Raw genomic sequence first — 57,671 nt, 5'->3', positions numbered from 1 at the left:
AAAGGCTTCAGAAAATGTAGTTTCAGCGAAAGCTTGATTGAAGGTAAAAGCGAATGCAATTCCAAATATTATTGTTCGGCGCATTTTTCATCCCTGTTAAAAATTTATCCTAGCGGGAATATATAGGAGACCGACTTGCCAATTCAAGCCTTAAAAATAAAAAAGACTGCACACAAGCAGTCTTTTCAATCATTTTTTGTTTTCCAAAATCATACAGCAAAGGTAAACACGCTCTAAGAGATTGTCCCGTTCACTATAGGCTCAAACGCCGTAAGGCTATCCATTAATGTCGAGTTACCCAAGCCATTGGAAGGGAACAATGCCGAGAAATTACCTTGCTCACCGTGCAGCGCCATGTAATTTAATATTACTGTTTCGACCAGCAAGTTCACGTTGTTAGCGGCAGGTGTTGCAGCTGTCTCTACTGACGCATCGCGACGCATGTACCCGATTTGTTGGTGCTGCGCTTGTTGCTCCGGTGTAGCGCCAATTAATTGAGGTGTTCCGTTGGGATTGTAGACCATGAAAAACGAAGCTGCAGTTGACGAGTTATCGCCTGTCCAAACACCTTTACCGCGACCATCAACTGAGTCATCAATGGTTCCGTTACTGGCAACCGAGCCATCACTGCACACATACATCATTATGGGCACGCCAACTCGGGCAGCGTATTCAATACAAGCGCCCATACAGCGGCCTGCGCGCAGATCACGGACTTCGCCTACCATACGGTTCCCCGTGTGATAATCGAATCCACCCATAGTAATTGTTCCTGCACCCGCGAATCCATTGATCACCAGTTTCATCACCGCTGCTGCTTTTCTAAATTCCCCGTCGCTGTCAAATTCCGCTTGAGTGAATATGCCAGTGTCTCCGACGATGTCTGGATCAAGTTCAGGATTAAGCGAGGAGGGGTCACCAAAACGATCGGTGATATCGGCGCTCTTAACATAACCACAACGCACTAGATCTTTGATCACATCATCGGTGGTAATTTGCGTGTTAACCTGACCTAGCTTCATATCACTGATCCGTTGAATGGATTCCATCACTGCAACTGAGTCTTGTTGGCTCAGCAGGCCAACCAAATCGCCGGTGTCAACGAGACCCGTTACATCAGAAGGGCGATCAACTTTTGTTGGCCGTTTGGCTTCATCTATCATCATCGCTGGCGCCATGCTATTGCCGCCTGAGTCAGAATTACGTGAACCAATTAAGGTCAATAGCGAACCATCTGCACCAACTCGGTTGATGCCGTACATAGGATTGTGCGGGTTGTTACCTGTGTCATTTTCCGAGCGGGCTGGGATCACGGCACCATTGATATTGGCACGGTTCGCTGGGTTCACTTTTTCCTGCATGCCACGTAAATAGGCACTATCGGAGTGAAATGCCAATCCAAATTCGGTATTAATAAAATCACTCAAACCGGTCTGGGGATTCATAATCGATGGGATCATATCGCCAGGCAACCCTAACTTGCTGTAGCCAGCGGTACTGAGAAAATCCATTTGACCTCCTCTGCCACCAACTAGCACATTCGAGCCAGAAATATTCGCCCCACCAGCGAGATCAAAACAGATAAATGGAATTTTCCCTGCGCCTTGGGTGGCAATCCCGCAGCTGGCTTTCAATGCTTCCAAGTCACTGGATAAGGCCGCATTTGCATTGCGCGGATTGGCGAACATGCTGAAAACCGAACCTGCCATAACGGTGCCTAGGCCTGCAGTAAACCCTTGAGAAATAAACTCTCTGCGAGTTACCGGCTTGGCATGATCATCATGAAGCAGAGGGGCGTCAGCTGATAAATTGTCAAACTTCGTTTTTTTCATCTTATTAACCTTTCGTCTCTCTACTGAACCAATACCGCAGCACTACCAATGGTCGCTGCACAAGTGGCTTTGGCGATAGTGCGGGTATAATTCGCATCACATGTTTTACCTGCACCACAGTCGGTCAGGGTATCTATCAAGTTATTTAATTCTGTAGCAACTGCAGTGCGCTCGGGCTGAGTAGCAACATTTTGTCCAATTACCCTGTCGAGTAAAGGCGTGATAATCAGGTTACGGTCTTGTGTATCATAGGCACTGCTAGCAGGTTGAGTGAAATCAAACCCCGCAAAGTAACTGGCACGCAAACTATTGTCTTCGACTAATTGATCGCAATATTTGATTGCCATTTGGGTGACTGCCATTTGGTTTGACGCCAGGAAGCTACCCGGGTTTGTCACTGTGGGAAGCTGTTGTTTCAAACTTTCAAATGACGCCTTAACTTCTGCATTGCTGGTAGGTACACCAGTAACAGCGGACATACTTGCATTAATTTCAGCAAAGTTTCTGACACCGATAACTGATTGAGCCTCTAGGTCGGCTGCCGGGGCTGGCGCGGGAGGATCGGCTTCGACCACAACATTGCTGGCGTTGCCAAGTTGTTCAAAAGTTAAGAAAAATTCGTCCACTTCGGGGCCTTTTTCAATGGCAACAGTTGTGCCTAGTCGAGATAAGTTTTGTCCTTGTCCCAGTACGTAGTCATTTGAATTGATGTTGACGTCCAGGTTTTGGAAAACTTGCCCGGTGGGCGCTTCACGACCATTCACCCCAAGTCGCATGCCACGCATAGGTACATCTTCGATGCTTGCATTACTATCCAAGGTCACAAAGAAGGGCTCGGTAAATAGGTAGCTGTAGCTATCAAACTGACTGACTTCCATCACCACATAACTTTGTGGAATACTGATGTGTTCGGAGACGTTAAACAGTAAGAAGAACTTTTGACCGATCCCCACATCAAAATTCTGAGTGATTTGCTCTGGCGTTAATGCACGATTGTGGATGGCCACCAAGCGAATTGAACCTGCCCAAGGAATATCACCAGATACCTCGTTACCTAGCACAAACGCATAGGTGTCGTTCCACTCGTTGAAGTTGCCCACATCAATGTCGTCACTTACTCCGGCATTTTCGCCGTTCACAAAGATTTGACGACCATTAACCGGGTCATAAGTGACCACTACATGTTGCAAACTTGCTTGAAGCAGCTCATCTGCATCGGCGGTAGATAACGCAGGTTCACCGTTTCCGTCAGTTTCGCTGGTTCTAAGTAGGTAGTCGTAGTTATAAAGTGTTTGTCCCAGCATTAAATTACGGGCTTGAGAGCCACCTGAATAGCTCACGATCCTCGCCGGGCCTTCTTGAGTCACGTTCGCCGGTACAACCCAAGCTTCAATGGACATTTCGCCCGTAGCCGTGATCAAGTCATGGATCTTTTTACTACTGGCTGTGCTGCCTTGCGCTTTACCATTTTGCAGTTGAATTCCCCAACCGCCTATCCAGTTGACACTGCCGCTGAGGGTTAAATTTATCGCCGGTTCTACACCACTCGTGTCGAAGGCTGTTGTACCTGAACCCGTTTTAAACTCCCATTTAGCGATTACGTCAGTCTCAAATCGACCGCCGCCAGTTGCCAATGTACCATCAAACAAGGTTAGCGCTTGGCTATTGACTAGCTCGGGGGCCAGTTCTGTCACGTCAATGCCATCTGACATGGATTGAATCGCGGCGATAAGTTCGTCACTGTCGCTTGAGCAATTGCTCCAACAGTTGTGGAATTCGTCGCGAACTCTGCCCACAAAACGGGATACCGCAGGGTTGTCCAAGTTAATTCTGGCTTTTGACGCTTCATAAGCTTCATCTACATCGCTGGATGCAAAATAAGGCGAAATAGGAATGGCAGCAGAATTAGTATGGCAACTCGCACAGTAAGTTTCTAACAGAGGATGAACCGTGGCAGCAAATAAATCGCTGTCTGCCGGGAAGTTTTTGTTGGCCCCAGGGGCCTTTTGCACGGGTGCTTCTAACTGGATTTCGTTTGCGCTGACTTCCGTATCAGCCCAATTTGCGATCCACGTAGTCATGATGTCAGCACATGCATCTGCACTGGCTAACCAACAGTTGTGTCCCCCTGCTACTTTAGTGACAAGGCGAGAGCTTTCTGGATCTTCAAGATTCACCAATGGATTCGTTTCAGCGTAAGCCAAATTGATATCATCAGCACGGACGAACTCCGGTGATTGACCACCGTCTACATGGCAAGCGCCACAACGATCGGTACCACTGATGTTGTCCCATAAGCTCAATTTGAAACGCTGCACGTCATCTGTGCTCGCAGGCGGCCCGGAATAGGTTTCTCTGGGTTGTTCTACCGGTGGTGGAAGAGGCGTTTGTTCCACTGTAGCGGAACTGCCTCCGCAGGCTACCAATACCAATGCACTAGTTGCTAGTAAGGAAATTTTAAGGGTTTGGGAGAGAGTTAAATACTTCATGATTAGCTCCCCTTACAGTAGTTGGCGGCATCAGCAAATACCCGTTTGATCTGAAATCCGCTGTCTCGGAAATTGCTAACCATAACGCTGATTTGGGTGCGGTCGTCATTGTCTTGGGGCTCGCGTAAACAGACGTTGTTAAATACTTTTTTCACTTGGCATTGAGCAAATTGCTGGCTGTGGGCCAGTTCTCTACCCATTGTTTTAGCGCCGTACCCGCTGCTGGGTAAAGATTCATCCCAACCCAAATTCTTATTTAAACCCGAACGCCAATAATTGTCCCAACGATCATCTTCGATAATAAAACCAAAGGGAAAGTTGTTACCGTTAATTTGATGTTTCTCGGTCACTCGTGAGCCTGTTACCGGATCGGTTTGGCCTTCGCTGTTGTAGGTGAGTCGGCCATTAATGCCATCAGGGTCGCCCTCGATGTCATAGGTATAGTTGTAGTAAGCAAACGCTTGAGATAAAGGATCCATGCCTGAATGGCAGCCAATACAAGAATTTAAAAATATTCGGCTATCGCCACCTGGGCTGCGACTGACGTCTTGACGAATTCTATCGGGTGCTCTGGACACGTCTTTTACCCCTTCTAAATCAGTGCATAGATGATTCATCAAGGTAAAACGGAACATGGCGCGATTGGTTCCATCTTTAAAAAACGATTTGGCTGCAGCGCGAGTTGTCATAACACCCGCGGTCGCCTCATCAGGTAATCCCGTGACGGCTGTTTGTGTGCTTGCCACTAACGCGGTACTCAGATCGAGCTCTCGGTCTTCCATTGCCTGATAGTGATTATTATTATCGATAGCATAAGCCGGTAAATTCAATCCAGCATCACCCACATAAAGTATGTTGCCACTGAGAATTTCTCTAAAGTCGACATTGTCTCTGGCGATTCCAATCACCGTAGCGGTGTAATCATTGAGTGGTGCAAACACATCTGCTTCTTCATTTGTCCAGGGGGTCACCCAGTTTTTCAGCGTGACACTATAAAATGAGGGATTATTCATGGCCATAAAAGCGGCTTCATCGACATCATCATCAGCAATTAACATTGCCATAGTGTCCAGTGTCGTAGCATCTGCTGGCACCCCAGCCAAGCGGTCATGTATACGTTTGGCTTGTTCTCTCGGGCCCGCAAAAGCGTCTGTAGGCGCGTACAATGTCGCAGCGAACATGAGTCCTGCAACGGTTTTTGTCATAAAAGGGTGGTTACACCAAAGATGACCCATGTTTGATACTGCACTTTTCAAATTGGAACTCCTTACTGCTGTACACCTAAAGTAGACGAACTCGCCCCGAAGGGTAAATATGTGCGCCTACCATTACGTGTATTAATCTATACCTAAGTCAGTGATTGAAAGGATAGTCCCGTGTCCTTTCAATCCCTTGCGTGATAAATACGGCTTTGTGTTATCAAGAATTTTCAACTTAACTATCTTTAACTCAACTATCACACCATTTATTCGTAAGCGTTTTAGTTTAGTACGCGATATCGCATTTGCTTATCCAAGATTAAATAGCATTTTTCAGGCCAGCGCCCATTCTTGTTGCGCTATATCGAAAATAGAGTCGTTTTCAAGTGCAGTTTTTGGGGGAAGTAGTCGGTTTGTAGAAACGTTCTTGGCCCCCTGGAAGGCTGCTCCTCCAACTAAAGTGCAAATTTTATTTGTTTTTCAATGCCCTAGGTGTGATGGTTAGTGGAATGAGGTGTGTTATATATTTGCTACACTTATCACTGTTCCCTCCTAGTTTTAGATTTTTTAAAATTTTTTAACTTTTTCTTTTGTAGTGATATCAATACCTTGAATCACTCAGGGGAAAGGGAACGAAAGGTATTAAATAATATTACTAAGCATTAATTGCTTGATTGTTAAGCGTGCTAGTTAATGGAACACTTGAGCACAATAGGTATTAGAGTTTGCAACACTCATAGCGTTTTTCGACAACATGAGTTAACAGATTGTCACGCGAAGGAGACAGTTTAAAGTTCCCAACAAGCGGCGGATAATACACCCTTGAAGTTATGTGTTGTGGAATCTCTTTTTGCGTTGTGGACAGCCATCGCGGCCCAGCACTGGATATTTGGCGGTAGAAATGAAGTTGAAAAGCATAAGCTCAACAAAGTTAATGCATTGCACGACTATGGCAGTATGCACAGCATTGCTGCTGACCGCCTGTGGCGGCGAGCAACAATTTGTTTCAAATAACCAAGAACCGGATCCTGTTGTCGTTGATGTGCCTATTGCGTTTGTTAAGCGAGCGTTACCCCTAGACGAAGATGGTAACCTGATCACCAATGACCTAAGACAGCCCTTCGAGTTTATCCCAGGCGCGGCAATTTTTGTGAAAGCCAGAGCGTCAGCTAGTGCTCTTGAAACTAACATTACCGATCGTGCATTTTTCAGCGAGGAACAAACAGAACAGGCAACCGATGAAGATCCCTTACCGGGTTACGATGTAAAAGACATGGAAGTGTCATACGACGGCGAGCGTCTTGTGTTTGCCATGCGTGCGCCAGAAATTGAAAATGCTGATGACGACGAACAACCCACGTGGAATATTTGGGAATACAATCGCGTCACAGATGTACTCAGAAGAGTAATTACTTCTGACATCGTCGCAGAAGAAGGTCAGGATACTGGCCCAGTCTATTTGCCTGATGGCAGAATCGCTTTTAGTTCAACCCGTCAATCTGGTAACCAAGCCATTTTACTTGACGAAGGTAAACCCCAATATCAAGGTCTGGATGAAGGACTAGATGAGTTTTCTTCGGTAATCCATGTGATGGATTCCGATGGTTCAGACATCCAGCAAATTTCCTTCAATCAGAGTCACGATTTGGACCCAACCGTATTAAGCAGCGGTAAAATTTTGTTTAGTCGCTGGGATCAAGCCGGTAACAACGACAGCATTAATTTATACCAAATGAATACTGATGGCTCTGAGTTAGAAATTCTCTATGGCCGTCACAGTCATGATTCAGATAGAACTGACGACTCACTGCAATTCGTCAAGACTCGCGAACTGCCTGATGGTCGTGTGCTTAGCGCAATTCGTCCTTTTTCTGGTGAGACCATTGGTGGCGATTATGTCAGTATCGATTTAACGAATTTTATCGACATTCAACAGCCCATTGCGTCACAGACTGGTCTTGCTGGGCCGGCGCAAGTTCCCGTTTTATTCGATAACATCACTATTGATGGCAGCTTATCGCCTGGTGGACGCTTCGCATCAGTATATCCTTTATGGGATGGCAGCGGCCGTGTCATTTTTAGCTGGAGTCAATGTCGTGTGTTCGACCCGGAGCAAGAGGTTATTGAGCCAGTCGAAGGTGTTGAACCCGAACCACGTAAAATTTTACCTTGTGATGAAGAGTTGTTGGCTAACCCGGATGTGGAAGAAGCGCCCTTGTTATTTGGCTTGTGGATGTTTGATTCGGTTGAAAATACCCAATTACCTATAGGTGTACCTACCGAAGGTGAGATGATTACCGAAGCCCTTGCGATGGAAGAGCGCCCGTTTCCTGGTAATGCTCAGCAAGCGACTGAGTTTGAACAAGAACTTGCCGACGCGAACCTGGCCAAGGTGCATATTCGTAGCGTGTATGATTTTGCTGGTGTTGACCAATCGCCTCAGGGGATTGCCGCACTTGCCGATCCCACACAAACTCCCGTATTAAATCGTCCCGTTCAATTTATCCGAGTGGTGAAGTCAGTTTCTATTCCAGATGAAGACGTGCGCGATTTTGACAACTCAGCGTTTGGCCGCAGTCGTAATCAACTTATGCGAGAAATCATTGGCTATGCGCCAGTGCAACCGGATGGGTCGGCCTTGTTTGAAGTGCCGGCAAACTTGCCACTGGCCTTTAGCCTGGTAGACATCAACGGCAAACGAATGGGTGAGCGCCACCAAAATTGGTTACAGTTTGCCGCTGGTGAAGTGAAAACCTGTAATGGCTGTCACACGCAAGACAGTGAATTGCCTCATGGCCGACCTGATGCTGAAGCCCCGTCAATCAATGCCGGTGCAACCACCACAGGTGCGCCATTCCCGAATACTAACCCCGCACTGTTTGCAGACTTGGGCGAAACCATGGCACAAACTGCTGCGCGCATTAATGGTGCACAGTATCCTCAATCGGACATTACGTTTGAAGATATCTGGACAGATCCGGCGATTGCAGCACCCGCTGAAACTATCACTTACGCCTATGGTGATTTGAACTCTCCTTTACCGGTAACTACAGCCTGTGCGACAAATTGGACGCCGCTTTGCCGTATTCAAATTAACTACCCAGAAAGTGTTCACCCCATTTTTGAAGTGTCACGAGTGACCTTGGCTGAAGATGGTGTCACTGTATTAAGCGACCAAACCTGCGTGAGCTGTCATTCGCCAACCGACGAAGCCGATATGCCAAAAGTACCTTTGGCTCAATTGGATTTAACCGGTTCCCCCTCTACTGACAATCCAGATTTTTTGACCAGTTACCGAGAGCTAATGTTTGGCGATCAAGAACAAGAGCTTGTTGAAGGTGCGCTGGTTGACCGTCTAGTGCAGGTCTTTGACCAAAACGGTGATCCAGTCTTTGAGCGTGACGAAGACGGTGAATTGATTTTGGATGCTGAAGGCAATCCTATTCCTGTTTTTCAAACCATTAATGTTGCTAATAGCATGAGTACCAACGGTGCCCTCAGCAGTGCCCGCTTCTTTACACCATTTGAAGCAGGTGGCAGCCATGTGGGTTGGTTAACGCCGGCGGAACTCAAACTGATCGCAGAATGGCTGGATATTGGTGGCCAATACTATAATAATCCCTTTGCGGCTCCGGCAGACTAGTTGATGGAAGTTATGGCAAAGTGGATGGTCCTGATAGGACTGATAGCGTGTGTAAGCACAACAGTTAAAACGGTAAACGCTGAAGAAGTGTTGCCAGAAGTACAAATAGTAGAGCCCTACATTGAAATGCATACCGGCCCAGCTGTGGGATATCCAGTATTTTATGTGGCAGAAAAAGATGAATGGATCAGCGTGTTAAAACGACGCACAAGCTGGTTCAAGGTGCGCACTCGCAAAGGTCAGGAAGGTTGGGTCAAACAAGACGCATTGAAACTGACGCTCAGTAGTGAAGGCCAACCGGTTGAAATCGCTGATGGCAGCTTTGAAAGCTACCAAGAGCGCACTTTTGAATTTGGTGCCAGCGGCGGTTCATTGGAAGGAGTGCCGTCGTTGTCAGTATTTGCCAGCTGGGTGATCACTGAAAATATCGCTACTGAATTGAGTTACAGCCAGGCATTAGGGGATTTTTCAGAAAATCGTTTTGCATTGTTAAGTGTGACCCATACCACTTTTCCAGAGTGGCGCTTTTCGCCCTATTTTAGGTTAGGCCTAGGGCAACTGCAGACTAAGCCTCGGGCAAACTTGGTGCAATCTGGCGAAGAAACACGCACCAGCGATTTATTGGCAGGCAGTATCGGATTGCGATACTACTTGGCACAAAACTTTGTTGTACGACTTGAATATCAAAACTTACTTGCGCTGACAGAGCGTGATGAAAATGAGGAGCTGGAAGAGTGGAAACTCGGATTCGCAGTGTTTTTCTAGGAACGGTTTTATTCGCTTTGGCAAACACGGGCTATGCGCAGCAGCAAGATGAACCGCAAGCGCAAAATCAGACACAAAGCGTGATTGAGCCTGAATTGCAGCGCCGTGATATCAACGAATCAAACATCGATAGCGAGAACTTCGAAATCGGTTTGTTCGCCGGTATTCTCAGTATTGAAGATTTTTCTTCTGATCCGGTGATAGGTGCACGTCTGGCTTATCACGTCAGCGAAGATTTTTTTGTCGAAGCCAGTTATGGAAAGTCGGAAGCCGGGCGCACCAGTTTTGAAATATTAAGTGGCGGAGCGCCTTTTTTAACTGACGAAGAGCGCGACTACACCTATTACAACCTGTCATTGGGCTACAACCTAAACGGTGAAGTGTTTTTAACGCGCAATCTGGTGTTTAACTCGGCTACCTATTTTACCTTGGGTGCAGGCAGCACAGACTTTGGTGGCGATGACCGCTTTACAGTGACCATTGGTGCGGGGTACCGATTATTACTAACCGATTATTTTGCGCTGCACATTGGCCTTAAAGATCACATTTTTAATAGCGAAATTATTGGCGAAGAAAAGACCACCCATAATATTGAATATGGCCTGGGCGCGACCTTTTTCTTTTAAGTCAAATTAAATCGAATAGTTGACGGAGTATTGTCATGAATTCAAAACCTTTTTCTAATTTCTATCTGCTGTTTGCAGCAGTCATCACATTAATGCTGTTTACCGCATTTACTGCTACGGCTGCTGACAAGCAACCTGCACCAGATTTTACTTTAAAAAGTAAATCTGGAGAGAACCTGCGCCTAGAAGAGCAGCAGGGCAATGTTGTTTTGATCAACTTCTGGGCGTCTTGGTGTGCGCCATGTCGAGAAGAATTGCCACATTTTGAAGACATGCAACAAGAATACGAAGACCTTGGCTTTACTGTATTGGCAGTCAATGTGGATGAGAATCCAGAAAAAGCCAATATCTTGCTTGATGATATTCCTGTGAGCTTTCCAGTGTTGTTTGATGACAACGATAAAGTCAGCAAAATGTATGACGTTCGTGCCATGCCAACGACTGTGATTGTTGACCGTGATGGTAACAAGCGTTTGACCCATTATGGCTACAAAAGCGGTGATGAAGACAAGTATAAAACAGTGATTAAAACGCTGTTAAGAGAATAGTACTTTCAGCCTTGGTGCTTTGAAGGAAATAACGATGAATAGTAAACACTCTCGTAATATCGGTATGGCGGCTATCGTCGCTAGCGTGCTACTCACAAGCGGTTGCCAAACTACCATTGAGCCTTGGGTTAAGCCTTACGAGCGCGATAATCTTGCTGATCCTATCATGGCAATGAACCGCAACCCTGTGTCGTTTAGTTACACCATGCACGCATTCCAAGCCCGCGAAGGAGCGCGTGGCGCTGAAGGCGGAGCTGGTGGCGGATGCGGGTGCAACTGAGGGTGACCGGATTGATGTTAAAACGCAGCCTGATTATTTTAATTTGCATTCAGGTACTACTGATGTTTGCAGTGAGTGCAATGGCCGCAGTACTTCCTCAAGAACGCGCCGATGTCATGTATCACTCCTACGAAGGTGATGGTATGTCCATTGACGGACCATCAGTACTGGTCCGTAAGCAATTTGGCAACAAGGTGTCGGTGTCAGCAAATTATTATGTAGACACTATATCTGGTGCTTCCATTGATGTGCTGGCGACAGCGAGTCCATATGAAGAAGAACGCACCGAACATAGCGTGGGTGTTGATTTCCTGCACAATAAAACCTTGATGAACCTGAACTTTACCAGCAGCTCTGAAAATGACTTTGAAGCCCGGTCGGTTCACTTTGGTATTTCGCAGGATTTTTTTGGTGACCTAACCACCTTAAGCATGGGCTATTCAAAAGGTTGGGACGAAGTGGGCAAACGGGGAGATGAGAATTTTCTCGAAGAAGCCGAGCGTCAGCAATTCCAGCTAGGTCTGACGCAAGTGCTTACCAAAAACATGATCATGGGTCTGACGTTTGAAAACATTTCTGATGAAGGGTATTTAAATAATCCCTATCGTGCTGTGCGATTTGTCGATCCAACCGCGGAACGTGGCTTTCGGTTTGAAACCGAGGTATACCCTAATACTCGCACCAGTAATGCGGCGGCGATTAACGTAAATTATTACTTGCCTTACCGAGCCAGCGTGTATGGTGAAGCGAGAATTTTCTCTGATACCTGGGGAATTGACGCGACCAGCTACAAGCTGGGTTACATCCATACTTTTGGTGACAACTGGTTGTTGGATTTGCGTGTTCGTGTGTATGAACAAGACAGCGCTGATTTTTATCAGGATTTATTTGCTCGTAGCGCAGAATTTAACTTCCGCGCCCGAGACAAGGAAATGAGCACATTTAGTAACGTCTCCTTAGGGCTCAGTCTCACTTATGAGCACAAGTTTTCTCAGTCTTCCTGGATTAAAAAAGTCACCGCTAACTATGAGTTGGATCACCTTAGATTCCAATATGATGATTTTAGAAATGTGCTCGCTGATGCGCCAGTAGGTGAAGAGCCATTATTTGAATTTTCCGCCAACGTGACACGCATTTTTGTGTCAGCTTGGTATTAGGAGAACACATGACATTCGTTCGTTCATTTTTTATTTTTAGTTTGTTGTTTGTAGCAACCTTTAGCGTTGCCCAAGACGCCAGCAATGAAAACAATAGTGATGCTAAGCCTGAGTCTATCGCAAAGCAATTACAGCAACTGAGAAAGGATGTTGTAGCACTTAACCGTGACCTGTTTGTACTTGAAGAAGATTTGCTTTTCCCATCCAGTACACAAGTAGTGGTGTACCTTTCAATGGATGTAGGTACTTACTTTAAGTTGGATTCCGTGGAGTTGAAAATGGGTGGTGAGGTCGTCACTCAGTATTTATACACAGACAGACAAATTGATGCGCTGTATCGCGGTGGCGTGCAACGCTTGTATATTGGCAACTTGCCACAAGGTGATCACCAACTGAATGCCTTTTTTGTTGGTAAAGGGCCGGAAGATAGAGAATACAAACGTGCGACAACCTTCACCTTTAGCAAAGGTGCCGATGCCAAAGCACTGGAATTGACGATTAACGATTCCACTGCCAAACAACAACCAGAGTTTGCTGTTGTTGAGTTGTAATGGGCAAGAATGTGCTTTGTATAATGCATAAGATTAAGGCAATAAAAACTGCTTGGTTGGCAGGATTGTTTATGTTCTGTTTTCCCGTCCAAGGGGTTCAATCCTGTGAGCAAAATCAGCTGGACAAAGCCTATCAGGAAATTTTGTATTTTTATTTCCAACAAGATTTCTACGAGGCGCTAACACGTTTTGAGATCCTTAATCAAAAATGTCCCAGCAGCCTGGAGAAAGTCTCTAATACCGGGGTTGACCCGCTGCTCCTTAAGGGCGGTATTAGTTTGGCTTATGGGCTGGAAGAACAAGCCGCGGACATTTTTAATCAGTTACTTAGTCAAGTTGCAGACGACAAAACTCAAACTCAAGCTTGGTTTTTATTAGGCAAGGCGCTATTCCAAAAACAACAATATTCCCAGGCACAGGCGACTCTGAGTAAAATCAGCCTAGATAGTGCACAAGAATACCTGAGTGACTATGACAAGGATCAGTGGATTTATCTGCAAAGCCAACTCGCCAGTTTACAAAGCCAAGTGGATCCAGAGCAGGGTCTAAACACCCAATACTGGTTAAGTGAACTGTCAGACGATTCGATTTTCCGTCAGTACGTGCTCTATAACCAGGGGCTGGCGCAATTGCAACAGGGTCAATATAACCAATCTGTGCAGACCCTTGAACAGCTTGCCACTCAGCAAACCAGCTTTTTTAACGACCTATTGCAAGGTTGGTGGTCTCCATTGCAACAGATTGATCAGACCGAGCAAGATGCGTTACGTGATCGTGCCAACTTAACGATTGGTTATGCCCACCTCAAAAATCAACAAGCACTAAAAGCGTTAGAGGCGTTCAATCGTGTTCGTTTGGATTCGCTTGATACCGATTCTGCGATACTCGGTTATGGTTGGGCGGCCGCACAGCGAGAAGAATATCAAACTGCGTTGTCAGCCTGGCAGCGATTGCAAAAAGTGCCTCGCAGTAACGAATATGTAATGGAGTCTTATTTGGCGTCTGCCTATGCCTTTGAGCAAGCGTTTGCGCCCACCCAAGCAGTGGATAACTTACAGCGCGGGCTAAACCGTTTTGCCCGTGAATCTCAATTTTTACGCGCCAGCCTCAACACGATCAATGATGACTTTTTTACGCAGCTTGCTGTTAATGAAGATTGGTCTGAGGAAATCCCTGCACACCTTTCGGCAGTGATGTTAAGTAAGGAATTTCGCAATCAAATGGCTTGGTTGTCGCAAAGCTTAGACTTATCAAAGCAATTGGCTGCTTGGCAATCTCGCTTGGATACCTTTAGTTTAATGTTAGATGAACGTGAACAAGTTACTTTGGCCCGCGCAGAAGAGCTAAAACAGAATGACCTGTTGGGCCGACTGGCAGAGCTAACGGCTACTCGCGATGCCTTGCAACAGCAACTTGAGCAGTCCAAAAAATCACCGCAAATCCTGGCCAACGAACAGGAATTGGAATGGCAGACCCGTTTAGAAAGAGCGTTGGCGAATCATCAAAATATTGTCACCAAGCGTGCAGAGCTTGATCAAAAGCCTCTTAATCCGAAGTATCAGCAACGGCTGAAACGATTGCAAGGGGTGATGGTCTGGAATGCCGCAGATAACCTAGCTTCACGCAGTTGGCAGGCACAAAAAGTGTTAAATGACGTTAACTTAGCCATTACCAAAACAACGGCGCAGCAAGGCATTCTTGTCACCCGACTAAATGAACCGCCTAAATATCAAAGCCAGCGACAGCGTATCGCGCAGCTACAAAATGAATTGAATGCCAAACGCGACGCAAATATTGCAGTGCAGCGTATGCAATTGGATGAACTTAACAGTTTGTTTGCGTCCAAACTCAATCAACAGTTGGCACAACTGGATAACTACAAGTTGCAGGCACAGTTGGCGATTGTGCGCTTGAACGACAAAGCGTTTAGAAAAGCCCAGGCAGATGAACAAGGGGCGCAGCGATGATGGTGCGCAGATTTGTCAACAAAGCCCTGTTCAGCAAGGGCATGCGTTTGGGGCTCATGACCAGCGTTCTGGCAATCACCGCTTGCAGCAGTGTTTTTGATCCACCTCCTGAAGAACAGGCCGTTGCGCCTAAACAAACCTTAGGTGAAGTGTATTTCGAGCCAGTTTCGCTTAATCACGATCCATTACCTGATCAAGGATTACAAAATTTACGTGATGCCTATCGCGGTTTGCTTGACGTGGTCAATGATCCAGAAACGATAAAAATTGTGCAATATCGATTAGCTGATCTGGAAATTTTGCTTGCTGAACAGCAACAGGAAGTAGGGGCAGCGCCCATCGATCGCGGATATTTTGATTTAGCCATCGACCAGTACCAACAGATTTTAGCCCAACATCCACAACAAACCGACAACGCCGAAGTACTCTATCAGCTGGCGAAAGCTTATGATCTGCAAGGACAATCTGAACAAAGCCTACAAGTTGTTGATCAGTTGTTGAGTGAATTCCCAGACAACCTTTATGTGGCTGAGTTGCAATTTAGACGTGGCGAAATCCTTTTTAACCGCAACGACTATCGTGGCGCAATAGCGGCATATAATGAGGTTCTGACGTTTGGCGAAAACAACGACTATTACATGTCTGCAGCCTACATGTTGGGTTGGAGCCATTTCAAAACCGAACAGTACAACAATGCGCTGGTGGCTTTTACCAAGTTGCTCGACCAAAAATTACCCAACAGCGTGATCGATTCGCAGATGCTTAGACAGCTTCGCGCAGAGCAACAACTTGAATTGTTGCGCGTAGGAGAGAAACGTTTGGTCAACGATAGTATCCGCATCATGGCCATGTTGTTTTCCTACCAAGGGGCAGAACAAAGCCTAAAAGCGTTTTATGAGCAAGTTGGCGAGCGTCATTATGAAGATTTAGTTTACGATCGTTTAGGCCAGCAATTTCTCAATGAGGATCGTTATCGCGATAGTGCTCTTGTATACCGTGCATTCACAGAAGTGCATCCAGAGCACAACAAAGCACCGTTTTTTGCAGTAAAACAAATTGACGCTTACATCATCGGCAAGTTCCCGACCTTGGTTTTGCCTGCCAAACAAGACTTTATTGACCGTTATGGCATTAATGGACCCTATTGGCAAGCTTGGGGTCAGCTTCTTCAAGAAGAAGTGAAACCATTCTTAAAAGACTATCTACAAGAGTTGGCGCAATACGAACACAGCAAAGCGCAATTGCTAACCCAAGCGGCCAATGAACCTGACGAAGAACAGCTAGATAAGGTTGAAGAAAATCGCGAAAAGGCCACCATCGCCTATCGTCAGGCAGCCAAGCTGTACAGAGAGTTTATTCAAACCTTTCCTATTGATGACCTGACACCGCAAATGACCTTTAATTTGGCAGAAAGTTTATTTGAAGCCCGTAATTTCATTGAAGCGATAGACGCATACGAAATTTATGCCTATCAATACCTCAACGAGCCCCGTGCTGCTGAGGCGGGTTATGCAGCGATTCTGGCCTTTAGAGAGCTTCGCCAGACTCTTTCTGATCCGCTAGACATACAAAAATGGCAAGACGAACAACTTGCCAGTCAGCAACAATTTGTCAATCGCTTTGCCGATGATCCACGCGCTATCGATGTTCTGTACGATTCGATGCAACAGTTTTTTGCGCTAGAACGTTTTGATATGGCAATTGAAAACGCCATGAGCGTGTTGGAATGGCAACCAGCAGTAGATAACGAACGCAAATTGGCGGGACAGTTGGTTATTGCACACAGCCAGTTTGAACTGCAACAATTCGCCGACGCCGAATTAAGCTATGAAGGCATTCTGGCGCAATTACAAATCAGCGACCCACGTCACAAGGATATGTTGGAAAGGCTCGCCGCCAGTATTTATAAACAGGCCGAAGCCAACCTTGAGAAACAGTATGTGTCTTTGGCCATTGACGACTTCTTGCGTGTAATTGAAAAAGCGCCGTTAAGCAGCGCCAGAGTCAATGCTCAATACGATGCCGCCACCTATTTGCTGGAAATGAAACAATGGACTCAAGCCACCGAGTTGCTTGAAGATTTCCGGGTAAGATTTGCCAGCCACCTGTTGGCTGCGAATATTCAAGACAAGTTAATCTTCGCCTATCAACAGAATGAGAACTGGTTGCTAGCAGCCAACGAATTAAAACAGTTGTGGCAGGCTGATCCTAAATCTGAACAAGGTAGAGAAGCACTTTACATTGCTGCCCAATACTATTTAAAAGCGGATGAAAGGCAGCCTGCACTTGAGTCTTATCGCACCTACGCACACAGCTACCCTGAACCTTTTGATGAGGTAACCGAAGCCCGCTATCAAATGAGTGAGTTTTATGTGCGCAGCAATGAAGACGCGAAACGCCGATTCTGGTTGCGAAAATTGATAGAGGGCGATGCCCAAGCGGGTAACAGTCGAACCGATCGGTCTCGTTATTTGGCTGCGATGTCGTCGATGGTCTTCGCCCAAGACAGTGTGCAGGCGTTTAAAAATATTAAATTGTCATTGCCGTTAAACCGCAGTCTCAAAAAGAAACGTTCGGCTTTAGATTCAGCGCTATCAAGATTAAATGCCACATTGGAATATAAAATCGCCGAATTTAGCACCGCTGCTAATTTCAAAATTGCCGAAATTTATGGTCAGTTGGCTCGTGACTTGATGCAGTCAGAAAGACCAAAAGGGCTGTCTGCTCTGGAGTTGGAGCAATACGATATTCTGATTGAAGAACAAGCCTATCCCTTTGAAGAACAGGCGATTGGTATTCATGAAGCCAATATCAAACGCACGGGCCAGGGTGTCTATGATCGTTGGGTAAAAGAAAGTTTTGCTGCCTTGAGCAAATTATTGCCCGGACGTTACAACAAATCTGAAAAAATTACGGAGAATATCGATGAAGTCTATTAGTTCGATGCAACTCCTTTTAGCATGCTTAGTCGTCTTATTCGTCAGCGGATGTGCCAGCCTCGACACAGTGTTTAGTGAGGCACCGGAAAAGCCAGAGGCTGCTCAGCAATCAAGCGATTTAGCCAAAGAGACTGAACAAGCTTCCGAAGGTGGCGCTGCGCAAGGTGAGCAAGCACAAGTTGTTGTTGACCCGCTACAACAGAAAGTTGCTGAGCTACGTGCCATGCCCAATCTGTATCTTTCGGGTTCTCCCAGCGTTGATGAAACGGCCAAACGTCAGTTCAGGCAAGCCGTAACCGCTAAGCAGGAGAACAAACCTAAAGTGGCGGAAACTATTTTGTTGGATTTGACCCAGTCTCAACCGGGTTTGTCTGGTCCGTGGGTGATTTTGGGTGATCTGAAAATGGATGCCTACACCGCGTTACCGAATAGCAAGTGGGATCAGAAACAGGAATTGTTGCAGCAAGCCAAAACGTCTTTTGAAAAAGCGATTAAAGCCAATCAACATAATTACTTTGCGCATAATCGCCTAGCCCGTGTGCTACGAGAACTTGGATTATTCGAACAAGCCGAAGCGCATTATAAAAAAGCCATTGCCAGCTGGCCTGCATATGATAATGCTTATTTAAACTTAGGCATTCTTTACGATTTATATACAGACAAAAAAGCCCAAGCATTGAGCCAGTTTGAGTTGTATCAAGCGCTGCAGGAAAAACCGTCCAGGCAAGTGAGAGGTTGGATAGCCGATCTTAAACGGCAGGTTAGGACCGCTTCAGCAGGAGGGGCGCAATGAAATCGCTGATTATCGTTACCTGTTTGCTTTTTTGTTCGAACGTTTTTGCTCAAGCCCAGCAAGACACCATAGCTGACGAACAGCCACTTAACGCTGATCCCGCTGCTGCACAAGTGGCGCAGGAACAACCATTAGAGACTACTCCCCAATCTGACTCGCGCTCTTCTGATCAGCAACGCGTGTCCCAGCGAAACGGTATTTTGCAAATTCAGGACACCATTCGTGGTAGTCGTGAGCAACCCAAAGTTTTGTCTATTGTTCCGTGGCAACCACCGCGGGACAAGGCATCCCTCCCTAGTCCATTTGTAAAGCGCATAGAGCAGGATTTCATGCCTTTGGATCGTGAGGAGTTTATACGCAAGGTGCAACATTTTGAGCGCGCAACAGGCGATGATCAAAAATAACAATCGATAAGTGCTTGGAAAAGGTAACAAAATTAACCTTCTAAGTTATTAAAAAAGTTAACTGTGTGGATATTCTCATACGATACAGCCGGAGATAAGCGAGTAGACTGTCTCCCATTGCAAAACTAAGGTGCTGTTATGGAAATTTTTAACGTTATTGTTCGCTTCTTTCAAGAAGGCGGATCCTTTATGTTCCCAATTGCTGTTGTGTTGGCAATCGGTTTGGCGATTGCGCTGGAGCGCTTCTTGTTTTTAAGTTTCGCCAAACGAACTAATCAAAAAGCTTTCAAGCAGATCGAGCCCATGCTTGAGACGGCAAACTACGACGGCATTTTGAATTTTGGTAAATCAAATAGTGCGCCTATCAGTCGTATTATTGGTGCAGGTATTGCCAGAATGTCACTTAGCCAGCGCAGAGAAGACATTGAATATGCGATGGAAGAAGGCTTGATGGAGAGTACTCCCAGGCTGGAAAAACGCACAGGATATTTGGCAACATTGGCCAATATCTCAACCCTATTAGGGTTGTTAGGTACCATCATTGGTTTGATCGCTGCATTCTCTGCCGTGGCCACAGCAGACCCATCTGAAAAGGCCAGCTTGTTGTCGCAAAGTATTTCGGTGGCGATGAACACCACAGCATTTGGTTTGATTGCGGCAATTCCATTGCTTGCCTTTCACTCCATCTTACAAACCAAGACTACTGAGATCGTTGACAGTATGGAGATGGCAGGTGTGAAGTGTTTGAACATGCTGATGGGCCGTCAGGCAATTTCTACTCGTTCACGTACCACGGACTAATTCCTTATGTTGGGCAGAAGAAAACGTCTGCAAAAAAAGGATGCCGAACTGGATATCACCTCGTTCATGAATTTGATGATTGTGCTGGTGCCTGTTCTGTTGATGATGATGGTGTTTTCACGCATTACGGTGTTAGAGCTTTCACTTCCTGAGTTGGGCGAAGCGACTGAGCAAACCGAATTGGATGAAAAAGACAAGCAGCTTGAAATACTGGTACGTCAAACGGGTATAGAAGTGTTTTATCCGCAAGGTTATCTGGTTCAGGCGATCCCCAATGTCGACGATGCATACGATTATCAGGGTTTACAAGACATCCTTAAACAAATTAAGCAGACACTCAAAAACAAAGGGCTTGAGAAAAATCAGGCGACCTTGTTACTCGAAGAAGATATTCCGTATCAGGTCATTGTGGCACTGATGGATACCACCCGCTCATACGATGAAGTTGTGGTCGCGTCAGTGGTTCAAGCCGAGCTGTTTCCGCAAATCTCATTGGGCGATGCGCCGGCGCTATTAGTGTCAGAAAACGCCAATGGCAACCCATAACAAGAGGACAAATAGATGAAAAAATCCGTTCGCGCCTCTCGTATGGAGAGACATCACAAGCGCATGGCCAAAGAATCCAAGTTGAGCTTGGTGTCATTGATGGACATCTTTACCATTTTGGTGTTCTTCTTGATGTTTAACGCTTCGGATGTGCAGGTTTTGCAGACCGACAAAAGCGTGAAGCTTCCTGAGTCCAATGCTGAAACTGCCGCACAAGAAACCTTGGTGTTGCTGGTCAATGCTAACCACATATTGCTACAAGGCCAGAAAATGGCGGACGTGGAGCAGGTTATTGCTCAGCAAAGCAATATTATTGAACCGCTTGAAAAAGAACTTACCTATCAAAAGAACCGCACCAAAATTATTGCGGTAGAAGGTGATGATGAACGTGACCCCAATGACATAGCTCGTGCAATTACGATCATGGGTGATCAAGCGATCCCTTACAGCTTGCTGAAAAAAATCATGCAAACCTGTGCACAGGCTGGGTATACCAATATCTCCCTGGCAGTAGAACAAATTCCACAGGAAGGTGAAGCATGAGTGCGGTAATGCAATCGCAATTCCGCAGCCAGTTACCCTGGTCATCCAGCGATAAAGAAAACAAGTTCTTTAACAAGCTGACCATGGTGGTGTTGGTTTTGACCCTTATCATGGCGCTGGTAGTGAAATGGCAGGAATTACCTGAGCAAACCCGTGAAGAAAAGGAACGTATTCCTCCTCAGCTGACCAAGATTATTGAAGCGCAAAAGGTAGAACCGCCAAAACCTGTTGAGCCGCCTAAGCCTATCCCGGAAGAAGCGCCACCTGAAGAGGTTATCGAAGAGCCTGAGCCGGAACCAGAGCCACCTAAACCAGTAGAGGAAAAGGTTGAGCCGCCAAAACCTGAGCCCAAACCAGAAGTGAAACAACCTACTCAGGCAGAATTGGCCGAGCAAGCTCGTGCAAAAGCCAAACAAAGTGGGCTGCTACAGTTTCAGGATGATTTAAACAGTATGCGCAGCCAAGCGAATATCAATAATCTTGCCGATACCGAGATGATCCAAGGTGCGGGTCAAACCAACGTTGAACAAAGGGCGTTTATTGGTAAAAAAGTCGCTGACAAAAGTGGTGGTCTAAATACCAGTAATCTGTCATCTGATGTGGGTGCTCGTGGTGAATTGGCTGGGCGTAAAACCACCGAATTCAATGCACCTAACGAAGGCTTAGCGTCGTTAGCGGCTAAAGAGTTAGTCACTGAGGAAACCGTATTGGGCAGTCGTGACGTGGAATCTATCCGTAAAGGCTTTGATGCGAATAAAGGTGCGTTGTACACCATTTATCGCCGAGCACTGCGCGAAGATCCAAGTCTACAAGGTAAGATAACGGTGAACCTGCAAATCTCTCCCGATGGCAGTGTCAGCAGTATCAAACTGGTTTCCAGTGAATTGGACTATCCGGAATTGGAAGACAAGCTACTAGCTCGTATTCGTTTGATTAACTTTGGTGCCGCCGCGGTAACCGCCACAACGTTGGATTATTCGTTAGACTTCTTCCCGTTTTAATTAAATTAACCCCAATCTAGAATTGGGGGTTAAATTAGTTAAGCCAAGTGTTTATGCGCATAAACACTTGGCTTTTTATTTTCAAAACGTCGGCTCTTCATATCCACCATCTGCTTTAACTTTCCAGCCAAATGCATCTTCTGCGGCCTTTCTGATTTCGCTGTTTACCCAATGACCATCCGTGCCATTGGTTAGCACGACAATACCTTTTCCTTCGTTTATCTGGCCTTCCATGTAGGCTCTATAACTGTTGTTAGCACCGCCATGATGGAATACCCTAGTGTCACCAGAGCCGTTTAATCTTGGACCTAATCCATACCAACTGTTTTTGACCCGTGTCAACATGTCTTGGGCGACGGGCTTGGGCAAAAAACCATCTTCAGCATGCTGACTGTTCATTAGTGCCAGCACAAATTTGGCCAGATCTTCTGCGCTGGTCCACAGCCCAGAAGCCGCCATTTCAGGCATAGCTTCATACCCCCGCGGAAGCGCCGTGGGCTGTCCATATTCATCATGAGCCTTAGCAACATTTTGATAATCTTCCGGCAATGGGTTTACAAATGTGCTTCTAGACATCTTAAGTGGGGCAAACACGTATTTTTGCGCGGCATCAGGGTAGGCAAGGCCGGTGACATCTTCGATTAACTGTTGCGACACAGTAATACCACCACCGGAGTAATCCATCATTTTGCCCGGCTCAAACATCAACCTGACCCGACCGTTTTTCGCAGGCCCAGTGCCATTTAAGGTTTGTAATGGCGTGGGCAAGGATTCGTTAGGTAGGTAGTCGGCAAAGCCATGCTGACTAAACCCAGCGGTATGGGCAAGTATCCGTCGCAAAGTGACTTTGTGATCCGTTGTGTGGGGTGACTCTTCAACTTTCCAAGACTTCAGGTAAGTATTTACATCGGCGTCCAGATCCAGTTTTCCTTCAGCAACCAGGCGCAAAATTAATGCTGCGTTGATCATTTTACTTACAGAGCCAACTGAAAAGACGGTGTCCTCATCAATGATTTGTTCAGTTCCCGCTAATTTAGTGCCGTAACCGGCTGACCAAACCACTTGGTTATTGTCGATAATAGCAACGGCAACCCCAGGCACCTCGTGAGCAGCAAGTCGCTGTTCGATGGTCCAACGTTTAGGGTTATCCTGACCTCGCTTCATGCGATCAATTAAGCCCGTTTCAAAGGCAACAACACGAGGATCCTGATGAGTTTCCTTTGGATTCGAATAGCTCATCGGTGCACTTAAACCTATGGTTAGGAACAAGGAGGCATATAGCGACTGTCTCAAAGATAGGGGCTTGAATGCCATTATTATTCTCCATTCTGGACTAAATGTTATTACCCAGCTTACGAGGCATCCTTTACGCGGCAAAGCCCTACAATGTTACAAAATGCATCACGCTCAAGTGGTCAAAAGGAAATGGCGTACCGACTAATCTTTTTAAATAGTAAAAACGTATGAGTTGCAAATAGTTAGAGGTAGAAGCCAAAGTGAAAAAAGTGTTTGCAGCGTTGTTAGTGAGTGTTTTACTGACTGGATGCGCCAGTTATGACTATCCAGGCGAAGTTAAAATAGGCGCGGCAATGCCTGCGGCAACGGGCGAAAGTTTGGATGGACAGGTGATTTCTATACCGGAGGATTTTATTGGTCAACCCACCTTGTTATTGCTCGGGTATGTGCACAAGTCTCAGTTTGATATAGATCGCTGGCTGATTGGTTTGGATATGACACAAACGGATACTCGGGTATTTGAAATCCCGGCGATTAAAAATGTCTTTGCTCGGCTGGTGAGCAACAATATTGACAACAGCATGCGAGAGGGGATCCCCAGCGAACTCTGGGCAGATGTAATCACGGTTTACACCGATGGAGACAAACTGCAGCGTTTTACTGGCAACGTAAAACCAAAAAATGCACGGGTATTATTACTCGATGAACAGGGAAAGGTCGTACACTTTTACGATCGAGGTTTCTCAGTTGCTGCGCTAAATGCATTGCGTGAGAAAATTGGTTGAATTGCTGTCATAAGATTTACCAGAGTAGGTATCTTCCCCACATAAAATAGCTCTATGTACACAGCGTGACACTCAATGATAGTAGGGTGTGTCTTCTAAACTTATCTGGCGCTTCTTTGGCAATGGTAAATCAAGTTTTTATGTTACTTGTCATTCAAGTTTAGTTGGTGGGGTAAACTCAATGGTATAGTTTGTGGGTGTCCATTGTTTCTGATTGTTTCGGAACTTGCACCAAATCGCTGTATCATCGTTTCTGCTTTCTCGCATTTACAGGTGCCAAAACCCATGTCAAAGTACAGAGTCTGTCGGCTCCCTCACGCTTTGGTTTTGTAGTAAGTTCAGTCAATCTATGCAACAGTTGATTTACTTCCAAGATATCACCGTCTGTTAACCAGCATTTATTGCGACTGGCCCAAAGATTTCGGTTTTCACCGATAGTCACTGAATCCTTTAAGACCAATGCTTCAGAAAAATCCTTTAATGTTAACTTCATCATGGCCGACGTCATTTTTTTGAGGCTAGCAACTATTTCTGGATCCGATAAATCGTAACGAGTCATGATGTCGCTTATTGACGTTTGTGACAGAGTGTAGACGGTCTCTAGCCGGCGATTAACCTTGTTGACACTGTCGACCTTTATGATTTCAGCAGTCAACAATTTCTTGATGTGATAATACAACGCATCGGCAGGTCTCCCCAAATGAGAAGCGATCTCGGCAATGCTGCATTTTCCGAATGCTCGCAAGGTATCTAGGATTTCCTGTCTAACCCCGTTAGATATAGTGTCTACCTGCTCAGAAGTAGTTATTAAAAATTTTTTATTCAAATCGTTACTCATCATCATTGTTGAAATTTATTGATATATTTCAACAGTAATACTATATTTGTGAAAACACAAACTCAAAAGAGAGAATCAATGAAGTATTTGGCATTTTTATGCAACGCTAAGATATGTCTAATCTTAGCGATGATCATTAATCTATGCATTGTTGAAACTATTGAAGCAGCGACTCAACAATTAAGAACTACGAATAATCGTTTATTCATAACCATTTCTGTTAACGGAGTCACAACCGAAGCATTGCTTGATTCAGGTGCCGAAATGTCGCTTATTGATGGATTATTTGCCGATACACTGTCATTAAACTTAAATGGCTCACAGATTGCCAAAGGTACTGGCGGTAGTCAAAAGGTGCAATTTGCTTCAGGGGTTAATTTCGACATTTTGGACGTAAAACTACTAAACAGAAATGTTGCAGTTTTGGATCTTTCTGATATCTCAAAGAGGATTATTGGAAAACCTGTTAAGGTGATTGTTGGCAGAGAATTCTTTGATTCAGCAAGAATTCAACTTAGTTTTAGAGATAAAAGCATATCTACAGTTAAAAAAGATTTAATACCCTCAGGCGCAGAACTACCGTTAACGAATTCTCATGGCATCAAGCAGTTTCCTTTACAGTTTGAAAATTCCGCTAAGGTCTTAGCCGATTTCGATTTGGGTAATGGAAGCGAGGTTTTGATAGGTGCTAAATATGCAACGAAGAATAACCTGTTAACCCCGGCAAGATTGATCGGGAAAAAACCTGGAGGCGGTATTGGCGGCAGCATAGAAAGAAACTTAGTTATGTTGAAAAAAATCAATATTGCTGGAAAAGACTTTTCGAGCATCACTGCAGCAATAGACCCTACAGACAATGCCGCTGACATAAATGTCGGTGTTTCAATTTTGAAGTCATTTGATATCACAGTTGATTTTTCGGAAAATAGATTGTGGCTACTGCCCATTGATTAGTAGTTTCACGCCGAAATTTTATCAAGAAATGTGAGACCATAGAAAATAGGTTTATGTGTTTAGTTAGAGGTAATTTATTCATGAGTGAACTTTTTAAATTTGGGGAAAATATTTTAGAATCTCAGCCCTTCAGCAAATTGCTTGGCGCTAAACTAATTCGTTTTGAAGTTGGTACCGCTGAAATTGTTTTGCCCATTAAAAACGAACTAAAACAGCAACATGGATTTGTACATGGGGGAGTTGTAAGTTACTTGGCTGATAACTGCTTGACCTACGCTGGAGGTTCGGTTTTGGGTGACAGCGTTACATCTGAGTTCAAAATAAACTACTTACGCCCCGCTATTGGCCACACTTTGATTTCAAGAGCGACAGTAATATCTTCAGGTAAACGGCAAGCAGTTTGCGAATGCAAGGTTTACGCGGTAAGTGAAAACGGTGAAACTCTAGTGGCGGTGGCTCAGGGAACAATAAGTAAAATAGAAAAAGCATAGTTATAGGATCATATGCACCCACAATACTCATTCTCAATAGTTGATCTCTTTATGCCAACTATTTAGTGGCAGGAAAGTAACAGGCAAACGAATTTCTCAATTCAGCATTTGCATCTAAGAAGTAAAAAAGAACAAGACCTAGATACTTTTAATCGATCTTGTTCGATTTCACTGTTGTACTTAGACAATTTACGCCGCTTTGGCCATGAGTTTTTGTTGTGCTTTTACTTTTCGCACGTGAATTTGGCCAGTGGTAGCAAAATAAATCAATTCTTCGACCGATTCGCCAGTGAGTTTTGTCAATTGCATTTTCATTAGCGGTGCCATGAGGTGCCCAATAATTGGCGTCAGGTCGACAACTAAATGCATTGACACCTGACATGAGCTTTCACCCAGAGGCGTAATTTTCCATCGATTATTAAGCTGCTTTACAAAAAAAGGCATCCCTGAAGCGATCGCCTTGTATCCCACTGAAAATGTACCGGGGTTGTATTCTGTTATGGTTTCATCTACCGCACCTATGTCGGTCTGGCATGTTCTTCCGGTGAACTTTGAGCCATTAATTGATGATCCGCTTTGTTTGCCTGAAGAGCTTGCAACACCTGAGGCCCATTGGCCAACACTATCGAACTGTTCCCCAATTAACGCCCAAATCTGTTCAGCGTTAACGTCTGCCTTTAGGTCATGTTTCACATTAATTTGCATTATATTTTCCTCGTTTGAGAGCTAGTTGATTTTCTGCAGGCATGAATACATGGACACATGAATACATGGACAGGCATGCTCAAAAATTTAATTTTCACTGTCTTGGCCAGTTTGGAAACGGTACAGGTTTGTCTGATTAAATATCCATGTTTTAATAATTCTAAGACTTTAGCGTGTGTTTTGGAGTGAAAATACGGTTTTCAGTTCAGCATAAATGGACGCGTCTTGCGTTTGTCAGATTAGGAGGGTTTGAATCGTGGCGAGCGTGTCTATCCAGATAGTCGTTTTTGTCTTCTACGTTTTTTGTATGTTTGTAGTGTGGTCACATTTCCGGCGGCCACACTAAAATGCCCTTCAAATTCAGACGTTAATCTCTCCCAGAGCATTTCATCAATACCGAGTCGCATTATGATAGGGGATTGATTGATATCTATCGCGCCGCGTTTGTGAGGATGCAGAGTTCTTCCGGATTGCTCTACCAAGTTGATGTAGTCAATCAGGTTGAATGTTAGGCCATGGGGTTGGGTTTGCCGCGGATTACCTACGAATGACATTAATGTTCTGGGCTGATAGCCTCGTTTAAGGTCTTGGATGCGTCGTCTAATGCTGGTGTGCTCTGACGTTTCAGGAGTTTTTGCTATGCTAGCACGGATTGGATTTAGGTCGACATACACCATGCAGGCAGCCAATGCATGTTCATCCAGTAATGCTTGTGATTTAAATCGTCCTTCCCAGAAATGGCCAGTGCAGTTGTCTTCTTGGTTAGCTTGGCGGGCAATGGGTTCGTTTAATTCCCGCATAAACCAGCTGATATCCATGAGTCTTTGTCGGTAAATGGCAAGTGTCGAGGCAAGCGTTAACTTTTCAGCCTCACACAATGAGTCAGCACCTTCGGAAGCAAATCGCTGAGTAAGCAGTGTACCTTTGTGAAGTTTGTGCCATCGAAGACAAATGTCTCTATCAGACAATCCCTTTGCTTGCTCGGCATTGACACATAACACCACATGAAAATGATTGCTCATGATGGCATATGCACACACTTCGATGGCAAACGCAGTGGTCAAAAACAACAGGCGGTCTTCTACCCACTGTCTGCGATGCTCATAAGATTGACCGGAATAGGTATCTTCACCACACAAAAACGCTCGGCGTACACAACGTGAAAAACAATGATAGTAGGATGTGTCTTCTAAACTTATCTGGCGCTTCCTTGGCAATGGCAAATCAAGATTCCTTTGAAACTAGTCACTCAAGCTTAGTTGATGGGGTAAATCCGATGGTATAGTTTGTGGGTGTCCATTGTTTTTCAACAAGCGTCCCTGTCTAACCGTTTGTATTTAGCCAATGACTGTTTTTATCTTGTAAAAGCGATTGCTGCTTCAGGGTGATTTTTAAGTAATCTCTGAATAATCGAGCGTAGTTAAAATTCTACTAAGTAGCTGTTATCTAAATAGGATATTTACCTATTATCAAACCCTTCTTCATTATAATTTCCTTATATTCTTCATTAAGTTGACCTATCAATTGAAAATAGACGACCCGTCTTGCCTACTCAATTAAAAAATACACAGTGGAAATTATTGAGCTAAGCTTTCGGGGGTCGCTTTAGGGAACGAAAAGAATAGAATGATGACAAAGAAAAAGGAAATGTCAGAAGCACAAATCCAAACATTGCTAGAGCAATATAAAATTTATGTTGGCACGGCTGAAGCTGTGAGCCATCGTAGGCAAGTAGCAAATAGTTTTTTTATTACGCTCAATGCAACAATCTTGACGCTACTAAGTTTTGTTCATAAACAATTTGAGACGGGTCTTGTCACTCTTTTCATTATGTCGTTCATCGGCATAATCGTTTCTCTGCTTTGGTATCGATTGATTTGCTCATATCGCGATCTCAATACCGCGAAATTCAAAGTCATTCACGAATTAGAGCAATTCTTTCCAGCCCAACCGTTTGATGTGGAATGGGTGATTTTAAGAAAACAGAAACCTAAGGGTGAATATCTAGTGTTTACAACGTTAGAACGATTGATCCCACTCGTTTTTCTGGTTTTACATATCGCTGTAGTGATAGTCGTTGGCCTGCGCATATAAAAGGAATACCTGATGAGCGAAGAGCATCCGCTATTCCTACACATTAAAAATAACGACTTTTGTGCTTTCCGAAAATATTTACAGCAATTTGGTGTACCAATGATTAGGAATGAACGCGGTGAGTCCCTCCTCATCGTGGCTGTACGAGAAAACGCACTAACAAGTATTCGTTTACTTGCCGTCAACAAAGAAGTTTTAGAGGCAATTGACTTTAAAGGCAATACGCCTTTAATGGTCGCGTGTAAACTGGGTTTCACTGACGCAGTAAAGTGCTTGATTGACGCAAAGGCGGATATTGATGCGCAAAACGTGTTTGGTAAAACAGCACTCATGTATGCGGCGTTTATATTGAACTCAGAAATTGTTGAACTACTAGCCACACATGGCGCAAACACAGGATTAGTAGATACAGCTGGCAACTCAGCATATACCTATCTAAAAAAGCATCCAAGCCCTTTGCTCAATGACCTATCTACAAAACGCAAAATAAAAAATGCGTTGGGTAGCCACACAGATGACACACAACGGCCAGTAAAAAAAGCGCGAGTAAATTCTTTTTTAGAGCTTCTTGGGAAAAAACAATCGCCTAATGCAATTCGCCGAGTGTTCTGGACAATAGTGGTCTTGGTTGCCTTCGTTTTAATTCCCGCTGCGCCGTCACTCACCGATTCTAGGGTTATTTTTTTGCTACTAGTTGCCTGCTGCGCATTCACTGCTGATTATTTCAGGTACACCATTGATGTAATGCGATATGTACCTGCACACGATGAGAAAGAAATTAAGACCAGCTTTTCTCAAGCGAATCTTTCTCTCGCCTTTCTATCGACGTTATTTAACTTTGGGTTCAAAGACTTGAAGCTAAGTTGTCAGGATCTCGTCTGTAACAAGATTCAGTCTCAGGCGCGTCGAATGTTACTTTTTCCAATTTCTGTTCTAGTGATTTCACTACTACTTGTCGTATCAATTGTACAGAATGCTCAAGAGTACCTTGTTTATACGCTTTTGCTGCTAGTATGCCTGAGTTTTATTCTGGGAATCATACTGGAATTCATCAGACGAAGATTTGCGTTGAAAAATATGTATAAGCTGTTAGATGAAGAAGCCGAGACATTCATGCAAATAGCGTTAGCTAAAATCAATCAGCCACATAGCATTCAATCCACTGCACTTTATCTGCGTGCATTTGAAACAACGGGCCAACTTATGGTCAGAAACGTAGATTTAGAACTCGCAATTAGTCGGTTTTTATCTCCTGTAATGCTGCTCGTTACCTTTGGTTTACCTGGTGAATACCAAGGAGCAGCGAGAATAAAGAGTTCTGAACAGCAGTGGCAGCAAAAAGTCTTAACCTTAATGCAAAGCAGCAAAGTTATATTGATGATCCCATCAGACAGACCTGGCACAGTTTGGGAAGCAAGAAAACTCTTGCAACTTGGTCTATTGGACAAAACAGTGTTTATCATGCCGCCAAATATAGACTATCTTGATGGCAAGTTTGAGGATGCTTGGCAACGAGCACAGCACTGTTTCACAGAAGTATCATTGCACTTGCCATCACACGCTCAAAAAGGTTTGATTTTTCAACTATCCGCAGAAGGTTACCTAAGGGATTTTGCACCACTTGATGAAATGGATGATTTTATCAACCTATTGGATGCAAGTCTGTTAAAGAACGAGTCGTTTGAGTCTCGCCTGGACAATGACACAGACGATCTGCCTGATTACAACTACGATAGTGTTGACGATTATTAGTGCCTCACGCGTAAATGAGAATACTCAAATCAGCCCACCGAACAGCCGAATTGGTTAGTTTATAAAGTATAAGAGCCTTGCGTGAAAGCAGGTAAACGAATTTCTCAATTCAGCTTTAACATCTAAGAAGTAAAAAAGAACAAGACCTAGATACTTTTAATCGATCTTGTTCGATTTCACTGTTGTACTTAGACAATTTACGCCGCTTTGGCCATGAGTTTTTGTTGTGCTTTTACTTTTCGCACGTGAATTTGGCCAGTGGTAGCAAAATAAATCAATTCTTCGACTGATTCGCCAGTGAGTTTTGTCAATTGCATTTTCATTAGCGGTGCCATGAGGTGCCCAATAATTGGCGCTAGGTCGACAACTAAATGCATTGATACCTGACATGAGCTCTCACCCAGAGGCGTAATTTTCCATCGATTATTAAGCTGCTTTACAAAAAAAGGCATCCCAGAAGCGATCGCCTTATATCCCACTGAAAATGTACCGGGGTTGTATTCTGTTATGGTTTCATCTACCGCACCTATGTCGGTCTGGCATGTTCTTCCGGTAAACTTTGAGCCATTAATTGATGATCCTCTCTGTTTGCCTGAAGAGCTTGCAACACCTGAGGCCCATTGGCCAACACTATCGAACTGTTCCCCAATTAACGCCCAAATCTGTTCAGCGCTAACGTTTGCCTTTAGGTCATGTTTCACATTAATTTGCATTATATTTTCCTCGTTTGAGAGCTAGTTGATTTTCTGCAGGCATGACTTACCCGCTAGCCTCAGTTCAGCACTGAGTCCGGTTTTAAAAATTGAGGGAGAACTGGTTGATGGTTAGGTTGGTGCTTGCCTTACCGGGTATTGTATTTCGACCACCATATCAGCAAAATCGACTTCGCCCGGTGGAACAAGGAACACTTCCCGCCCAACATCTGTTAACACATAACCATGTTTTTCGGCATATGCACCAATTGCGGCATAACAAGAAATACCGTTTTCAGGACCACCTGTTCGAACAGATGTCAGAGCTGTATCTATGGCGGGCAATTCTCTGACTTGCATAGTATTGTTGCTTGGCAAAGTGAGTGATTTGTTGAAAGGTTTGGTGAGTAAAAAACCGAATTCCAAATCCCAGCGCTGTTCATCAAACTGTTCGCTGTGCACAACTGCGGCAAATCGATCGATGACGTTTTGGGGCAGCTCTTTTGACGTCGTTTCTCTAATTTCTTGAATCAGCCTAAATGTGTCATCGAGGCTTTCACATATGTGGCGGGTCGATAAAAAGGGCTGGGCTGGAATGCGTTTTAGTACCACTTCGTCTTCTTCTATTACCCCGCATCGTTCAATTTGAACCAGTCGATTTTCCACAGCATTCAAACGCTGATGTTCTGCTTCCAAGTTTTGTTCTATTTGCGCTTTGCGCAATGCCAGCATTCCGCGCATTTCGTCGGCACTAATATCATTCTCTACAAGTCGTTTTATTTGTTCCAAACTCAAACCCAAATCTTTCAAAGCAATAATGCGATTTAGCTTTGGAAGCTGGGTCGAACTATAAAATCGATAGCCGCTTTCTTCATCAATATGTGCAGGCTGAAACAACCCAATATCGTCATAGTAGCGAAGCAGGCTAGCAGCAACCTGCGCAATTTTAGAGAACTCACCAATGCGATACATCTTATTTCCAAGTCGTTTTTTAAAACTGATAAGGTCAGTCTAAAGGTTAAAGTTACTTTAAGGTCAAGATAATAATGATCATTTTTTATTTTACTGCGGTCCTTCAATTTATCGTCTTGATGTCTTTATTTAGCGTCACTTGTTGCTATGAAATTACTGAACTAAGCTTTTGACTTAACTATATCTCAAGCAAAGCGAACGTTCGTATAACCTAAAAACGTTATCAATGCTCTCGGAGTCATTATGTCAGTTAGAAAAACTGATGTAGTAACGCGAAAAAGCAGTTCACGTATATCAAAAAGAACCAATAAGAAAGTTGTAACCTCCAGTAAAGTATCTGCCGTTCAGGCTACCGATCATCGTAATTTTTGGTCCAAAATCGGTATTGCTGGATATGAACAGTTAGTATTGCAAGGCAGGCGGCCAGACGATTTGCTGCTGTTTGAACTTAGGGTCATTAATTTAAAAGTTGCTCCTGAGCAACCACCTCGGCTGATACCCAAAGATCCTAACAGAGAAAGTATTATCATCCTTGAATTACCTGCTCAGCATTTTGGCGAGCAGGCGTTTTTAGATGCTACTGGCCCTGAGATAGTCGAGGGACAAGGGGATACTGATTTTCCGGATTCAGGGCCAAATGGGAAAAATGTACCGGTCGACTACGGTGAACCCACAGGTAATCTACCTTTTGCAAAAATGCGTATGGCGCAACCTAGTCGGCTGGCATTTGTTATGCCTGAAGACGTTGACTCTTTGCCACTTGATTATTCGTCAGTGTTGTTAGCCTGTAAAACCTGGCCCATGCATTTGAGCAGCTTAGCACTGCCAGTACCTGGAAAGTTTGCATTGGCAGAAAAAGGCTGGCTTAAAGAAGCGTTTTCAAAGCAAAACAGTTGGGCAATTACCTCAAAGTTTGCAATGCAGGCCATGACTACCCAAGCCTCTGCAAGGGTAACGTCAGCGGTGCGTGCATCTGCAACTCGGGTAGCAAAACAGCTGGTGCAAAATTTCAGTGGTAAAATCACTCAACGCTCTAGACAGCAAATCAATCGTATTGCCAATACTGAATTTAGTCTATTAAAACGTCGCTACAGCAAATTAAATTATGGTGACATCAGCGAATTGGGCGAAACCCTGTTTGCACTCATTTTGATCAAACAAGTCGCTGTTCGCTCTGCAGAATTGGCTGCGGGTATCGTTGAGGTTATCGAAGGTTTAAAGTATGTGTTTAATCCTCATCAACCACCTGCTTCTGTCACAGCACTGGAATTACCATACCGTTTAATCACCAGCCCATTGCCTGGTTCTCACTGGCGACATTTAGAACAGTCCTTGGTACATAATAATCACATTGAGCTATGGCATACAGGACTTGCATCCAGTTCGTTAGCAACCACGACCAACAAAACCCCAATACGGGCTATCTGGTCACCGGATTACGAACTGGATGGGATCGTTGCTGCAGCCAATATGGATCCTCCTCGTCCGTTTAGAATGAGTTTAGATGGCCCAGATCGCGAAGCTTTGGTCAAACTGATGGCGGGTTACACAGAAAAACAAGCCAGTGAAAACCGCTACCCTCCAAGCTACAAACCTCTACCTGCCCAAGCCGATCGCCTTATCCTGTCTTCAATAGGAGGTCTGATTGACGCCGAAGGAAGTTGGGACTATCGCACGCTGCCAGCGGGTGTTGGTCTTGAACAGTGGCGTCATTTAGCTGCACAAGGACGAGACCAATATGTTCGCGTGGTGTATAGCGGATATTTATATCCGTTTGGACATTCCGCATCGCTAATCAAAGTGACTGAACGTAAGTTCGAAAGTTACCAAAACAACTTATCAAAACGTGTTGCTGTGCTTCGACAACGATTTTTTATCGTAGTGCGAGAGCAGGTAAAAACCTTTAATGGTACTGGCCATGAGTTTAAAGGACGTAACTTTCCTTTTTCTTCTATTAAAATTAACACCCGCGTCACGCCAAATCTGCGCGCACCAGTGCAATCAGCGATAGAACCAGCTGATGGTTATTTAGATTTATTCAATGATGCACAAAACCCCGTTCCTAAGCGCTCGGCATTTTGGCCAATGGTAAGCAGTATTACTGATTTTGAATTTGAGCTAACCGGCGAAGATATCGCAGGAAAGCGCAGCAGTTTTTCAATGCCACTTTTGTTTGTCGGTGTGGAAGCCAATCAGGCAAAACCTGTGCACGTGCGTGAAGCCTACAATGCGGCTTCTAATTCACGTCGTAATACCGATTTTGCTGGCAGTACAATCTGTTATGCGCCACTACCAGGCAATGCTGACATTCAAGGTGATCCCAGACTGCCCACTGCTACCATGTTGTTCAGAGGTGCCGAAGATTCATCGGCCACTGCGCTAGATCCACATATCTACCCCGAGATGGAAAATGCTGACATCAGTATTCGCGCGGTGCAGCGCATGCTCAATGATCCTACGGCAAAATTGAATGTTCATTTTCCTGCTACCTATAAGCAAAATGGTTTTCCCGCTTCGCTAAATGGCAACAATGCTGGAGAGCTGTTTCTAGAAGCAACAACACCTTTTGAAATGGGCTTTAGTGAAGACAAATCAAAAAGTGATTCACTGGGCGCGATAGCATCACCTTCAATGGGAATAGCCGGGCTGTCCCGCAAAATTGGTCCAACAGGCGACCCTGCAAAGGTAGCCGACAATACCTTTGACCCCATTGCCTTTTTTAATGATGCAAAAATACTTGGCGGCATCAGCATTGCAGAGCTAATTAGCTTGACCGGTGGTTTAGACGATGCGCCTAAAATGCTCAGCCGCGAAGTGGGCGAAAAACTCGAAGCAAGTTTTGACTGGCATACCACTATCACCCAAAAAGACAGCTTGGATATCTTCATTCATACCCCAAAACCTGGCTTGGATACTTCATTCAGTATGCATGGTGTGGTCAGTGCGCCTATTGGGCAGGTGAATCAAGTCACCGCCGAATCCTTGGCAACATTAGAGAACTTTAAAATAAACCTCTTTGGTTTTATTACCATTTGGTTTGACCGACTACAGTTTTCAACAAAAACCGGCAGTAAGCCTGATGTGATGGTGGATTTACATCCTCTATCAAACAACGAAGGGCCTGTTGAATTTGGTGGCCCGCTAGAGTTTGTTAATCAACTTAGCGACATCATTCCTATGGATGGGTTTAGCGACCCACCTAATATTGCGGTGTCGCCCAGTGGTTTAACAGCAAGTTATTCACTGGCCATTCCCTCTGTACAAGTGGGGATATTTGCCCTGACCAACATGTCCATCGGCGCTAGTTTTTCATTGCCTTTTAACAATGAGCCTATGCAGGTGCGATTCAACTTCTCAGAGCGGCAAAACCCCTTTAGTTTAACGGTTTCACTTTTTGGTGGAGGCGGCTTTTTTGCCCTTGGCATTGGTACGACAGGGGTAGAAGAGATTGAAGCCTCTTTGGAGTTTGGCGCTGCCATTTCCATTGATTTAGGTGTCGCTAGTGGTGGAGTCGAAGTTAAAGGAGGTGTGTATTTCCATTGGATGCAGGAGTCTGTTGAGATTTCTGGCTATGTACGCTTGCATGGTGAACTTTCCATCATTGGCCTCATCTCTGCGTCATTGACCTTTAACTTGTCGCTCAGTTACCTCAAAGAAAATGGCGAATCTGTTGTGTGGGGTGAAGCAAGCTTGATCATCGAGGTGGAGGTACTGGTATTTAGTGGCAGTGTTACTGCTCATTGTCGACGTCAATTTGCCGGTTCTGATTCTGATCCTACCTTCCTGGATCTAATGCCAGCTGCTAGCGATTGGGCGGAATATTGCAACGCGTTTGCATTAGAGGAGGCAGCATAATGGCTAAGCAATCATTGCTGTGGACGGCCATGCCCAATGGCTTGAATGAAAACAAAGAACTTAAGATATCGATCTTATTGTCCCCTCGTTTGGATGCTGAAAATGCGCCGCAAAACCTGTCTAGCTTTAACGATTTCGTAAACTGGCCAGAAACACTGGCAAACTGCAAATTCACCCTGCATTTTAATCAGCAACAGGTTAGCTTTACGGGAAACCAATCACAGGGAAGTTGTCGTATTGATTTAGCCTACGGTGGCGCCGATGCGAGTATCTGGCAGGCGCTTTTACCCAGCACAACACGAGTCGACGGGTTTAATTTTGAAGACATGTCTGCACGTAAGATCTTGTCTTACTCTTCAACAAAAATGGCCGAACGGCAAAAACATCTGTACCGAGCTTTGGCGGCTCAGGCAGATGACCAGTTGCCGGAAATTCAGCAAGTGTTAAAAACTCCAGAATGGGATGAACTAATCAATGATATTAACCTTTTGGATAGAGAATACGACAGTGAGTATCCCAATCATTTGCACCGGGATATCGAAAAGCAATTTGATGATTTTATCAAGGACTTTAAGTCATCATCATTGAGTCAGACGCAGCGAGACCTTTTACTGTTTCAATTGTTTCATACGCCGTTAGGCCACCAACAAACAGCAAATTATCAAGGGTTAACGGATAAACCAGAAAAGGCGAATACCCAATGGCGAAAAGTTAAACGTCAAGCTCTACCCAGCGAGCAGCAATTGGCTGAAATGTATGACTTCCACCAAGTTGTCGCGGCAATGAATCAGTACCCAACCTTGCTAAGACGAATGGGATTGGTTATCGATGCATTGGTCGAGCCAGATGTTTTTAATCCTTCGAGTAATGCACTGCTGCACGTTGAAGTTGATCTCCCAGCGCCAAGAGGGCGCAGACGGGTGAACCGAAGCCCAAGTGTATCGACGCGAGTGCAATGCGCATTGCAAAGAGATAACTTTTCGATGTTATCCAGCCAGCAACCGGCTAAACATAAAGTGTCTGTCAATAAAGGATTGCTCGATATCAGTATTGAGCATTTTGATTTGCTGCAACACGATATTGATGGAAGTGGTATTAAAGCGATAAATACTGCCCGCTCACTAGTTAGGCAAAAAACTGACCAAAAACGATTGGATCCGACTACCAGAGCAGAGCGCACAACGGGCGTCGCAGCACTGAGAAATGCAGGCCTGATGCTGGTGCAACGAGAACGAGAACTAGATTTAGCCCAACGATTCAATAATTCCAATGTATTGAACAATGAGTTTACCGCTGCGCTCCAAGCACCCAATGGACCCTCAACTAACCAGCTACCCATTACTCACGCAGAAGATTTGGTGCGCGGTTATCGCTTTGATATTTGGGATGATGTTAGCAATCAATGGCACTCTTTGTGTCAGCGCAATTGTGCATACCAGGTTGCCAATAATCCAGTTCTCAATGTTCAAGAAGAGGGTATTGTCAGGTTGGCGGCCACCCAATCTGCCGATCGAACCAGTCACCCAGAGATTATCAGTTTGCACGAGATGTTAATGTCGTGGACGGGGTGGAGCCTATGCGCGCCAATGCCAGGGAAAATCGTCGACAACCAAGACAAGGTAAACGACCAAGGTGCTAACGTGCCTGCCGGTGTGCCGCTTAGAACAAGGTTCCAGGCATCACCGGGGACTTTACCCCGTTTGCGTTATGGCCGACGTTATTGGGTTCGCGCCAGGGCAGTGGATTTAGCCGGTAATTCATTAGCTCCCAACCCCAGAGACTGGCAGAACGAACAACCTGAAATACATGCGCAACCCTATTTGCGTTATGAACCCATCAAAGCCCCAGTGATTGCGCTGGTAAAACCCACACAAGGTAGTACAGAGAGCCCTGAAGAGGGCGAGTCGATGCAATTGATGGCGATAAGAACTTTCAATGACAGCCCGCCACTTAATGATGTTGAAACTACACAAATCAGTCGGCGTTTCATTTTATGTGAAAATGCCTCAGTCAAAGATGCTGAAGTGCATGGGCTATTAGATGATACGACCAAGGTGGATCCGTCTTTTTATGCCACCCTGGCCAGCAAAGACAAGCCGTTGGCCGTTGAGTCCATTCCATCGATTCCGCCACCAATCATCGAAGACCCCGATAGGCCTTTGGGGATGACCGACTATGCGATATTAGCGGAAGGCGGAGTACTGCCTTATTTACCTGATCCATTGTGTGTTGAGATTGCAGCGCGAATTTTTGGCATTCCGGGTTATTCAGAAAACACTATCATTCCTATTCCGCTGTACAACTTTACTGGTTCATGGCCTGACGCTCTGCCTTTTAAAGTGCGTTTATTTGATGATCCCAATGCCATGCCAGAATATAAGGAATTAGAGCGTGTGTTGCATATTCCGCTTCCCAAAGCCTGCCGGGCTAAATTGCGTTTAAGTGTTAAACCCGATAAGCCCATATTGCAACTTATGGGGGTTTGGCAGTGGCTTAGTACTGCAGAACAACAAAAATTGGAAAAACGCGCATTAGATGGCCAACATTGGATGATTACCCCCTGGCGAGAAATCGAATTGGTGCATGCGGTGCAAAAACCTTTGATCACGCCAGAATTAACCATTCAAATGATCAGAGAAGAAAATCAAACCTGGGCGATTCCTCGTTACACCACACCGTTAAGTTTGAAAAGCACCGAAATTGCTGACTTGATGGCCCGTTGGAATGAACCGAGTTTAGATCAAAACGTATTACCGGATAATATCATCAAAACTGACCGCGCATTTTCAGTAAAAGTGAGTGAAAAGAACAACTACCGGGGTAAACCCGAGCACCAAATCCTCAAGCCAGATTTGATCCGAGCGGGTAGTAAGGGTAACAGCAAACTGGTGGACAAAGTGCATGAATTTGAAGATACCCGTTATCGCAGAATCGAGTATTGGCTTGTAGCAACCAGTCGTTTTAGGGAATATATGCCGGAAAATATATTGGTAGATAACACGGTTGTCCCTGCAGTACTCACCGACCAGAATATTAAAGTGCAAAGCCCACCGGTTGTAGATTGGGTACCTAGCTCGGCACCACCTCCAGCGCCGGAAGTTCTGTACACAGTGCCTACTTATCAATGGGTTAGATCGAAAAGCAAAGGCAAACAGCACAGCTTGCGCCGCGGGTGGGGGTTACGTGTCTATTTGGACCGTCCCTGGAATGTCAGTGGTTATGGAGAGATGTTAGCGGTCGTATTACCTGGTGATGAAATGGCAGGAGAAGATCCCAATCTTAAGCCGGGATCTCAACCTATCAAAAACTTTGTCACGCAATGGGGCAATGATCCCGCTTGGCTCAGTAGCTTTGTGGCGGGCCCAGCTCCAAAAGCCAGTGATTTTAACAATGCCCGAACCGCTCCGGATCCTCAGGGAAGTTGGCTGCCAGATTTTGCGCCCAACACTGAAGCGGATCAGCCTGCCGGTCAATTCGAAACAAACAACCTAGTGCATCCACAGGTGAGGACGTTCAAGGGACTTAGCAACCAAGGAAAACTAAAAAGGAAAGTAAACATAGCGCCCCATGACGTGTATTACGATGAACAGCGGGATTTGTGGTTTTGTGATATCGACATTTCTCCTAAAACTGCCTACTACCCCTTTATTCGACTGGCACTGGCACGATATCAGCCGGTGTCGTTGCCCAATAATCATTTGTCTAATATTGTGTTGGCGGATTTTGCAACCTTGGCCAATGATCGATCCATCACCATCACCCCTGGTAATACCCCATTGATACGCACCGTAGAAGTATTTGGCACCAGCTACAGTGACTCAAGTGGTCATCAAGAAAGTCTCACCGCTCCCATGTATTCACTGCCGATTGACGGGCAACTGACTTTAGTCAAGGCCGCTGATGTGGAGCCCAAAACAATTGTAGAAGTCTGGGTGGAACGTCTTGATCCCGCTTTGGGCGAAGACTTTGGTTGGAAAAAAGATACGGCAAGCAAACTGACAAAAACAGCAAAACCCGTCGCCAGGAAAATACCGGAAAGCCCAGCACAAAAAGCGAGATTGGCCACGTTGAAAAAACGCGCAAGGGCCTTGCAAAAGGCTGGTGATTATCAGGCGCTACAAAAGGAAAATTTATTGCAATATGTTCTTATTATACCCACTTTGTGGAGAGGGCAGGTTACTTTGCCAAAAGGTGCCGATAATCCAAATTCTAAAATTCGTAGACGTTTAGTGATTGCCGAATACGAGGAATATTTTATTGACGATGATGCACCTTATGATCTGACGCCCAGCAAAAAGGGTCGCAGAATGGTATTCGTTGAGCATATCGAATTGTAAAGCTAAATTGCATCGCTGATTTGTAAATCTAAGGACATCCAAGTAAACTGCGCCGCGAGTTGGTCAAGACAATCGCCGCTTGTTGGCCTTTTGGTACAACAAGGGGAGGAAAGTCCGGGCTCCAATGGGCAGGGTGCCAGATAACGTCTGGGCGGCGTGAGCCGACGACAAGTGCAGCAGAGAGAAGACCGCCTAAGTATAGTTGTTTCGACAACTTTACCGGTAAGGGTGAAAGGGTGCGGTAAGAGCGCACCGGGCCACTGGTAACAGTTGGCAGCAGGGTAAACTCCACCCGGAGCAAGACCAAATAGGGTTCCTTACGGCGCGGCCCGCGTTGGAACCGGGTAGGTTGCTTGAGCCAGTGAGCGATTGCTGGCCTAGATGAATGATTGTCACCTTTTTAAGGTTACAGAACCCGGCTTATTGACCAACTCACTTTTCTTTTTACTTCTTGTTATCGATTAGTTATCCATTCTGAACCACTGCTGTGCAGTGATCTGGTAAAGCACATGTTCTTTTAATCTGTTTCCTTTCACACCGGGGTGAGGGAAATTCTGCTTTGTATTTTGCATGCCAATACGCTCCATGACTTTGATGGAAGGTGTGTTGATGATTGCGGTAAAGGAGACTACTTTTTCTAGCTTGAGAGAATCAAAAGCATAACTTAGAGAAGCTTTGGCGGCCTCGGTCGCATAACCCTTGCCCCAAAATTCGTTAGACAGTCGCCAACCTATTTCTACGGCTGGGCTGCATGGAAGTGTGTCGGGCGCTTCATTTAATCCGACAAAACCCACAAAATGACCCGTGAGTTTTTCTTCTAACGCCCACAGACCCCAACCCCGTTGTGCAATCAAGCCTCTTAGTCTGTTGGCTAATTCGTCGCTTTTGTCTCGGCTCAAAGTATTTTCAAAATACTTCATCACAATGGCAGACCCATTCATTTTCGCAAATAAGGGAAAGTCTTGGGTTTGCCATTGACGCAAGGTGAGTCTTTTGGTTTCTATCATGCGCTAATATTGCCCTATCAAATTCTTACGCTTTGCGACCTTTTCAAAGTGTTTAAATACCACACTGCCAATTGCAAAATATATCGCCGAATTAGCGATGACGATGAGCACATCGGAGAGGTTTAGGTTGCTGTGTTGCAATACCCAATCTCTGGCAAGGGACACACCGGGTGTAAAAGGCAGAAAGCTTAGTGGGCCAAAAGGAAGGCCATCCAGAGCAACCAGGGCCATCAACGCCAATGCTAACATATGGCCAATAGTGTCTACCCGTTTAAACACCAGGGCAAATCCGCTGACGAATAATCCTAAGCCAATCAGAGAAGGCGCTGCAATGATTAGCACAAGGAAAAAGCGCAGAAAATTAATATCTAACCAGTTGCCCGTTAACCACATCACCAAATAAGCCATCAATGTCATAAATAAAAGTGCGGAAAGTAGTTCGACCATGGTTTTGACAAACAAGATTGCCGTGAAACCTTTTGGGTTTATAAAGAGTTGTTCGATGTAACCTTTTTGAGTGTCATCTACTACCGTTCTTGTCACCGACATGTAAGCTGCGGAGGCAAATGCCCAAAGTAAAAAACCAAACACTAAGCCATCGAGAGATTGCCCTACGCCGCCTTCAAAGGCAAAAGATTTAACACCATAAAACAAGGCGACAAACATCCCACACAGGACAACCAGGCTCGCCACTGTTTCAAACCAGTATTGGCGCATATCAAATGCTTGCAGTTTGACTTCATTTTTAAATAATAACCACCAGCTCATACTTCTTTATCTCCTGTGGTAAGTGACTTGTACGCCTCTTCCATACTCAGTTCGGTCATCGTCAAATCGCCTATGGTTTTATTCGACGTATGTAACCATGATAACAATGCCAGCACTTGATCAGGGGTTTCGTATTGAATGTTAAAGCCCTCTTGGGTCTGCTCAATGTGATAGTGCCCAAAGCACAATTCTTCGATAGATTTGGAAACTGAAAGATGGTCTTGGACCGGCAAATTTATAACCATACGGTAGGCAAAGAGCTTTTGTTTGAGTGACTCTATACTGCCATTGAATATCACCTGGCCTTGGTCGATGACCACTACCTTTTGACATATTTTGTCGATGAAACTCATATCATGGGAGGTAATCAGGTATCCCTGTTGGTGTTGTTGGGATTGCTCTAAAATGATCTGTTGAAGGTCACCGACGGTTTTAAAATCCAAGCCCAATGTGGGTTCGTCAAGCAGTAACAACTTTGGAGAGTAGGATAACGCACTGAGTAAAGACGCCTTTTGTTTGTTACCCGTTGAAAGCTTAAGCACTTCTAATTTCGCGTATTGTGCCAGTCCCAATTGATCTTCTAACTCTGCAATTCTTGCTTTTAGCGCTTTACCGTGATGCCCGCGCAGTGCGGCAAAGTATTGGGCATTTTGGCTGGCCGTTAATCGCCAATTAATATTGCGACTTCCCCCTAACACTGCACCAATTTGCGCAAGGTAACTTTTGTCTTTGCGAATAGAGATACCCTCGAAACGGATATCACCCAATTCAAAATCGATCAAATTACAGATGGAATTAATAGTCGTGGTTTTGCCTGAACCATTTGCACCTAATAATGCTACGATCTCGCCTGGCTGGATGCCAAAGCTGACACTCTGCAGTGCCGCCTTCCCTGAATAGTGTTTACCTATGCTCTCAACTGCTAACATTTCATTCCTTTTTGAAAGTTGTATAGCGATAGTCCTTCAGTTGGCCAATTAATTACAGTGTATCGAAAATATTTGTAACAAAAACAGGATAACACTGAGATATTGGATTATATTTTTTGTTAGTCTTGATTTTGATTTGGAGTAAAAGGCATCAATAAAATCATCATCCCAACTGTTATCGATGTTGAGGCCAGCGGTTTTGGTAGCCAGAGCTACCCTATTGAAGTTGGAGTGGTGACTTATTTGTCGCAAAAGTACTGTCGTTTGATCCAGCCACAAGATGATTGGACGCATTGGTCCGAAGAGGCTGAAGCCCTGCATGGCATTTCTCGAGGCGCTTTAGTTACTCATGGTCAACCGCCTAGACAAATCTGTGCTGACTTAAATAAATTATTGGTAGGTCAAACGGTCTATTCAGACGGTTGGGTAGTGGACTACCCATGGTTGATTAAGTTGTTTGATGCGGCCAAGATGAAAATGACCTTTACTCTTAGTCCCCTTGAAAATATTTTGACCGAACAGCAAATGGAAAAGTGGCACGATACCCAAGAAACCATTTGCGCGGCCAAAGAGTGCCATCGACATCGTGCCAGTAGTGACGCAGAATTAATCCAGAGTGTGTTTATGCAAACTCAACACTACTCTGGATCAACGTCTCATCATTTCTAGATTTTTAGTTTTTCGCTGCGTATTGTTCAACTTCTCGCCACACGCGAATTAAGTTAGTACCCAGGAGCTTTTCAATATCCGCTTCACTATAATTTCGATCCAATAATCCTTGAACCAAATTGGGGTAGGTTGATACATCTTTTAAACCTATTGGCAGTGAATCCCCTACGCCATCATAGTCAGAGCCAATGCCAACGTGGTCGACACCAACCAGTTTTACCACATGATCAATATGATCCAGCACTGTTTCAACGTTTGAGAAAGGGAAGGGGCTTGTTTCGCGATACTCTTTCTCGAACGCTTGATATTGAGCGCTGTCTCGACCGAATTTTTCCTCAACCGCTTTACGCTTATCGCCCATTTCGATGCGCCAAGCGCGAGAGACAGGATCAACGAAGGTTGAACCAAAATTGATCATGATCACACCGCCATTTTTACCCAGCGCCTTGATCATCTCGTCGTCCATATTACGCTCGAAGCCAGGGGTGAAACTGCGCAATGAAGAGTGGGAGGCAATCACCGGTACTTTGCTGATTTCAACCGCTTGATAAAACGCTGCATCGGAAACATGAGAGATATCGATCATGATGCCTAAATTGTTCATCTCCACTATCAAATCTTTGCCAAAGGGACTTAACCCTTTCCATTTGCGGCGCAAATCATAAGAGGAGTCAGAGATATGGTTGCTCATCGAATGAGCCAGGGTGATGTAGCGTATTCCGCGATCATAAAATTGCTTGAGAGTGTCCATGCTGCCTTGCACAGGCGAACCGTTTTCCATACCCATCGGCAGAGAAATTAAACCTTGTTGAAACTGTTGTTCAACATCGGCAACAGATTTGGCAATGGCGAATTTATCTGGAGCGCGACCGACAATGGCCTCAACATAATCGATCAGCCTATGAGCAAGGGCAGTTGATTCGGGAGAGTTATCCAAAGAAGCCGGCACATAGATTGACATAAACGGGGCGTTCAAGCCTCCTGCGACTGCCCGAGGATAATCAAAATCGCCGCCCTGGGTGGCTTGGGTGACATCTACCCATTTCTCTTGCAAACGATATGGCACGTCAATATGACCGTCCACGATGATGTATTTTTGCGCAATATTTTTGGCTTTTTCAGAGGCGTGGTAGTTACCATTATCTGCTGTTGCACATCCGCTGAGTGCCATCGCGACACAAAGTGCGAGCATTTTTTTCATTGCCATGTTTCCTGTTTGTTCTATTTGTCGTTTTTTAAGTGCGTTTCTAAGAAGTCTGCGAGCTGTCGATAAAACATCACTCGATTGGTTAGCTTCCTCACCGAATGCCCTTCGTCCTGCAGTCGCAGATAGGTTACCGGAATGTTTCTATCCCTGAGTGCTTGAACCATAGTATCAGACTCGGTGACCGGGTCTCTAGGATCATTCACACCATGCTGGAAAAACATCGGCGATACAATTTTGTCCACCGTATTGATAGGGGAGTTCACCGCATAAAATTCTTGCCACTTAGGGTCGGTAATATCGCCATATTCGATTCTGTCGGAGGCCTTCAATCCTGGTGACGCCGTTTGTAATGCGCGGACCCAGTCGGCGACGCCAACAAAAGAAGCCCCCGCGACAAAGGCATCTGGGTAAGCGCCCATCACAGCGTTCACCATGTAGCCACCGTATGAGCCTCCCATTGCTGCGGCCTTATCTGCATTAACTCTTCCGTCTTGTTTGAGCCAGGCTAAGGCGTCGACTAAATCTCTGACGCTGTCGAGTCGCTTTTCTTGATTATCGAGTCGCGCATAAGTTTTACCAAACCCTGTCGAACCGCGTACATTGATATCCAGTACGGCAATGCCTTTACCTAACAAATATTGGGTTAATGGCTGCCAGGCGGGGCGAGATTGTGCAGTGGGACCACCATGAATATCGATGACGATGGGCGGCTTAGCCTCACTATTTTTGGGCAGATATAACAAGCCTTGAAGCTGAACCCCATCTTGTGCGGGGAATGTCACGACTTCTGGACTTAGTAAAACGTTGGGAGAAATTCCCGCCATATCAGGTTTTCTCACCACAGTGGCTTTGTGCTTGTTTAAATCAATACTAAGTACAGTGCCTGGAGAATCTGGCCCTAAATGGGTGACAACCGCTTTGTCTGCATCGCTGCAAGAAAAGTTAAGGGTGCCCGATGGTAAATCTATTTGTTTGGGAGAAAACGAAGTAGTCGGCGTGCTAAACAGCGTTTCAAATCCATTATCGTTAATGCTGTAAAGCAATTGATTGCCGTTTTTGCACAATTCCACATTGTCCAGCTCTGCATCGGTTTTGACGATTACATCAGTTCGTTTACTCGCCACATCGTAATAGCGAAGCGAGAGCATTTCGGTCTGATCATTGCTGATAAAATAAAACCCTGATCCATCTTTTTTCCAATGAAAATCTCTAAAAGCGGCTGAAGGTGTTGGCTTAAACAGCGCAGAGAGTTGTTGCGTTCTCGTATCAAGTAAAAAGAGGTTTTCCCCATCCTCACCAACGGTTTCAGTGACTAACATTTGCTCTGAATTTGGACGCCAAGCGCGAGGGAAGAACCCAAATTCAGCTTGGAACACCATCTGAGACTGACGTTTCTTTATGTCATAAACGTAGAGGTCAAAGTCTCTACCATTTCTTTGGGTAGACGCATAGCTAAAGCGATTTCCATCTTGATGAAATGCGCCAAACGCGCGATACGCTTTGCTGCTGGGCATCGCGAGCGTTTCTTTGAGCCCGTCAGTACTGATCAGATAATACGCCTCACGCTCATCGCCATTATTGTCTGCACCGTAGAGGATTGTTTTGCCATCAGGGTGCCAGCGGAAAAAGGTAATGCCATTGCCAAAAGTTAGCTGGCTTGCTTGGCCGCCTTTTACCGACATTACCCACAACTGAGAGATGCCCGTTGCATTGCTGCTAAACGCAATATGGGTGCCTTGCTGATTGATACTCCCACCCCGTGCACCGCGGGCCAGTAGAAATCGTGAAATGTCGATGGGACGATCACTGGCTGTGCCGATATCAACAGGTTGTGGGGTGGGGGCGTCTTCTGGGTATGGCCAATCTTGCTGAGCAAAAGATGGCAATCCAATTGAAATAAAAACAAGCAGGGTGGCGGCACTAATCAGTATGTTTCGCACTTTTTTCTCCGATAAAGTAAACCAATTCGGTATGAGAATACTGATGATACCCGGTTTTCACCTACGTCAATAGTCAAGTATAAATAATATAAATTACGCTATATTAATCACTGCGGTAAGGTGCTCATCAAAGATCCAAAAGGAAGCAATTTTGTGAAACGAATATTTAAGTGGTCTGCCATTGTAGTGGTTTTTCTTGCCGTATTTTTGTTTGCTGCGTTTCAAGGTGTGCAGTGGTATATGTTACCAAAAGGGCCCTTTAGTGTTGATACCACTCCTGCTGCACCTGTATATAGCCAGCAAAAGTTTTGGGCAGCTTTGCCTTTATTGCAAGACACTGCCGATTTGATCCCAGAGGGGGTTGATACCCAGCACGATCTAGCCGAAAAGCCTGTGGACGTATTTTTTGTGCATTCTACTGGCTATGTTGGACCGGGCAGCTGGAATTCGACTATGGACGAAACCATGTCTGAAGCACAGTCTCTGGAATATATGTTGTCCAGCATGGCCAGTGCCTTTAATGGCTGTTGTGAGATTTATGCGCCGATTTATCGACAAGCTCACTTGGCTGCCTTTGGAGATGAAGATTTATCATCCAGTTATCAAGCGTTGGATTTGGCTTATCAAGATGTTGAGTCTGCATTCGATTACTTTCTCGCTCAACACAATCAACAGCGTCCTTTTATAATCGTGGGACACAGCCAAGGTAGTTTGCATGCGTTACGCTTAATTGCTAATCAAATCGACGGCACGGCCTTGCAGGAGAGGATGGTGGCGGCATACACCATTGGATATTGGTTGCCACTGGATTTACTTGACCGTAATTTCAACCACACAGGCTTGTGTCAGTCTGCCGAACAAACAGGATGTATCGTTTCTTATGACACCTATGGACAAGGTGGCGCATTGGCCCAAGGTTACCGACATTGGTATAATAGTGGTTGGGAAATTACTGAGGGCAAGCCCATTGCTTGTGTGAATCCGTTAAGCTGGCAAACGAATACTGAGCGGACTGACGCTAGCCAACATAAAGGTGCCTATCCGGTGGAGTTTAAGCGCACAATAAAGTATATGTTATTAGCGAAAAACCCTGGTTTTAAACATGAATCTTTGGCTCCTCTTACTCCTAACCTGACTTGGGCACAATGTGATCAAACTGGCGTGTTGCATGTTCAGCGTCAACAAGACAATGCTTTTTCAAATCATTTAGATGCCGAGGATGGTAGTTATCATCTGCTCGATTTCAGTTTGTTTTATGGCAATATTCGTGAAAACAGTATTCAACGCAGTCAAGCTTTTTTGAACCGATAGAATGTGTCAATCTTTACAAAATAGATTCATTGCATAAATGCTTAGGCTTGATTGTGCTGTAGAGTGTTTCAATGATAAGACTATCGTTGACGCTTCGATCAAGCGAACAACTGGGTGATGTCGGTCATGATAAACATTCCTTTGACATCTTTTATCTTGGTCAACAATTCTTCGCTTTTATGAGGCGCAAAGTGCTTGATATAATTTAATTCATCGGTGTTGTAGCGACAAAATTGGTTGGTTGCCTTATAGGGTACCAAGTGAAAAATTAACTGCTCTCGCGCTTTGACTTTGTTCGCGTCGATAAAAGATTCCGTATCCGAGGTGATAGTGTCTGCATGGGTAATATTGATGTCCTCAATGACTTCTCCGCCCAAGGTTCTGTGGAAATTTATCGACAAAAACATGTGGCTTTGCTTTTGCTTTTCAAACAGTTTTTCATGGGCACGAGTTAAAATCGGGTAAATTTTAGGATGGTAAAACCAAGTGCGAACGCTTTGTTCGTCAATGACAAAATCGTCTAATTCCTTTTCTAGCCCACTTTCAATAAAAACAGTGGCGAGAGGGCGTTTGTTCATTTGTTTGTAGAACAATACATTATCTGCATACGAACTCACCGCAATATTATTAAGAGCTCTGCTTATTCCGTAATCACCTTCCTGCCCTTTAGATTTGGTTATCTGTTCCAGCTTTGAAGAGATGAACTTATGCCAAAATTCCTTGCCATCATGAGAGGAAAACGCTTTGTTAGACAAATGAACATGTCCATCTGAATACTTTACAACGTTATATTTACAGCGATTTAAATCGAAAATCGTTGTTCTATCGGCAAGTTTGCTAAATGACACCGTTACAGTAGCGCCTACCGGAAAATCGGCATTTTGATCCAGTTTGACACATAAGCCGAGAGAAGAGACGTCGACTGTGGTTCCGTTGATCAATCTACCATTAAATTCTACGGTTGCCGCGGTAACATAATTAAACCGATCTTCCGTGCGTTTTTCGTCCGTTTCCCGAAAAACATGTTTGTATTGCGGGTTATTGACCGAAGAAATTGTTAATGCGTTTGTGTGAGGTGCCAAGCTCGTTTTTGAGTTGTTAGTCTGGGTTGAAATTCCATAATGATCTATTGGATGGACTGAGACATGCCAGGCACATTGTGCGATCGATTTTTTGGTAGATTCGGAATGACGGTTTATTCGAGTAGAACCATAGGTTTCTTGACTTTCTTTGGGGATTGATGAGGTTCTGAATGCCCGGTTCGCCAATACTTTCGATACGACCACTTTAAATAATTTTGAAGACTTTGCTTTACCGTACTGCGCAATAGAAGCGTAAAACTCATCAGGTTTTCGACTATCAAAAAGACTTGAAATTAACGTAACCTGTGAGCCATCGCTAATTTCTGATTTTGTTCCTCGGGTACAGAATAAAAACGTGGTTTCACAGGAAGTTAATTTATGATGTTGAATTATGTTTGCTACGACTTGCTCGATGCCATCCCCAAAATACCGTGCACAAAATTGATGGGAAAAATGTTCAAGTACGTATTTAAGGTCACCATTTTTATCGACAAAAAAATCAATTTGCTCGGAGGCGTTAATAAAGTAGTTTTCGCATACCTTAGAATAAGCAGAGTCTGTAATTCCGTTTAAATCGACTTTATATTTATGTTTGTGACTGAATATCAGGTTTTTTAAATAATGTGCAAATTCTTGATTGCACTCGTTAGGTTGCAGCTCAAGAATATATTCATAGGAATGGTTTTCGTCGTGTTTAATCTTTTTTATTACTTTATAAATAATGTTCGATTGAGAAAACACCAATTCCTGCTCAAGGCTGTCAAAACGAACGACGACAAATTGTGTTGCACCAATGTCTTTTTCCATCCTCAGCTTTAGTGCACTTTTACTGATATTAGAAGTGACTGCATCAACCTTATCCTGCATATCATCTTCTTGAGCTTCATAATCGACTGGGTTTTTGTTTATTGATAGGGGCACTAAAGAAACGGTTTTGGCAAAAAACATCCTCTCTTCTGAACGCTTGAACTCACCACAAAACTTCAACATGTCTATTGGTGTGTCGACCTCTTTTTGCCTATTAACAAGAAGTTTGCGATTATCTCTAAAAAATACTTTGGCAGCTTCATAAGCCCCTTGGGTGTATCGGAGTCCGTACTTTTTAATTTCTTCGATAAGGAATTTGGCCGTCCACTTATCAACAAAGTGGACTTTTTCCAAAATGTTTATTTCGCCAACCTCTACACCTTTTAATTTCCATCGAAAGTCGAGTGTTTTGTGGCATGGACCCGTTAACCTCATAACTTCGCTAAGCGCCAGAGATGGATCCACATGCAAGCCTTGAGACAGAATAATTCTATTAATATAGCTTTTGGTCAGTTTTTTTGGCGGGAGATACTTGATTTCGCTGATCAACTTATCAAAGTCTGATTGTTGAGGTGTATCTGTTTGACTATCTTGATCTAGGCTCATGTGCTTCCATATTCCTCAAAGAGGAGCGCTAAACGACTTAATATTCAAACAAGATCCTCGGTTTCCAATAATGGGTTCGAATAAAGTGACGCAAAACAAGTTGTTGCTGCATATATTAATCAGAAACAGTCGCTTAATAGAAACGATTTTTTTACTAAATCGTTTAGGTTGGAAGCTTTATGTATGATTTGTAACAAATGAGTTCTTTGGCATGACAATTTTTGTTAGAGCAGGCAATTAAGCCTGCTCCAATAGGTGATATATCAAACTGCTGTTTGGGACCAATCTGGGCAATTGTTTACCCAATTGCATGAGGGCTTCACCACTAAAACATTGACCATCTATTTTGGGCAAATTCGTTTCAAAGTTTGAAATAGATGATTTTGGCCAAAAGTCCCCAGAACGAATAGGCCAAACCACATGCAACTTATAGATTTTGTGAGGGTCCAGTCCTGAAAAGCGTATTTGATCGGGTAAACCAGATGTGTGACTGCGTATCAAACTATATGAAAACAAGGCTTCATTTTTGTCAGCAGAAACCACCCCAGTGCCCATTGCGTAATCTGGTAGCGACAGCCTAACCATGTCTCCGGAGTGGATCAGCGCGCGATGCTGTTTATATAAATCAACCATAGCTTTTAACTCGACTTTCTCTTCGTCAGTGAGTTCTCTTAGGTCCATTTCCATACCCATGTGACCAAAGAGCACAACCGAGGCACGCATCGACATGGTTAAATTACGGTGGGTAATATGACAGTCTCTCGGGCCAACGTGGCTGCCCATTAACTCTGAAGGGAAGAAATAGGAAAACCCTTTTTGGATCTTGAGTCGCTCCAAAGCGTCATTTGAATCTGATGTCCACACTCTATCTGTGCGCTCTAACACACCGTAATCAGCGCGTGCACCACCGGAAGAACAGCTTTCTATCTCAACATTCGGGTGCGCTTTTTTAACTGCATCTAATAATGCGTAAAGGGCTTTAGTTTGACGATGCACTGCCGGCTTGAAATATTGATCACCTGGTTGATTAATATCGCGGTTCATATCCCATTTTATGTAAGCAATATTGTTTTCGCTGAGTAAACAGTCGAGACGTTCGTATAAATAGTCGAAAACTTCCTGACGGGTTAAATCCAACACCAATTGATTGCGAAACCCAACATCCTCGTTTGGCGGAGTAGAGAGGATCCAATCCGGGTGTTCTCTAAAAAGATTACTATCAGGATTGACCATTTCTGGTTCAAACCACAGGCCAAATTCCATGCCTAAATCGTTTACGTGTTCAATTACCGGCGTTAATCCTTGTGGATAGATTGACTCATCGACATACCAGTCGCCTAGGCCTGCTTTATCGTTATGGCGACCAATAAACCAACCGTCATCTAAAACAAAACGTTCGACGCCGAGTTGTGCCGCACGGTCGGCTAAGTCTTTTAGCGTGTCGACGTCATGATCAAAATAGATCCCTTCCCATGTGTTGTAGTGCACTGGACGAAGTTTTTCAGCGGCGTTGTATTTCAACAAATTTTTTCTTACATAGCGGTGATATTGTTGAGATAACGCTGACAGGCCTTTTGAGCTGAAGCTGGCATAGAGCTTTGGTGAATGATAGGAGTCGTTGGTGTGCAGAGTAACTTCACCGGGTAACAGCAATTCGCCCATCTGCACAAAGGCTCTGCCATCGGCCATTTTTTCGCTAAGCAACCGATGATTGCCGCTCCAGCCAAGGTGAAAACCATAGGCATCGCCTTGTTGCTGATCGCAGGTTTTACTGGTGATTATGAGCCCCGGAAATGCATCATGTGAAGTTCTTCCTCGGCGGTTTTCGCGTAAGTATGAACCAAAAAATTGTTCTACATGCTGCTCATGAAACTCTCCAGCCCAATGGCCTTCAAAACCTAAGATTTGATTTGTATACTCTGGGACTGGGAGGGTAGCGGCTGTGCACCATTCAAGATTGATATCAGCATCACCTAAATTGACGACTTCACTGCTTAATACAATAACATCTGATTCAAAATCTATTCGAACTCGGTGTATGACTTTAATTTCCCTCGTTTTGTCAAGGTTGTGAATAGTAACGCTGGTACTGTCATCTTGTTGTACATCAACAATAGTAGGAGCCACCGCCCATTGTGACGCGTCACCAAAGAGCTTCAACCCAGGATTGCCAGAAAAGCCTTCGCCAGTGGTGGTTGTAAGTGAGCGTTTTGCTTCGCGAGTGGGTGATGCAGGGACTTCCTGTCTAATTCTTAACGTCGTCAACATATCGTTGTTGGTGGCCGCTGACAACTTTTTTCCCCAGTAAATAACTTGAGGTGCGCCTCGGTTAAAGGCTAAAACCATCGAAGACTGTTTACCTTCGAGTCTTACAAAATCTGGAATGTTCTTTGACATGAATGGCTCTCTTATCGTTTTTCATGATTGTATGAATAAATTACTACAAATTGTAAACAGGTTTTTAAAACATATAAATACTATAAATAGTTTTTTAGCATATAAAAATATAATTCGAAATAATTTAATGTCGTGAAAAATTAAAATTTCAGAAACTTATCGATAAAGACAAAAAATTTAACTTTTTGTTAATTAAAGAGAAATGTCATAAATGGCCAACAATTTGTCGTATTTTCAAGCAAATGGTAAGCACACAGTTAACATCTAATTACAGGGATTTTTCGCGTAATTTGCCATGCACGTATATCTTATATAAGTGTTAATGGTATGTTGACAGTTCATATAAATACTATTTAACATACAATATATGCAAGCGACGAAATAACGACGTTTGTTAAAACGTGTCAATTCGATGTAGTACCCAATTCGTTTTTTCACGGATAAAAAGCAAGAACACATAAAACAATTAACAGGACAACAGGGGGCTTCTGATGAAAAGAAGTTATCTTAGGACTGCTATTAAAGCAGCCTTATTAGTACCTACTACTGCTACACTCGTTTCACTACCCGCAATTGCTCAAGATGCCTCAGCTGATGATGTCGAAGTCATTCAGGTTACGGGGATTGTAAGCAGTTTGAAAAGAGCTATGTCTGATAAGAAAGAAGCACTGATCGTATCAGATGGCATTGCAGCAGAAGATTTGGGTAAATTCCCAGATCTGAACGTTGCAGAATCTTTGCAGCGTATAACAGGTGTTTCTATTGACCGTAATGGTGGAGAAGGACAATTTGTTACGGTGCGTGGTTTTGGACCTCAATTTAACCAAGTCATGGTCAATGGTCGGCAAATCGCTAACGAAAACCCAGGCCGTGAATTCAGCTTTGACGTCATTGCTGCTGAAATGATCACCGGCGCAGACGTATATAAAAGTACCAATGCTTCTCTTCAAGAGGGTGGCATAGGTGCGACAATCAATATTTCAACAGCAAAACCATTCGATATTGATGGTTTTAGAATTGCAGGCTCAGTAAAGGGCACACGAGAATCGATTAACGAGAAAACCTCTCCTAGTGCATCATTTCTTGTCAGCAACACATTCAACGAAGACCGGTTTGGCGTATTGTTCTCCGCTTCTCATCAAGTTCGTGATGTAACCATCAACTCAATCGGTACAGCGGGTTGGCGTCCGGGTATAACTGTCTCGAACACCGCAGGAGAAGTTCTAGCGAGCAACATCTACATCCCGAGAAACGTCGATCATATTTCTGATGCACAAGAACGGACTAGAACTAATGCGTCTTTGGTCCTTCAATATGCACCATCAGATGATATCTCCATCACTTTTGATGGTTTCATATCAGAGTTTGAAGTTGACTCACAGGTCAATGATTTAGCAGCTTGGTATGAGCCAACGCGGGTCGGTAGAGTCGAAATTGACGAAGAAACCAGAACCGCAACTTATATTGACCAGGTAGGTGGCAATGCGGCAACTGACTTTGTTCAAAGTACGCAAAACCGTCGCGAAGTATCCATTGAAGCATTTGGTCTAAACGTCGAGTGGGACATCCAAGAAAACCTCAAAGCTAACTTTGATATATCAACCTCCACTGCTGAGAACGACACTTCGGATGGTGGAACTTACTTTACCGTTGTCGGTATTGTTAACAACTATCAAACTACCCTTGAGAACGGCCGATTCCTGACGCAACACGATGGATTTTCTAATGGTTCACTGCCAAGTTCAGATTTGGGCCGAGCTCACGTTTATGGCAAAAGTGGCGACAAAGACGAAGATGAGATAACCGAATTGCGGGCAGACTTCGCATATACGCCTGACAGCGACACCTTCACGCAAATGAAGTTTGGTGCTTACATGCAGGATCGCGAAAAAGCCATACAGAACTTCTCACATACCAATAACATTTCGCAAATGTTTGGTCTGTTTGGAGGTTATCGAGCTCCGTTCCCTGAAGGTATTTTGCAGCCATTTACTGCAGATAACTTCTTTGGTGGAATCACGGATACGTGGTACACCTATGATGCAGCCGGGATCTTTGACTTCTTAGCGACAGATACAACGATCCAGCAGGCTAACGATACAACTGCCGGTGTTCCATTAGGCACAACCGCTGCGATCATCGCAGCCAACAATGCCTGGGCGCCAGAGCGTTTAGACGACTTCTCAATTATTTCAGAAGATGTCACCAGCCTTTACATGGATTTTGTGTTTGAAGGTGAATTCGGAGACATGCCTTGGACAGCAAATGTCGGTGCCCGGTACAGCGAAACCAAAATCTCAGTCGATGGTCGTGAGCAAGTATTGAGTGATATCATCGCAACCAGTGATACGACATTATTTGCAAACGTATTCTCTGGAAGCTCGCCAATCACCAAAGGTGGTAGTTACGCTAATTTGTTGCCTAGCTTCAACTTCAAATTGGATTTGCAAGATGACATGGTACTTCGTTTCTCATATTACGATACGCTTACACGTCCTACATTGAGTCAGTTGTCACCTGCAACTAACTTTGGTGAGCCACGTCTGCAGAATCTGACGGCAGCGGGTGGTAACCCTGCTCTGCGTCCGTTTAAATCTGAAAACTGGGATATCTCCTACGAGTGGTACTTTGGTGATGCAAGTTCTCTGACTTTCGCATACTTCAATAAAGAAGTTGAAGATTTCATTACCACGTTGCGTGGTACTGAAACCTTCGCATTGGGTGATCGGGCTACTACGCCAGGTAACGTTTGCGGAAACTGTACACCGGATCTATTGCCTCCAGGCGCCGTAGTATCGGATGAGCTTCAAGGTGCAACTGAGGACTTCTTCGTTAGCCGTCCTCAAAATGGAGAAACCGCCACAGTAAATGGTTTTGAAGTAGCAGTTACCCATGTTTGGGAGTCGGGCTTTGGTATTACGGCTAATGCGACTGTGGTGAACAGTAACGCTGAAGTAGATACCAGTGTCAGTCAGACCTTTGCTTTAGAAGGCTTGGGCGATTCGCAAAACTTAATCTTGTTCTATGAAAGAGATGCGATACAAGCTCGTGTTGCTTACAACAACCGGGAGTCTTTCTTGCAGACATTAGCTGCAGGAACGGGTGAACCGGAGTTTGTTGATACATATGGACAGTGGGATGCAAGTGCGAGTTATGACATCAATGACAACTTTACAGTTTTCATTGAAGGCATCAATTTGACAGGTGAAGAGACTATTAAACATGGTCGATTCGCAAATCAAATAACTCAAATCCTTGATACAGGAACGCGTTATGCTATTGGCGTTCGTGCGAATTTCTAATTCGCTAGAACGGTTTACAATGTAGTTCATTGAAATGGTCCGTACCGATTTAGGGCGGACCATTTTTTAAATCTGACAAGCAGAAAGGGATAAATGATATGAATCTATCCTTGGCTGCATTAACATTAAATTAACTCCCTTAGTATTTAGTCGAACTCCGTTTTAGACAGAATGCTAAGGCAATTGATTTGATGAAGTTTATTCCGTTTATTAGTAGAGCAATTAAAACCGTATGTCGGAGCAAATTAAAAAAATAGTAATTGTTGGTGGTGGTACCGCTGGCTGGTTAAGCGCCGCTGTCATTGCTGCCCAGCATAAATCAGCGCCTGGCCAAGGCTTAGAAGTCTTACTTGTTGAGTCGTCTGATATTCCCACCATTGGTGTTGGCGAGGGTACTTGGCCGACGATGAAAAACACCATGCAACAAATTGGTATCAAAGAAAGTGATTTGTTTAGCCGATGTCATGCAGTGTTTAAGCAAGGTGGAAAATTTGTAGAATGGGTGCATGGTAATGGAGATTTTTATTATCATCCTTTTACGGTTCCTTTGGGTTATGGTCGTCTCGATTTAGCCCCTTATGTATCTAATATTGAATCCTACGCTGTTGAGTCGAACTTCCAGCATCATATCTGCGAAGCCGGTCTGGCTCCCAGAACCATGGCAGAACGAGAATTTAACGGCCAGTGCAATTATGCCTACCATCTTGATGCGGGTGCATTTGCGGAACTTCTCAAGGAGCATTGCAAAAACAACCTGAATGTGACGCAGATTATTGGAACCGTCGACAAGGTTAATTTAACAGAGGATGGCGGGATTAAATCCATTCAACTTCAAGCTGGTGAGGAAATTG

43 protein-coding genes, 1 other RNA gene and 1 pseudogene (2 of these 45 only partly in view) are annotated in these 57,671 nt (G+C 44.5%); 27 read left to right on the top strand and 18 right to left on the bottom strand.

The window, feature by feature from the left end; genetic code table 11:
• The 4 genes from FM019_RS09135 to FM019_RS09120 all read right to left on the bottom strand — a co-directional run.
• Nucleotides 1-84: the 5' portion of an energy transducer TonB gene (locus FM019_RS09135; protein WP_143835605.1), read on the bottom strand. The gene continues 1,029 nt to the left of window position 1, outside the view; only the first 84 of its 1,113 coding nucleotides appear in the window; its start codon is at nt 82-84; its stop codon lies beyond the left edge, outside the window.
• A 149-nt stretch (nt 85-233) separates the two neighbouring features.
• A complete protein-coding gene (locus tag FM019_RS09130) occupies nt 234-1,832 on the bottom strand; it encodes a general secretion pathway protein GspF (protein ID WP_143835604.1) in 1,599 nt (532 codons plus the stop codon).
• 20 nt (nt 1,833-1,852) lie between these two features.
• Nucleotides 1,853-4,321, bottom strand: coding sequence for a LamG domain-containing protein (locus tag FM019_RS09125; protein ID WP_143835603.1), 2,469 nt, complete (start codon nt 4,319-4,321; stop codon nt 1,853-1,855).
• A gap of 2 nt (nt 4,322-4,323) precedes the next feature.
• Nucleotides 4,324-5,577, bottom strand: coding sequence for a hypothetical protein (locus tag FM019_RS09120; protein WP_260681583.1), 1,254 nt, complete (start codon nt 5,575-5,577; stop codon nt 4,324-4,326).
• A gap of 844 nt (nt 5,578-6,421) precedes the next feature.
• Here FM019_RS09120 and FM019_RS09115 point away from each other — a divergent pair.
• From FM019_RS09115 to FM019_RS09045, 15 genes are all read left to right on the top strand, one after another.
• The gene (locus FM019_RS09115) at nt 6,422-9,163 is read left to right on the top strand and encodes a hypothetical protein (protein WP_260681582.1); all 2,742 of its coding nucleotides are present in this window, start codon (nt 6,422-6,424) and stop codon (nt 9,161-9,163) included.
• A gap of 12 nt (nt 9,164-9,175) precedes the next feature.
• Nucleotides 9,176-9,928, top strand: a complete 753-nt coding sequence (locus FM019_RS09110) for an SH3 domain-containing protein (RefSeq protein WP_260681581.1) — start codon at nt 9,176-9,178, stop codon at nt 9,926-9,928.
• Entirely contained in the window at nt 9,898-10,554 is a 657-nt protein-coding gene (locus FM019_RS09105; protein WP_143835601.1) for an outer membrane beta-barrel domain-containing protein, read from the top strand. The genes FM019_RS09110 and FM019_RS09105 overlap by 31 nt, the downstream gene beginning before the upstream one ends.
• Nucleotides 10,555-10,589: 35 nt before the next feature.
• Complete coding sequence (locus FM019_RS09100) at nt 10,590-11,102, top strand: TlpA family protein disulfide reductase (protein WP_143835600.1); 513 nt, start codon at nt 10,590-10,592, stop codon at nt 11,100-11,102.
• A gap of 34 nt (nt 11,103-11,136) precedes the next feature.
• Nucleotides 11,137-11,382, top strand: coding sequence for a DUF4266 domain-containing protein (locus FM019_RS09095; RefSeq protein ID WP_221934367.1), 246 nt, complete (start codon nt 11,137-11,139; stop codon nt 11,380-11,382).
• A 62-nt stretch (nt 11,383-11,444) separates the two neighbouring features.
• The gene (locus tag FM019_RS09090) at nt 11,445-12,539 is read left to right on the top strand and encodes a DUF3570 domain-containing protein (RefSeq protein ID WP_260681580.1); all 1,095 of its coding nucleotides are present in this window, start codon (nt 11,445-11,447) and stop codon (nt 12,537-12,539) included.
• Between the two features lie 8 nt (nt 12,540-12,547).
• Nucleotides 12,548-13,090, top strand: a complete 543-nt coding sequence (locus FM019_RS09085) for a hypothetical protein (RefSeq protein ID WP_143835598.1) — start codon at nt 12,548-12,550, stop codon at nt 13,088-13,090.
• Between the two features lie 23 nt (nt 13,091-13,113).
• Entirely contained in the window at nt 13,114-15,057 is a 1,944-nt protein-coding gene (locus FM019_RS09080; protein WP_185969233.1) for a tetratricopeptide repeat protein, read from the top strand.
• Nucleotides 15,054-17,996: a tetratricopeptide repeat protein gene (locus FM019_RS09075; RefSeq protein ID WP_260681579.1), complete on the top strand. Its 2,943-nt coding sequence runs from the start codon at nt 15,054-15,056 to the stop codon at nt 17,994-17,996. Before FM019_RS09080 ends, FM019_RS09075 begins: the two co-directional genes overlap by 4 nt.
• Nucleotides 17,983-18,789, top strand: coding sequence for a tetratricopeptide repeat protein (locus FM019_RS09070; protein ID WP_143835596.1), 807 nt, complete (start codon nt 17,983-17,985; stop codon nt 18,787-18,789). The genes FM019_RS09075 and FM019_RS09070 overlap by 14 nt, the downstream gene beginning before the upstream one ends.
• The gene (locus FM019_RS09065; RefSeq protein WP_143835595.1) at nt 18,786-19,193 is read left to right on the top strand and encodes a hypothetical protein; all 408 of its coding nucleotides are present in this window, start codon (nt 18,786-18,788) and stop codon (nt 19,191-19,193) included. Before FM019_RS09070 ends, FM019_RS09065 begins: the two co-directional genes overlap by 4 nt.
• Before the next feature lie 138 nt (nt 19,194-19,331).
• The gene (locus FM019_RS09060; protein WP_143835594.1) at nt 19,332-19,994 is read left to right on the top strand and encodes a MotA/TolQ/ExbB proton channel family protein; all 663 of its coding nucleotides are present in this window, start codon (nt 19,332-19,334) and stop codon (nt 19,992-19,994) included.
• Between the two features lie 6 nt (nt 19,995-20,000).
• Nucleotides 20,001-20,540 (top strand): ExbD/TolR family protein, encoded by a 540-nt coding sequence (locus tag FM019_RS09055; RefSeq protein WP_143835593.1) that lies wholly within the window; start codon nt 20,001-20,003, stop codon nt 20,538-20,540.
• Between the two features lie 15 nt (nt 20,541-20,555).
• Nucleotides 20,556-21,083, top strand: a complete 528-nt coding sequence (locus tag FM019_RS09050; RefSeq protein WP_143835592.1) for an ExbD/TolR family protein — start codon at nt 20,556-20,558, stop codon at nt 21,081-21,083.
• Nucleotides 21,080-22,084 carry an AgmX/PglI C-terminal domain-containing protein gene (locus FM019_RS09045; RefSeq protein ID WP_143835591.1) on the top strand — a complete coding sequence of 335 codons (1,005 nt, stop codon included), beginning with the start codon at nt 21,080-21,082 and terminating at the stop codon, nt 22,082-22,084. Before FM019_RS09050 ends, FM019_RS09045 begins: the two co-directional genes overlap by 4 nt.
• An 81-nt stretch (nt 22,085-22,165) precedes the next feature.
• Here FM019_RS09045 and FM019_RS09040 read toward each other — a convergent pair whose 3' ends face one another.
• The gene (locus FM019_RS09040) at nt 22,166-23,398 is read right to left on the bottom strand and encodes a serine hydrolase domain-containing protein (protein WP_143835590.1); all 1,233 of its coding nucleotides are present in this window, start codon (nt 23,396-23,398) and stop codon (nt 22,166-22,168) included.
• A gap of 182 nt (nt 23,399-23,580) precedes the next feature.
• Here FM019_RS09040 and FM019_RS09035 point away from each other — a divergent pair, with 182 nt between their 5' ends.
• On the top strand, nt 23,581-24,105 hold the full coding sequence (locus FM019_RS09035) for a hypothetical protein (protein ID WP_143835589.1): 525 nt from the start codon (nt 23,581-23,583) through the stop codon (nt 24,103-24,105).
• A gap of 6 nt (nt 24,106-24,111) precedes the next feature.
• On the opposite strand, the pseudogene FM019_RS20990 reads toward FM019_RS09035, so the two are convergent.
• Nucleotides 24,112-24,228: pseudogene (locus tag FM019_RS20990) on the bottom strand (transposase); the annotation flags it as partial.
• Between the two features lie 121 nt (nt 24,229-24,349).
• Entirely contained in the window at nt 24,350-24,931 is a 582-nt protein-coding gene (locus tag FM019_RS09025) for a winged helix-turn-helix domain-containing protein (protein WP_185969232.1), read from the bottom strand.
• A 60-nt stretch (nt 24,932-24,991) separates the two neighbouring features.
• On the opposite strand from FM019_RS09025, the gene FM019_RS09020 reads away from it, so the two are divergent.
• A complete protein-coding gene (locus FM019_RS09020) occupies nt 24,992-25,897 on the top strand; it encodes a retropepsin-like aspartic protease (RefSeq protein WP_143835587.1) in 906 nt (301 codons plus the stop codon).
• 80 nt (nt 25,898-25,977) lie between these two features.
• The gene (locus FM019_RS09015; protein WP_143835586.1) at nt 25,978-26,388 is read left to right on the top strand and encodes a PaaI family thioesterase; all 411 of its coding nucleotides are present in this window, start codon (nt 25,978-25,980) and stop codon (nt 26,386-26,388) included.
• Nucleotides 26,389-26,577: 189 nt separating this feature from the next.
• Here the strand turns inward: FM019_RS09015 and FM019_RS09010 are convergent, their stop codons facing one another.
• On the bottom strand, nt 26,578-27,093 hold the full coding sequence (locus FM019_RS09010) for an SRPBCC family protein (RefSeq protein WP_143835585.1): 516 nt from the start codon (nt 27,091-27,093) through the stop codon (nt 26,578-26,580).
• A gap of 269 nt (nt 27,094-27,362) precedes the next feature.
• Entirely contained in the window at nt 27,363-28,316 is a 954-nt protein-coding gene (locus tag FM019_RS09005) for a transposase (RefSeq protein WP_143835584.1), read from the bottom strand.
• A 403-nt stretch (nt 28,317-28,719) separates the two neighbouring features.
• Between FM019_RS09005 and FM019_RS09000 the strand changes: the two genes are divergently transcribed.
• Together FM019_RS09000 and FM019_RS08995 are read left to right on the top strand one after the other, a co-directional pair.
• Nucleotides 28,720-29,187, top strand: coding sequence for a hypothetical protein (locus FM019_RS09000; RefSeq protein WP_143835583.1), 468 nt, complete (start codon nt 28,720-28,722; stop codon nt 29,185-29,187).
• A gap of 12 nt (nt 29,188-29,199) precedes the next feature.
• Nucleotides 29,200-30,939: an ankyrin repeat domain-containing protein gene (locus FM019_RS08995; RefSeq protein ID WP_143835582.1), complete on the top strand. Its 1,740-nt coding sequence runs from the start codon at nt 29,200-29,202 to the stop codon at nt 30,937-30,939.
• Between the two features lie 197 nt (nt 30,940-31,136).
• On the opposite strand, the gene FM019_RS08990 is transcribed toward FM019_RS08995, so the two are convergent.
• Together FM019_RS08990 and FM019_RS08985 are read right to left on the bottom strand one after the other, a co-directional pair.
• Nucleotides 31,137-31,652, bottom strand: coding sequence for an SRPBCC family protein (locus FM019_RS08990; protein ID WP_143835581.1), 516 nt, complete (start codon nt 31,650-31,652; stop codon nt 31,137-31,139).
• Nucleotides 31,653-31,763: 111 nt separating this feature from the next.
• On the bottom strand, nt 31,764-32,603 hold the full coding sequence (locus tag FM019_RS08985) for a MerR family transcriptional regulator (protein WP_143835580.1): 840 nt from the start codon (nt 32,601-32,603) through the stop codon (nt 31,764-31,766).
• Between the two features lie 243 nt (nt 32,604-32,846).
• On the opposite strand from FM019_RS08985, the gene FM019_RS08980 reads away from it, so the two are divergent.
• The 3 genes from FM019_RS08980 to rnpB all read left to right on the top strand — a co-directional run bounded on the left by FM019_RS08980 (nt 32,847) and on the right by rnpB (nt 41,234).
• The gene (locus FM019_RS08980; RefSeq protein WP_143835579.1) at nt 32,847-36,458 is read left to right on the top strand and encodes a hypothetical protein; all 3,612 of its coding nucleotides are present in this window, start codon (nt 32,847-32,849) and stop codon (nt 36,456-36,458) included.
• Nucleotides 36,458-40,795 carry a hypothetical protein gene (locus FM019_RS08975; RefSeq protein ID WP_143835578.1) on the top strand — a complete coding sequence of 1,446 codons (4,338 nt, stop codon included), beginning with the start codon at nt 36,458-36,460 and terminating at the stop codon, nt 40,793-40,795. The genes FM019_RS08980 and FM019_RS08975 overlap by 1 nt, the downstream gene beginning before the upstream one ends.
• 55 nt (nt 40,796-40,850) lie before the next feature.
• Nucleotides 40,851-41,234, top strand: an RNA gene (gene rnpB, locus FM019_RS08970) — RNase P RNA component class A.
• Nucleotides 41,235-41,256: 22 nt separating this feature from the next.
• Here rnpB and FM019_RS08965 read toward each other — a convergent pair.
• From FM019_RS08965 to FM019_RS08955, 3 genes are read right to left on the bottom strand one after another with little or no spacing between them, the layout of a single operon-like run.
• The gene (locus FM019_RS08965) at nt 41,257-41,802 is read right to left on the bottom strand and encodes a GNAT family N-acetyltransferase (protein ID WP_143835577.1); all 546 of its coding nucleotides are present in this window, start codon (nt 41,800-41,802) and stop codon (nt 41,257-41,259) included.
• 3 nt (nt 41,803-41,805) lie between these two features.
• Nucleotides 41,806-42,570 (bottom strand): hypothetical protein, encoded by a 765-nt coding sequence (locus FM019_RS08960; protein WP_143835576.1) that lies wholly within the window; start codon nt 42,568-42,570, stop codon nt 41,806-41,808.
• A complete protein-coding gene (locus tag FM019_RS08955) occupies nt 42,567-43,499 on the bottom strand; it encodes an ATP-binding cassette domain-containing protein (protein ID WP_143835575.1) in 933 nt (310 codons plus the stop codon). The genes FM019_RS08960 and FM019_RS08955 overlap by 4 nt, the downstream gene beginning before the upstream one ends.
• A gap of 234 nt (nt 43,500-43,733) precedes the next feature.
• On the opposite strand from FM019_RS08955, the gene FM019_RS08950 reads away from it, so the two are divergent.
• Nucleotides 43,734-44,168, top strand: a complete 435-nt coding sequence (locus FM019_RS08950; protein ID WP_409553371.1) for a hypothetical protein — start codon at nt 43,734-43,736, stop codon at nt 44,166-44,168.
• A 4-nt stretch (nt 44,169-44,172) separates the two neighbouring features.
• Here the strand turns inward: FM019_RS08950 and FM019_RS08945 are convergent, their stop codons facing one another.
• The gene (locus tag FM019_RS08945) at nt 44,173-45,360 is read right to left on the bottom strand and encodes a dipeptidase (RefSeq protein WP_409553370.1); all 1,188 of its coding nucleotides are present in this window, start codon (nt 45,358-45,360) and stop codon (nt 44,173-44,175) included.
• A gap of 29 nt (nt 45,361-45,389) precedes the next feature.
• Nucleotides 45,390-47,315: a S9 family peptidase gene (locus FM019_RS08940; RefSeq protein ID WP_260681578.1), complete on the bottom strand. Its 1,926-nt coding sequence runs from the start codon at nt 47,313-47,315 to the stop codon at nt 45,390-45,392.
• A gap of 153 nt (nt 47,316-47,468) precedes the next feature.
• Between FM019_RS08940 and FM019_RS08935 the strand changes: the two genes are divergently transcribed.
• Nucleotides 47,469-48,626 (top strand): DUF3089 domain-containing protein, encoded by a 1,158-nt coding sequence (locus tag FM019_RS08935; protein ID WP_143835572.1) that lies wholly within the window; start codon nt 47,469-47,471, stop codon nt 48,624-48,626.
• A 98-nt stretch (nt 48,627-48,724) separates the two neighbouring features.
• Here the strand turns inward: FM019_RS08935 and FM019_RS08930 are convergent, their stop codons facing one another.
• Both FM019_RS08930 and FM019_RS08925 read right to left on the bottom strand, forming a co-directional pair.
• A complete protein-coding gene (locus tag FM019_RS08930) occupies nt 48,725-51,121 on the bottom strand; it encodes a PilZ domain-containing protein (protein ID WP_143835571.1) in 2,397 nt (798 codons plus the stop codon).
• Nucleotides 51,122-51,358: 237 nt separating this feature from the next.
• A complete protein-coding gene (locus FM019_RS08925) occupies nt 51,359-53,518 on the bottom strand; it encodes an alpha-galactosidase (RefSeq protein WP_143835570.1) in 2,160 nt (719 codons plus the stop codon).
• 491 nt (nt 53,519-54,009) lie between these two features.
• On the opposite strand from FM019_RS08925, the gene FM019_RS08920 reads away from it, so the two are divergent.
• Nucleotides 54,010-56,820 carry a TonB-dependent receptor gene (locus FM019_RS08920; protein WP_143835569.1) on the top strand — a complete coding sequence of 937 codons (2,811 nt, stop codon included), beginning with the start codon at nt 54,010-54,012 and terminating at the stop codon, nt 56,818-56,820.
• Nucleotides 56,821-57,052: 232 nt separating this feature from the next.
• Nucleotides 57,053-57,671: the 5' end (the start) of a tryptophan halogenase family protein gene (locus tag FM019_RS08915; protein ID WP_143835568.1), read on the top strand. The gene runs 902 nt beyond the window's last position; only the first 619 of its 1,521 coding nucleotides appear in the window; it begins with the start codon at nt 57,053-57,055; its stop codon lies off the right edge, out of view.

Origin of the sequence: Aliiglaciecola sp. M165 (genome assembly GCF_007197995.1) — a bacterium.
Taxonomy (GTDB): Bacteria; Pseudomonadota; Gammaproteobacteria; order Enterobacterales; family Alteromonadaceae; genus Aliiglaciecola.
The sequence above is the reverse complement of the archived record's forward strand: the minus strand, read 5'-3'. Positions and strand labels throughout refer to the sequence as shown.

Bases quoted from the DNA above. Each gene is read 5' to 3' on its own strand.
- FM019_RS09130 (WP_143835604.1), bottom strand. From the start codon at position 1,832: ATGAAAAAAACGAAGTTTGACAATTTATCAGCTGACGCCCCTCTGCTT.
- FM019_RS09125 (WP_143835603.1), bottom strand. From the start codon at position 4,321: ATGAAGTATTTAACTCTCTCCCAAACCCTTAAAATTTCCTTACTAGCA.
- FM019_RS09115 (WP_260681582.1), top strand. From the start codon at position 6,422: ATGAAGTTGAAAAGCATAAGCTCAACAAAGTTAATGCATTGCACGACT.
- FM019_RS09110 (WP_260681581.1), top strand. From the start codon at position 9,176: ATGGCAAAGTGGATGGTCCTGATAGGACTGATAGCGTGTGTAAGCACA.
- FM019_RS09100 (WP_143835600.1), top strand. From the start codon at position 10,590: ATGAATTCAAAACCTTTTTCTAATTTCTATCTGCTGTTTGCAGCAGTC.
- FM019_RS09095 (WP_221934367.1), top strand. From the start codon at position 11,137: ATGAATAGTAAACACTCTCGTAATATCGGTATGGCGGCTATCGTCGCT.
- FM019_RS09090 (WP_260681580.1), top strand. From the start codon at position 11,445: ATGTTTGCAGTGAGTGCAATGGCCGCAGTACTTCCTCAAGAACGCGCC.
- FM019_RS09085 (WP_143835598.1), top strand. From the start codon at position 12,548: ATGACATTCGTTCGTTCATTTTTTATTTTTAGTTTGTTGTTTGTAGCA.
- FM019_RS09080 (WP_185969233.1), top strand. From the start codon at position 13,114: ATGCATAAGATTAAGGCAATAAAAACTGCTTGGTTGGCAGGATTGTTT.
- FM019_RS09075 (WP_260681579.1), top strand. From the start codon at position 15,054: ATGATGGTGCGCAGATTTGTCAACAAAGCCCTGTTCAGCAAGGGCATG.
- FM019_RS09070 (WP_143835596.1), top strand. From the start codon at position 17,983: ATGAAGTCTATTAGTTCGATGCAACTCCTTTTAGCATGCTTAGTCGTC.
- FM019_RS09065 (WP_143835595.1), top strand. From the start codon at position 18,786: ATGAAATCGCTGATTATCGTTACCTGTTTGCTTTTTTGTTCGAACGTT.
- FM019_RS09060 (WP_143835594.1), top strand. From the start codon at position 19,332: ATGGAAATTTTTAACGTTATTGTTCGCTTCTTTCAAGAAGGCGGATCC.
- FM019_RS09055 (WP_143835593.1), top strand. From the start codon at position 20,001: ATGTTGGGCAGAAGAAAACGTCTGCAAAAAAAGGATGCCGAACTGGAT.
- FM019_RS09050 (WP_143835592.1), top strand. From the start codon at position 20,556: ATGAAAAAATCCGTTCGCGCCTCTCGTATGGAGAGACATCACAAGCGC.
- FM019_RS09045 (WP_143835591.1), top strand. From the start codon at position 21,080: ATGAGTGCGGTAATGCAATCGCAATTCCGCAGCCAGTTACCCTGGTCA.
- FM019_RS09040 (WP_143835590.1), bottom strand. From the start codon at position 23,398: ATGGCATTCAAGCCCCTATCTTTGAGACAGTCGCTATATGCCTCCTTG.
- FM019_RS09015 (WP_143835586.1), top strand. From the start codon at position 25,978: ATGAGTGAACTTTTTAAATTTGGGGAAAATATTTTAGAATCTCAGCCC.
- FM019_RS09010 (WP_143835585.1), bottom strand. From the start codon at position 27,093: ATGCAAATTAATGTGAAACATGACCTAAAGGCAGACGTTAACGCTGAA.
- FM019_RS09000 (WP_143835583.1), top strand. From the start codon at position 28,720: ATGATGACAAAGAAAAAGGAAATGTCAGAAGCACAAATCCAAACATTG.
- FM019_RS08995 (WP_143835582.1), top strand. From the start codon at position 29,200: ATGAGCGAAGAGCATCCGCTATTCCTACACATTAAAAATAACGACTTT.
- FM019_RS08990 (WP_143835581.1), bottom strand. From the start codon at position 31,652: ATGCAAATTAATGTGAAACATGACCTAAAGGCAAACGTTAGCGCTGAA.
- FM019_RS08985 (WP_143835580.1), bottom strand. From the start codon at position 32,603: ATGTATCGCATTGGTGAGTTCTCTAAAATTGCGCAGGTTGCTGCTAGC.
- FM019_RS08980 (WP_143835579.1), top strand. From the start codon at position 32,847: ATGTCAGTTAGAAAAACTGATGTAGTAACGCGAAAAAGCAGTTCACGT.
- FM019_RS08975 (WP_143835578.1), top strand. From the start codon at position 36,458: ATGGCTAAGCAATCATTGCTGTGGACGGCCATGCCCAATGGCTTGAAT.
- FM019_RS08965 (WP_143835577.1), bottom strand. From the start codon at position 41,802: ATGATAGAAACCAAAAGACTCACCTTGCGTCAATGGCAAACCCAAGAC.
- FM019_RS08960 (WP_143835576.1), bottom strand. From the start codon at position 42,570: ATGAGCTGGTGGTTATTATTTAAAAATGAAGTCAAACTGCAAGCATTT.
- FM019_RS08955 (WP_143835575.1), bottom strand. From the start codon at position 43,499: ATGTTAGCAGTTGAGAGCATAGGTAAACACTATTCAGGGAAGGCGGCA.
- FM019_RS08945 (WP_409553370.1), bottom strand. From the start codon at position 45,360: ATGCTCGCACTTTGTGTCGCGATGGCACTCAGCGGATGTGCAACAGCA.
- FM019_RS08930 (WP_143835571.1), bottom strand. From the start codon at position 51,121: ATGAGCCTAGATCAAGATAGTCAAACAGATACACCTCAACAATCAGAC.
- FM019_RS08925 (WP_143835570.1), bottom strand. From the start codon at position 53,518: ATGTCAAAGAACATTCCAGATTTTGTAAGACTCGAAGGTAAACAGTCT.
- FM019_RS08920 (WP_143835569.1), top strand. From the start codon at position 54,010: ATGAAAAGAAGTTATCTTAGGACTGCTATTAAAGCAGCCTTATTAGTA.